Annotated in this window: 30 protein-coding genes and 1 pseudogene (1 of these 31 only partly in view); 21 read left to right on the forward strand and 10 right to left on the reverse strand. The window is 57.5% G+C overall.

Going from position 1 to position 57,671, the window contains the following annotated elements:
- Positions 1 to 116 precede the first annotated feature (116 nt).
- The 3 genes and pseudogenes from C8275_RS03730 to C8275_RS03740 all read left to right on the forward strand — a co-directional run.
- Complete coding sequence (locus tag C8275_RS03730; protein WP_106484148.1) at positions 117 to 1,667, forward strand: IS1634 family transposase; 1,551 nt, start codon at positions 117 to 119, stop codon at positions 1,665 to 1,667.
- Positions 1,668 to 2,185: 518 nt separating this feature from the next.
- Positions 2,186 to 2,572 carry a hypothetical protein gene (locus C8275_RS03735; protein WP_106484096.1) on the forward strand — a complete coding sequence of 129 codons (387 nt, stop codon included), beginning with the start codon at positions 2,186 to 2,188 and terminating at the stop codon, positions 2,570 to 2,572.
- A pseudogene (locus C8275_RS03740) lies at positions 2,538 to 3,509 on the forward strand (transposase); the annotation flags it as partial. The gene C8275_RS03735 and the pseudogene C8275_RS03740, both read left to right, overlap by 35 nt.
- Positions 3,510 to 3,847: 338 nt before the next feature.
- On the opposite strand, the gene C8275_RS03745 reads toward C8275_RS03740, so the two are convergent.
- The 6 genes from C8275_RS03745 to C8275_RS03770 all read right to left on the reverse strand — a co-directional run bounded on the left by C8275_RS03745 (position 3,848) and on the right by C8275_RS03770 (position 9,374).
- Positions 3,848 to 4,324 (reverse strand): gliding motility lipoprotein GldH, encoded by a 477-nt coding sequence (locus C8275_RS03745; protein WP_106484150.1) that lies wholly within the window; start codon positions 4,322 to 4,324, stop codon positions 3,848 to 3,850.
- Complete coding sequence (ricT, locus tag C8275_RS03750) at positions 4,321 to 5,760, reverse strand: regulatory iron-sulfur-containing complex subunit RicT (protein ID WP_106484151.1); 1,440 nt, start codon at positions 5,758 to 5,760, stop codon at positions 4,321 to 4,323. The genes C8275_RS03745 and ricT overlap by 4 nt, the downstream gene beginning before the upstream one ends.
- Before the next feature lie 48 nt (positions 5,761 to 5,808).
- The gene (holB, locus tag C8275_RS03755) at positions 5,809 to 6,933 is read right to left on the reverse strand and encodes a DNA polymerase III subunit delta' (RefSeq protein WP_106484152.1); all 1,125 of its coding nucleotides are present in this window, start codon (positions 6,931 to 6,933) and stop codon (positions 5,809 to 5,811) included.
- A gap of 12 nt (positions 6,934 to 6,945) precedes the next feature.
- The gene (gene metF / locus C8275_RS03760) at positions 6,946 to 7,899 is read right to left on the reverse strand and encodes a methylenetetrahydrofolate reductase [NAD(P)H] (protein WP_022384805.1); all 954 of its coding nucleotides are present in this window, start codon (positions 7,897 to 7,899) and stop codon (positions 6,946 to 6,948) included.
- Positions 7,900 to 8,036: 137 nt separating this feature from the next.
- Complete coding sequence (locus C8275_RS03765; RefSeq protein WP_106484153.1) at positions 8,037 to 8,312, reverse strand: hypothetical protein; 276 nt, start codon at positions 8,310 to 8,312, stop codon at positions 8,037 to 8,039.
- A 27-nt stretch (positions 8,313 to 8,339) separates the two neighbouring features.
- Entirely contained in the window at positions 8,340 to 9,374 is a 1,035-nt protein-coding gene (locus C8275_RS03770) for an Rpn family recombination-promoting nuclease/putative transposase (protein ID WP_106484154.1), read from the reverse strand.
- A 1,389-nt stretch (positions 9,375 to 10,763) separates the two neighbouring features.
- On the opposite strand from C8275_RS03770, the gene C8275_RS03775 reads away from it, so the two are divergent.
- From C8275_RS03775 to C8275_RS03850, 16 genes are all read left to right on the forward strand, one after another.
- On the forward strand, positions 10,764 to 12,431 hold the full coding sequence (locus C8275_RS03775) for a glycoside hydrolase family 43 protein (RefSeq protein WP_369861205.1): 1,668 nt from the start codon (positions 10,764 to 10,766) through the stop codon (positions 12,429 to 12,431).
- Positions 12,432 to 12,612: 181 nt separating this feature from the next.
- Positions 12,613 to 15,765: a TonB-dependent receptor gene (locus tag C8275_RS03780; RefSeq protein WP_106484156.1), complete on the forward strand. Its 3,153-nt coding sequence runs from the start codon at positions 12,613 to 12,615 to the stop codon at positions 15,763 to 15,765.
- 11 nt (positions 15,766 to 15,776) lie between these two features.
- Entirely contained in the window at positions 15,777 to 17,645 is a 1,869-nt protein-coding gene (locus tag C8275_RS03785; RefSeq protein ID WP_106484157.1) for a RagB/SusD family nutrient uptake outer membrane protein, read from the forward strand.
- 30 nt (positions 17,646 to 17,675) lie between these two features.
- Positions 17,676 to 20,492: a SusC/RagA family TonB-linked outer membrane protein gene (locus tag C8275_RS03790; RefSeq protein ID WP_106484158.1), complete on the forward strand. Its 2,817-nt coding sequence runs from the start codon at positions 17,676 to 17,678 to the stop codon at positions 20,490 to 20,492.
- A 24-nt stretch (positions 20,493 to 20,516) separates the two neighbouring features.
- A complete protein-coding gene (locus C8275_RS03795) occupies positions 20,517 to 22,271 on the forward strand; it encodes a RagB/SusD family nutrient uptake outer membrane protein (protein ID WP_106484159.1) in 1,755 nt (584 codons plus the stop codon).
- Between the two features lie 35 nt (positions 22,272 to 22,306).
- The gene (locus C8275_RS03800; RefSeq protein WP_106484160.1) at positions 22,307 to 23,347 is read left to right on the forward strand and encodes a DUF5627 domain-containing protein; all 1,041 of its coding nucleotides are present in this window, start codon (positions 22,307 to 22,309) and stop codon (positions 23,345 to 23,347) included.
- Between the two features lie 90 nt (positions 23,348 to 23,437).
- On the forward strand, positions 23,438 to 25,672 hold the full coding sequence (locus tag C8275_RS03805; protein WP_106484161.1) for an endo-1,4-beta-xylanase: 2,235 nt from the start codon (positions 23,438 to 23,440) through the stop codon (positions 25,670 to 25,672).
- A 103-nt stretch (positions 25,673 to 25,775) separates the two neighbouring features.
- A complete protein-coding gene (locus tag C8275_RS03810) occupies positions 25,776 to 27,419 on the forward strand; it encodes a glycoside hydrolase family 30 beta sandwich domain-containing protein (protein ID WP_106484162.1) in 1,644 nt (547 codons plus the stop codon).
- Positions 27,416 to 29,284: a sialate O-acetylesterase gene (locus C8275_RS03815; RefSeq protein WP_234395697.1), complete on the forward strand. Its 1,869-nt coding sequence runs from the start codon at positions 27,416 to 27,418 to the stop codon at positions 29,282 to 29,284. The genes C8275_RS03810 and C8275_RS03815 overlap by 4 nt, the downstream gene beginning before the upstream one ends.
- Positions 29,285 to 29,329: 45 nt before the next feature.
- A complete protein-coding gene (locus tag C8275_RS03820; protein WP_106484163.1) occupies positions 29,330 to 31,732 on the forward strand; it encodes a glycoside hydrolase family 127 protein in 2,403 nt (800 codons plus the stop codon).
- A gap of 954 nt (positions 31,733 to 32,686) precedes the next feature.
- Positions 32,687 to 35,302 (forward strand): glycosyl hydrolase 115 family protein, encoded by a 2,616-nt coding sequence (locus tag C8275_RS03825; RefSeq protein ID WP_199881854.1) that lies wholly within the window; start codon positions 32,687 to 32,689, stop codon positions 35,300 to 35,302.
- Between the two features lie 18 nt (positions 35,303 to 35,320).
- Positions 35,321 to 36,664, forward strand: a complete 1,344-nt coding sequence (locus C8275_RS03830; RefSeq protein ID WP_106484165.1) for a glycoside hydrolase family 43 protein — start codon at positions 35,321 to 35,323, stop codon at positions 36,662 to 36,664.
- Positions 36,665 to 36,672: 8 nt separating this feature from the next.
- Complete coding sequence (locus C8275_RS03835) at positions 36,673 to 38,622, forward strand: glycoside hydrolase family 97 protein (protein WP_106484166.1); 1,950 nt, start codon at positions 36,673 to 36,675, stop codon at positions 38,620 to 38,622.
- 96 nt (positions 38,623 to 38,718) lie between these two features.
- Positions 38,719 to 41,190: a family 43 glycosylhydrolase gene (locus C8275_RS03840; protein WP_106484167.1), complete on the forward strand. Its 2,472-nt coding sequence runs from the start codon at positions 38,719 to 38,721 to the stop codon at positions 41,188 to 41,190.
- 47 nt (positions 41,191 to 41,237) lie between these two features.
- Positions 41,238 to 44,477, forward strand: a complete 3,240-nt coding sequence (locus tag C8275_RS03845) for a glycoside hydrolase N-terminal domain-containing protein (RefSeq protein ID WP_106484168.1) — start codon at positions 41,238 to 41,240, stop codon at positions 44,475 to 44,477.
- 14 nt (positions 44,478 to 44,491) lie between these two features.
- On the forward strand, positions 44,492 to 46,084 hold the full coding sequence (locus tag C8275_RS03850; protein WP_106484169.1) for a glycoside hydrolase 43 family protein: 1,593 nt from the start codon (positions 44,492 to 44,494) through the stop codon (positions 46,082 to 46,084).
- Between the two features lie 792 nt (positions 46,085 to 46,876).
- On the opposite strand, the gene C8275_RS03855 is transcribed toward C8275_RS03850, so the two are convergent.
- The gene (locus C8275_RS03855; protein ID WP_106484170.1) at positions 46,877 to 50,980 is read right to left on the reverse strand and encodes a hybrid sensor histidine kinase/response regulator transcription factor; all 4,104 of its coding nucleotides are present in this window, start codon (positions 50,978 to 50,980) and stop codon (positions 46,877 to 46,879) included.
- Between the two features lie 231 nt (positions 50,981 to 51,211).
- On the opposite strand from C8275_RS03855, the gene C8275_RS03860 reads away from it, so the two are divergent.
- A complete protein-coding gene (locus C8275_RS03860) occupies positions 51,212 to 52,423 on the forward strand; it encodes a glycosyl hydrolase family 8 (protein WP_106484171.1) in 1,212 nt (403 codons plus the stop codon).
- 186 nt (positions 52,424 to 52,609) lie between these two features.
- On the opposite strand, the gene C8275_RS03865 is transcribed toward C8275_RS03860, so the two are convergent.
- Positions 52,610 to 53,368, reverse strand: a complete 759-nt coding sequence (locus C8275_RS03865) for an exodeoxyribonuclease III (protein WP_199881856.1) — start codon at positions 53,366 to 53,368, stop codon at positions 52,610 to 52,612.
- A gap of 104 nt (positions 53,369 to 53,472) precedes the next feature.
- Positions 53,473 to 54,759 carry a cytidylate kinase family protein gene (locus C8275_RS03870; RefSeq protein WP_106484172.1) on the reverse strand — a complete coding sequence of 429 codons (1,287 nt, stop codon included), beginning with the start codon at positions 54,757 to 54,759 and terminating at the stop codon, positions 53,473 to 53,475.
- 428 nt (positions 54,760 to 55,187) lie between these two features.
- Between C8275_RS03870 and C8275_RS03875 the strand changes: the two genes are divergently transcribed.
- On the forward strand, positions 55,188 to 55,376 hold the full coding sequence (locus C8275_RS03875) for a hypothetical protein (RefSeq protein WP_022384052.1): 189 nt from the start codon (positions 55,188 to 55,190) through the stop codon (positions 55,374 to 55,376).
- A 106-nt stretch (positions 55,377 to 55,482) separates the two neighbouring features.
- Here C8275_RS03875 and C8275_RS03880 read toward each other — a convergent pair whose 3' ends face one another.
- A protein-coding gene (locus C8275_RS03880) for a hypothetical protein (RefSeq protein ID WP_157948156.1) crosses the window boundary here: on the reverse strand, positions 55,483 to 57,671 show its 3' portion. Its footprint extends 1,114 nt past the window's final position; the window shows 2,189 of its 3,303 coding nt (coding positions 1,115–3,303); the start codon falls outside the window, past its right edge; it ends in the stop codon at positions 55,483 to 55,485.

Here is a 57,671-nt window from a genome sequence, read left to right on the forward strand (position 1 = left end):
TTCCTGACTTTGACAGCTTGATATTTCAACAATTGTAACATTTTTAAAATCAGCCATTCCAGAAAATCTTCATGGTGACGCGGGTGACGCAAACCTAAAATGAGTACCTTTATGGCATGTTTGTACGCAAGAAAAAGAACCGTAGCGGCACTGTGAGCGTGGTTATCGCAGACAAGAGCAGTGGCAAGTTCAAGGAGCTTAAGACAATTGGAGTATCGTCTGCCCCCGACGAGATTGTTCGCCTTGAGGTCAAAGCGCGTCAATGGATAGACGAATATTCCGGTCAGATGACACTTGACTTTGACGAGAGCGCTCAGGCGCTCCAAGAAGCGAGAAATACCATTGCGCGCATCGAGAGGACGCTCCAGAACACGCCACAAGTTATCCTCGGCCACATATATGACAGAATTGGCTTTGGAGTAATCGGGGACAGCATTTTGCGCCATCTCGTCATCGCAAGGGTCTGTCATCCGCAGAGCAAGGTTGCCACAGCGTCGTATCTGAAGTCCTACTTCGACGAAGACGTTCGGTTACATAACATCTACCGCTATATGGACAAGCTGTATAATACGCAGCGCGAGAAGGTCCAGCGGATAAGCGTAGAGCACACGATGAGGATTCTCGGCGGACGGATTGGGGTCGTTTTCTACGATGTGACCACACTTTACTTCGAGTCCGCACCACAGCCGGACGATGTTCTTCGTCAGGCAGGCTTCTCAAAGGACGGCAAGATGGCAGAATCGCAGATAGTCCTCGGACTGCTGGTGAGCGAGGACGGCTACCCGATGTCCTACTCTATCTTCAACGGCAGCCAGTACGAGGGGCGCACAATGATTCCCGTAATCGATGACTTTGTCCAGCGCTTCAAGCTGACAGACTTCATCGTTGTGGCCGACTCGGGCCTTATGAACACAAAGAATGTGGAGCTGCTGGAATCCGCCGGCTACCGGTATATTATCGGGGCGAGAATCCGAAACGAGTCTCCAAAGATTAAAGACTGGATTCTTGCAATTGACAGGACGGACGGGAACATTATTGAATGTTGCAAGAATGATTGCCAGAGGCTGGTTGTGAGCTATTCAGATGCACGGGCAAAGAAAAACGCATGGAACCGCAACAAAGGCGTCGATAGACTCCGCAAGGCCTATGCGAAAGGTACTCTGACCAAGGACAACGTCAATAAGCGAGGCTACAACAAATTTCTCGATATCAGCAAGGACATAACCGTAAGTATCAATGAGGAAAAGATAGCAGAAGACAGTCTTTGGGATGGACTGAAGGGGTATATAACGAATACGGCCCTGTCCGGGAAAGAGGTCATATCACAATACCATGGCCTTTGGATGGTTGAGAGGGCTTTCCGTATTGGCAAAGGGACGCTCGAGATGCGTCCAATGTTCCATTTTACGGAGAAACGTATCGAGGCCCATATCTGCATCTGCTTTGTAGCCTACAAGGTGTATAAGGAACTTGAACGGGTCATCAGAGAAGTCGGCATGAAGATGAGCGTTGACAAGCTTCTTGAAATCGCCAAGACAATAACGACGCTCAGAATAAGGCTGCCCAACGGCTCGGTATATACTGAGACTCTATTCACAACACCACAGCAGGAGACCATCAAACCATTGTTGGAGGCATTAGATCAAGACAAAAATAAAGCAGGGTGACGCATTGTCAAAGTCAGGAATNGAATAAGGCTGCCCAACGGCTCGGTATATACTGAGACTCTATTCACAACACCACAGCAGGAGACCATCAAACCATTGTTGGAGGCATTAGATCAAGACAAAAATAAAGCAGGGTGACGCATTGTCAAAGTCAGGAAGTACAGATACGGACGGAACGTCTTCGTTTCTCATTCTCTTTTTGTCATCTAATTCTAGAATGGCTTAGGTTCATTAAATGGGTTAATACTCTCTGTTAATTGGGAAGAATGGTTTTGGTTAATTTTTAGTTTCTCCTGACTCTCCACACATTCATCATGCGACAAATATATTTAAGAAATCGGACTTTTCGTTTCTTAACATCGGGAATCTGTGCCCTATCCTGTTCTATTGTGCTTTTTTAACGTGGAATCGCTGTTCGTTGTTCGTCGGTTGGGCGTTTGGGACGGACATTCGTGGAGCAGTAGAAAATCAGTGGGGATTAGTTTTCCAATATCCAGAGGAATTCCGACCTTTGCCTTATGGAAAAGAATCAATTGGAAGTGCTTGCGCGTATCGTGCTGCCTTCAGAAATACTGGATCATTTTGAGATAGCAGGTGTGCAACAGAGTCGGACAGAGATTCATATTTATCTCGACGAGTTAATGAATGCGGGATTGTCATCAGATGCCAATTTTGCATCCAAAGGCTTCATGGAGGCTGTGAATGTAACCGATTTCCCGATACGCGACCATAAGGTCATACTGGTCATACGCCGTCGCAGGTGGACCGACCTGCGTACAGGCAAGAGTTTCAGCCTTCCAATCAGCCTTGACATAGCCTGCAAAGGAACCCGTTACTCCAAGGAGTTCGGGGCTTTTTTAAAAGAAACGTATGGAGACATCCCCTGTGACCTGCCGTACGCTTGAAACATTCTACCACATAAATGCACATACCTTTGAGAAACAGTACAAGGAAACGCTAAGCGGCTTCCACGACTGGGACCAGCTAGACCATGCCGATTCATGGCTGTTGTTTCCCGAAAACATAGGCCGGCATCTTGCCATAGACGAGTCTTCCCTGTCCAATGGGGAGCTGTATACGTTTGTCACCAACCGTGACCGGCATACAGGTGAAGGAAGTCTGGTGGCGGTCGTTTCCGGCACGAAATCGGAAGACGTGATACAGGTGCTGAAGTTGATAGACGAGGAAGAACGCATGAAAGTGGAGGAAGTGACCCTTGACCTTTCCGATTCAATGCGCAAGATTGTTTCTGTCGCATTTCCGAAGGCTCAAAGAGTGATTGACCGTTTCCACATCCAGAAACTGGCTTGTGATGCCGTGCAGGAAATCCGTGTGGCGCACCGTTGGGACGCCTTGCAGCAAAGCAATGAAGAAATGGAAGAGTGCAAACAAACCGGCAAGCCCTATGTGCCGTTCCGCTTTTCCAATGGAGACACGCGTCCGGAATTGCTCATCAGAAGCCGTTACCTTCTGTTCAAATCAGCAGACAAATGGACGGAAAGACAAAAGGAAAGGGCTAAAATCCTCTTCGAGGAGTATCCTGACATCAAAATGGCTTATGGTCTGTCCCACTCATTAAGAATGATATTCTCAAAGAACACCATCAAAGATGCAGCGCGGTTGAGCATGGCCAAATGGTACAACAAAGTCGATGATTCAAGAATGAAGCAGTTCAATGTCATTGCCTCGACATTCTATGAGCATTATGACGAAATCCTGAACTTCTACAACAAACGCTCATCAAATGCGGCAGCCGAATCATTCAACGCCAAAATCAAACTTTTCAGGGCGAATCTGCATGGAGTCGTAGACAAAAAATTCTTCCTCTTCAGAATCGCAAAGCTNGACGAAATCCTGAACTTCTACAACAAACGCTCATCAAATGCGGCAGCCGAATCATTCAACGCCAAAATCAAACTTTTCAGGGCGAATCTGCATGGAGTCGTAGACAAAAAATTCTTCCTCTTCAGAATCGCAAAGCTGTATGGTTATCCCCACTGATTTTCTACTGCTCCACATTCGTCCCGGACAGGAGTTTCCTTGTCGCTCTTTGTGGCATAGGCGACAGGTGTTTCTGGAATAGGTAGCGGCAGGTGCTGGACTGATGGGAGGAGGGAGCGGAAGGTGGGGAAGGTGTAAAGTGGCTTCCGCTGAACAAAGTGCGGTCGGGAAAAGGGGAATCAGTAAAGGCGGATACCGACGTCGGTGATGCCTGTCAGGTAACGGTCCTGCAGGTGATGGGCAATCTTGACGGTGGGGGTGAAGCCGGCAGGGAGGGTAAGGTCGGGGAGGGAAAAGCTCTTCTGATAGAGGTTGTTGATGCCATCTCCGTCAAAGTGCCCGTTCGGGTCGGTCAGGACACACTCGATGGTGTCGGTCCGGAAGGTGAGCGAGTCGACGGTGTTCCGGCTGACGACCAGCCATAGGGAGCGGTAGGGGAAGTCGCCCGTGTGGCGTATCTCGATGCGGGCATGATAGTGCTGAGGCTCCGTCTGCCGGGGGAGCGTGAAGAGCAGCGTGTCGCCGCGTTTCCATCCGTCAGTCGGCAGACTCTGGAAAGCATGGTACCCCCGGGGTGCATGACAACCTGCTGCCGACAGCAGCACCGCCGGCAGCAGGAAGAATAATTGTATGAACTGTTTGCAGGAGCGTCTCATTGGGGATTGTTGTCTGGGTTGGGACGGGCATCTTGGGGTGCCTGGGGCGCTTGTCCCTGCGGTCCCTTGTTGCCCTCTTTCGGCGGACGGTTGCCGTTGTTGTTGCGTCGCTTGGGGTTGTTGCCCGGCTTGCGTTCTCCGCTGGCAGCGACGGCAGGTTGCCGGTCTTTGCCTTGGGGTTTGTTCCGGGCTTCACCTTGGGGCTGCCTGTTCCTGGGTTCACCCTGCGGCTTGTTTCGTGCCTCGCCCTGGGGTTTCTTGGGCTCTCCTCCCTTCTTGTTTTCAGCGGAAGAGGCGTTTTGCTTTCTCCCTTCGGCGTTGGCGGACGGTTGGTTGCCGGCAGCCTGGGCACCGTTCTTCTTCTTTTTCTTGTTCTTCTTGCTCTTGTCAAAGCGGGTCAGGCTTTCCTGCTCTAGGAGGTCGATGGACCGTTTGCTTTCGGTGACGGGAGTCTCTTCAAGCAGGCTGTCCGGCTTGGCTCCGTTGCGGTTCATGTTGATGACTTCGAAGGCGCGTCTGCCGGTGATGGTCACCAGGTTGGCGGCGAAGTTCTTGTCGGTGGAGTAGGAGACCAGTCCCTTGAGGATGTCCGACTTGAAGTAGTAGTAGGTGCCGTCCTTTGTCTCCAGCGTAATCTCGCGGGAGGGCATGCGTTTGGCACTCTCGACGTAGGCATCCACCTCGTAGTTCATGCAGCACTTCAGCTTGGCACACTGTCCGGCGAGCTTCTGCGGGTTGAGCGAGATGTCCTGGATGCGTGCGGCGTTGGTAGATACCGAGACGAAGTTGGTCATCCAGGTGGCGCAGCACAACTCCCGTCCGCAGGGACCGATACCGCCGATGCGTCCTGCCTCCTGACGGGCACCGATCTGCTTCATCTCGATGCGTACGCGGAACACCTCGGCGAGCACCTTGATGAGCTGGCGGAAGTCCACACGTTCGTCGGCGATGTAGTAGAAGATGGCCTTGTTGCCGTCGCCCTGGTATTCCACGTCGCCGATTTTCATGTCGAGGTTGAGGCTTGCGGCTATCTGGCGCGAGCGGATCATCGTGTCGTGCTCCTTCGCCTTTGCCTCAGCATACTTCTCCATGTCCACCGGCTTTGCCTTGCGGTAGATGCGGCGTATCTCGGCATCCGGTTTCAGGTTTGCCTTCCGCATCTGGAGCGGCACGAGCCGTCCCGTGAGGGTCACGGTACCGATGTCATGCCCCGGACTTGCCTCGACGGCGACGATGTCGCCTTTTTCCAACTTCAGCTTGTTGCTGTTCTTGTAGTATCCTTTCCGGGTATTCTTGAATTGCACTTCGACCATGTCGCAGACCTCGTCCCCTCCGGGGATGTCGGCGAGCCAGTCGTAGGTGTTCAGCTTGTTATCTTGTCGGCCGCATCCTTTGGCACATAGCCTGCCGCAGCCGTTTCTCAGTTTGAAATCCATAAACTTGTTGTTTTTAGGTGGCGTGAAGCCCTTCCCGTGGGACGGACGTCACTGTATTAATAGTACAATCATTTTCAAGGCAAAGTCGAAGAACACCATGCGCGGATTGACGTTCTGTTCGATGTGGGTCTGTGCCTCCGCCAGTTCGTCGGTGATGCCCATCACGTTGCGCTCGTTGATGAACGGGGCAAACCGGATGGTGAAGTTCTCCTCTTCGCGGTTCATGTAGTTCATCTCCTTCCGGTGGAAGTTCGACACGAAGCTCTCCCGCACCATGCGCTGGCAGTAGGTCAGGAAGTCCTTCTGCCGTTCACGTCCCATGGCTGCCACGGTGTCGCTCCATTCGCGCATCTCCTTCACCTTGCGCTGGTATGCCAGGCGCATCAGGCTCACGAAGAGTCCGAAGAAGAGCTGGGTGTCTTCGCTCAGGTGGATGATTTCGAGCGCCTGCAGGTAGCTTCCCTCCGCCAACCGTGCCGTCTCGGCTGCATCGGTGTCCTGAAGTCCGAAGCGGACCTTCAGCGCCTCGGCAATCTCGGCATCCTCCAGTCGGGGGACATTGATGCGCTGTGTGCGGCTGAGGATGGTGGGCAGGATGCGGTCAGGCTCTTCGCTCACCAGCAGGAACACGGTCTGTGCCGGCGGTTCTTCCAGCAGCTTGAGCAACTTGTTGGCACACTCCACCTTCATCTTCTCGGGCAGCCAGATGATGACCACCTTGTAGCCCCCTTCGCTGGACTTCAGGCTGAGTTTACGCACCAGTTCGTCGCTCTCTTTCACGAAAATCTGTGCCTGCTGGTTCTCGGCTCCCATGGCGTCGAGCCAGTGGTTCATGCCGAAGTAGGGTGTGCTGATGGCCAGTTCGCGCCATTCGCGTATGTAGTCGTCGGACACCGTGTCGCCTCCTCCCTTCCGTTTGACCACGGGGAACACGAAATGGAGGTCGGGATGTGCCAGCTTGTTGAGCTTCACACACGAGGGGCAGGTCCCGCAGGCGTCCTCTTCCCCCCGCCGTGTGCAGAGCAGGAAGCGGGCATAGGCTATGGCAAGCGGCAGTGCTCCCGTCCCTTCCGGACCGGCGAAGAGCTGTGCATGGGGGACGCGTCCCTCGCGTACCTCCAGTCGCAGCCGTTGCTTGACTGTCTCTTGTCCGATGATGTCCTTGAAATACATAAAGTCTTCGGTTTAAAAGATTTGTTTTGCCACTTCGCGGATGCTGTTGACAGCCGACACCGTGTAGAAGTGGATACTCGGAACGCCGGCGGCAATCAGTTCGCGGCATTGTGCCACACACCATTCCACTCCCAGTGCGGCAGCTTCCTCGTCGGTCTTGCAGCGGACGGCTTCCGAGGCAAGTGGTTCAGGGAGGTCGACCTTGAACGTCTTCGGAATCATGTTGAGTTGCGAGAGCTTGGCAAAGGGCTTGATGCCCGGGATGATGGGGATGTCGATGCCCTCGCGGCGTACCCGTTCCACGAAGTCGAAGTATTTCCGGTTGTCATAGAAGAGTTGCGTCACGGCATATTCCGCTCCTGCCTCCACCTTCTTCTTCAGCCAGTAGATGTCCGACTCCATGTTGGGTGCCTCTTCGTGTTTTTCGGGGTAGCATGCCACTCCATAGTGGAAGGGTGTTCCGGTGACTTTGATGGGCGACCCGTCGACAAACACGCCGCGGTTGAAGTCGTTGATTTGTTGTTGCAGTTCGATGGCATGTGCATATCCGTCCACTTCGGGAGTGAACATACTCTCATGTCGTGCCTTGTCACCGCGCAGCACCAGAAGGTCGGTGATGCCGAGGAACTGCAGGTCGAGCAATACATATTCCGTTTCTTCCCGGGTAAAGCCGCTGCACAGGATGTGGGGCACCACGGTGATGTTGTATTTGTTCTGTATGGCGGCAGCCACAGCAACCGTTCCAGGACGGCGACGCAGGCGGCTGCGTTGGAAGAGCCCCCCGCCGAGGTCTTTGTAGACGTATTCGCTGCGGTGGGTAGTGATGTTGATGTATTTGGGGTCGAACTCGCGTAGCGTGTCGATGGTCTGGTAGAGTCGTTCAATGCCCGTCCCCTTGAGGGGTGGAAGAATCTCGAAAGAGAAAGCTGTCTTCTGGTGTTCCTTGATCAAATCGATAACTTTCATGCGTCGGTGTTTGTCGTTTGTTTGTCTTTAACGGGCAAAGATAATGAAACGCATGGGGTGTGACAAAACGTTTGCTGCTTTATTTTTGTGAGGAGACTGTCTTCATCTTTGGCTCTTTCCCATCCCTTTCCCCAGGATTAGAGTTGTTCGATGTCTTCTTTACCAAGTTGGGTGATTTCAGCAATTAGTTCTGTTGAAAATCCTTTAGCTTTCATTTGGCGGGCTATGGAAATCTTCTCTTTCTCCCTTCCGTTTGTTTCCGCAAAGCTCATGACGGCAAGATTGTCCCGGTAAATCTTGATGCTCTCGTCGTACTTTATGCGGTCCTCTTTGGACAATGCAGATATGTCGGTAATGTGTGAGATGCATTTGAACTTCGCATTGATCATTTTGATGAGTGGTGATTCTTCCATAGTGTGTCTTGGTTTACAAGTCTGAAGTTAGAGTTGTTCGATGTCTTCTTTACTAAGTTGGGTGATTTCAGCAATTAATTCTGTTGGAAATCCTTTAGCTTTCATTTTACGGGCGTTTTCAATATTTTGTTCAGCTCGTCCTTCTTTTCTGCCTTTTTCCAGACCTTCTTCGAGTCCTTCTTCACGCCCTTCGGCTCTACCTTTCTCCCTTCCGTTTGCTTCCGCAAAGCTCATGACGGCAAGATTGTCCCGGTAAATCTTGATGCTCTCGTCGTACTTCATGCGGTCCTCTTTGGACAATGAGGCGATGTCGACAATCTGTTCCAGCTTGTCGAAGACGGCTTGACGGGCTTTAAACGGTAATCTTTGTAAGGTCTCCATATTCTTTAATACATATATCCAACGTTCGAAATCGGTCTCACATTCNTCTTTGGACAATGAGGCGATGTCGACAATCTGTTCCAGCTTGTCGAAGACGGCTTGACGGGCTTTAAACGGTAATCTTTGTAAGGTCTCCATATTCTTTAATACATATATCCAACGTTCGAAATCGGTCTCACATTCATTCTCCTCCTTGGTGAAGGACGGCAGCTCCAGGAAAATCATGCGCATCCTGTCGCTGAACTGTTCATGGGTGTCGCGGTCAGCGAGGATGACGTCGGTCCGTAGTTTGTGGGCGGAGCCTTTCAAAACGAAGTTCATGAAAAAGACTCCATAGACGGCCTTGAGGTCAAACTGCCAGTGCATCCCGCGTTCTCCCTGGCGGGAGATGGTTCGTGACACATAATACAGGGCGCGTTCACGGAAGTAGGTCTGTTCGCGGTTCTGCATTTCCACAATGAACTGTTCCCCGTTCGTATCGGTACAATAGATGTCGTAGATGACGCCGCGTCGTTCCAGCATTTCCGGTAATACCTCCTTGTCAAGGAAGGTGATGTCCTCGATGTGACGTTCGCCGACCAGCAGTGAGTTCAGAAAATCGATGAGGAGGTCTTTGTTGATTTCCTGACCGAAGATGCGTTTGAATCCGACATCTGTAAAGGGGTTGATGAATCTTCCCATGGCTTGTTAAGGTTTAGGGGTTTGTACTGTTTACCATGCAAATGTAAGTGTTTTGTTGGATTATGCCTCTTTTTCAGCGGACTATTTGAGGGAGTGCTTTGCTTTTTCACACTTCCGGCGTGCTTTTCGAACTGGAGTGTACAGCCTTGGATGGAGGAATTGTGCTTTGACAGATTGATGCCGGAACCGGATATTTGGTTGACGGAAATGGATGAAATGGCATTTTCAGCTAATGCGTACTTTTGAAAAATCGTTCAAAGTAGGCTTTTTTAGGAATATCCATGCAGGTCGGCGTGCATGAATATTCCAAATCAGGGCAAAAAATGTATGTTTATACCGCGAAACAATATTGTTTGAGTTGCCAAACACAAGTGTTTGATGCGTGAAACAATATTGTTTGACGAGTGAAACAATATTGTTTGAGCTCCCGATGTCAAATGTTCGGAGAGTGAAAGTCTTGTTTTAGGGAAATTGAACTTTATTTTATGTTTATTTACCTCTGGTTTGTTCGTCGTTCCCTCTGATTGGAAAGTGTGATAATGCTCGGTCTGTTCCATATCCCGTTTCTTTTTGGAGGGGAAATGTGATGAATGCTTTTCACCAGGTCTTGTTTACCGGATAAATGCGACAATGTGTGTTTTGCGAATCGCCTGAGAATGCAGTTTTTCGGCTCCGGCTCGTCTTTGGATGCGAGGAAGGGATTTTTGAAGCCCTTCGTTTGACAGATTGACATTTTGACAAAGGGAGGTCCGGAAGTCTGGGAAGGGATGGGAGGAAGCTGGAAAATCTGATACCGGCAATGGAATTTACACCGCAAAAAATTCCATGAAGTCTTCATGGTATGTTAAAAGGGGGCTTGAAGGGGCTCATACCCCTATCGTCAGTGGTGGAGCAAGGAGAAATAGATGTTTCTTTCTTTAATCAATTGTTTTATAAATTGTTATACTCTTGCGTGAAACGAAATCAAATGAAAATGTAACAAAATTTGCAGACTGAGTAAAGATTTCAAATAAAGATGAAACGTTATTTTTTATGTATATAAACACTTGTTCGTAAGTTTGTCGCGAAAAATAAATATCGCCTGTGGATAAAGGATTATTCATCACCATGAAGAGCACCGTCCTTTGTACAGAACGACACTTGTTTTTACTCAGAGAACCCGTCAGCTGCCTTCCTTGGAAGACAATCGGATTTACTGATGAACTTGAACAACGAACGAAAGTTTCGCCTGTGCTCAACCGGTCAGTTGGCTCCTGCACCCTCTTGCCAGCTGCCACTTGGGCTTGCGAAAGCTAAAAATATTAATCCTTAAATTTTGCGTTGATGAATAAGCAATTTTCTTCCGCAGTCCTATCGGCCCTCCTGGTTTCGGCGGGTGTGATAGGCTCCATGTGTGCATGCAATCCCTCGGCAGGGACTGACGACCTGCCGGCAGTGAAAGATTCCACCGCGTTGTTCGACGACTTTGTCTATCAGGGTGACGACGACTTCTACAAGGAAAATCCTCTCCCTGACGGTGCCTCGTTCTACAACCCCATCCTGCCGGGATGGTATTCCGACCCCAGCATCTGTACCAACGGGGAAGGCGACTATTTCCTCGTTACCTCTACCTTCACTTATTTTCCCGGTGTGCCCATCTTCCACAGCCGTGACCTGGTGAACTGGAAGCAGGTGGGCAATGTGCTGACCCGTCCGTCGCAGCTGGTCAACATGAAAGGGCAACACGTCAGCGGAGGCATCTTCGCACCTGCCATCTCCTACAATCCTCATAACAAGACCTATTATATGGTGACGACCAACGTGGGCGCCGGAAACTTCTTCGTGAAGACCCAGGACCCCTTCGGCGAATGGTCAGACCCCATCATGCTACCCGAGGTGGGTGGCATCGACCCTTCGTTCTTCTTTGACGAGGACGGCAAGGCATACATCGTCAACAACGACGACGCACCCGACGGTAAACCTGAGTACGACGGTCACCGTACCATCCGTGTGCAGGAGTTTGATGTGAAGACCGACAAGACTGTGGGTCCGCGCAAAATCCTGGTCAATAAAGGTGTGAACCCCGCCGAGAAGCCTATCTGGATCGAGGGACCGCACATGTATAAAATCAACGGACATTACTTCCTGATGGATGCTGAGGGCGGTACCAGCACGTGGCACTCGGAAGTCATCTTCCGTGGAGAATCGCCCATGGGTCCCTTTACCCCCTGGAAGAACAATCCCATCCTGACGCAACGTCATCTGGACGGCAACCGTCCGAATCCCGTCACCTGTGCGGGACATGCCGACCTCATTCAGGCGAAAGAGGGTGACTGGTGGGCCGTGTTCCTGGCTTGCCGTCCCATCGACAACAAGTTTGAGAACCTGGGTCGCGAGACCTTCCTGATGCCCGTCCGCTGGAGCGACGACGGATTCCCCTATATCACCCAGGGTAACGAAGTCGTGCCCATGATAGAGCGCCGCGAGGGTGTGCAGCGCGACTCGACCGTGACCTTCGGCAATTTCGCTGTGACTGACAATTTTGACGGAGACAAGTTGGGCATGGAGTGGCTCACGCTGCGTGCTCCTGCCACCGAGCTTTACTCGCTGTCCGATACGCCGGGTTACCTGACGCTGCGTTGTGCAGATGTCAGCGCTTCGGACAAGGACACGCCGGCTTTTGTCGCACGCCGCATGCAGCACCACAAGTTTGAGTGCACCACCCGCATGCTGTTCAATCCGTCCGATGAAAAACAGAAGGCAGGACTGCTGCTCTTCAAGGACGAGACACACCAGTATTTCCTTGCCGTGGGCAAACAGGGAGAGAAGAGAGTCCTGTCACTGGAGAAGATTGGCGAGAGCACCGAGACCCTGGCGTCCAATGACATCCGCAGCGATGAGGCTGCCATCCGCCTGAAAGTCGTGTCGAGAGGCACACACTATGACTTCTACTATGCCTTTGATGGTGACAAGGAGTGGACGGCACTGTGCAAGGACATCGATGCCTCCTTCCTGTCGACCGCCACAGCCGGAGGCTTCACCGGAAGTGTTGTCGGTCCGTATGCTACCTGCAAATGATTTTCATGACCTTATAACGAGGGGCGCACGGTCCGTCCGTGCGCCCTTGCAAAGAACCTCACAATCTAAAATACGGAATATATGATGGGACCAGAAAAACATGGCTGCCTGTTTGACAACAGCTGAAGCCGCCTCAATGGGGAATGAAGAAACAAACAAAGAGTAATGATCACTTAAACAAATGGTAATGAAAAATGTAAAGAAACAAATCCGAAAGATTCCTTACCTATGTTTCTGCATGCTGTTCGGTTGTCTGACGGCAACGGCACAGAATACAGGAGGCAAGACGGTAAAGGGTGTTATCTTGGACAGCAACGGCGAAACGGTCATCGGAGCCTCGGTGGTTGTCAAAGGTAATAGTTCCATAGGTACGATTTCAGACATTGACGGTAATTTCACCCTGAAGGTGCCTGACAATGCAGTGCTTGTGATCTCGTTCGTGGGAATGAAGCCACAGGAGGTGAAAGTGACAGACGGCGGTCTGCTCCGGGTGACTTTGGAAGACAATTCCCAGCAATTGGAAGAAGTCGTGGTGGTGGGATACGGCCAGCAGAAGAAGGCTTCGGTCGTGGGCTCCATCACGCAGACCACCGGAAAGGTGCTTGAGCGTGCCGGTGGTGTGACCAGTCTGGGTGCTGCCCTGACCGGTAACTTGCCGGGTGTCATCACGTCGGCTACTTCAGGTATGCCGGGCGATGAGGACCCGGAAATCATCATCCGTACGAAGAGCTCCTGGAACAACAGCGAACCGCTGGTGCTCGTCGACGGAATCGAGCGTGAGATGAGCTCGGTCGACATCTCGTCGGTGGAAAGCATCTCCGTCCTCAAGGACGCATCGGCAACAGCCGTCTACGGTGTGAAGGGTGCCAACGGTGTCATCCTCATCACGACCAAGCGTGGTAAAGAAGGAAAGGCAAACGTGCAGATCAAGGCGAACGTGACCGCCAAGGTGGTGTCGAAGCTGCCCGAGAAGTATGATGCCTATGACACGTTCTACCTGATGAACAACTCCATTGAGCGTGAGGCTGCCATCAATCCTGCCGGCTGGGCGAACTACACGCCGGCTGCCATCATCCACAAGTACCGCTATCCGGCAAATGCCGAAGAGTGGGACCGTTACCCCAACGTTGACTGGGAGGACTACCTCTTCAAGAGCCACGCCATGTCATACAACACGAGTGTCAACGTGTCGGGCGGTACGAAGGTGGTGAAGTATTTTGCGGCTGCCGACTTCGTGAGCGAAGGTGACTTGTTCAAGACCTTCGAGAACAACCGCGGCTATGACGCCGGATTCGGCTACAACCGTATCAACGTCCGCAGTAACCTGGACTTCACGCTGACGAAGACCACGAAGTTCTCGACCAACCTCTTCGGTTCGAATGCTCAACGCTCCCTGCCGTGGGAGATGGCGGACAACGACCAATCCTACTGGGCTTCGGCTTATAAATCGGCACCTGACGCCATGCGTCCCATCTACTCCAATGGCATGTGGGGATGGTATGCCCCGCGTGATGCCGATGTCCCCAACTCCGCCCGTATTCTGGCAACAGCCGGTTCGGAAAAGCGTACGACGACCAAGGTAACGACCGACTTTATTCTGGAGCAGGACCTTGGCATGCTGACCAAAGGGTTGAAGTTCAAGGCAAACTTCTCCATGGACTACAACTTCGTGGAGAGCAAGCGCGGTGTCAATGATATGTACAATGACGCCCAACAGATGTGGATAGACCCGAGCACAGGTGAGGTCGACTATAAGTTTGACCCTGATTCGGGTACGGGTATCGACAAGGTGGAGAACCCCATCTACTGGTCGACCCAGGCAGGTAGCGCTGACATCAACAGCACCTACCGCAAACTCTACTATTCCTTCCAGCTGGACTACGCACGCACCTTCGGCGACCATGAGCTGACGGCGCTCGGACTCTTCAGCCGCTTGAAGGAAGCTCAGGGAAGCGTGTTCCCCATCTATCGCGAAGACTGGGTGTTCCGTGTTACCTATAATTATATGATGCGCTACTTCTTCGAGGCCAACGGCGCTTACAACGGTTCGGAGAAGTTCGGTCCCGACTATCGTTTCGACTTCTTCCCCTCACTCTCTGTGGGATGGATGCTGAGCGATGAGAAGTTCATGAAGGGCCTGAAGTTCCTCGACATGCTGAAGCTCCGTGCTTCGTGGGGACGTGTGGGCGATGACTCCGTCGTGCAGCCCTGGCAACGGTTTACCTCGGGACGTTTCCTTTACAAGGACCAGTGGAACAACAGCGGCAATGCCATCATGGGTAGTGTCAGCCCCGATGCTTCTCCTTATACCTTCTGGAACATGTCGACGCTGGGCAACCCCGACATCTCCTGGGAGACGGTCGAGAAACGTAACTTCGGTATCGACTACTCGTTCTTCAACGGTCTGGTAGCCGGTTCGGTCGACATCTTCAACGATACACGTACCGACATTCTGGTTTCCGGCAGCGACCGTGCCATCCCCTCGTACTTCGGTATGACACCTCCGCGTGCCAACCTCGGTAAGGTGAACAGCCACGGCTATGAGTTGGAGCTGCGTCTGAACCATGTGTTCCCCAACGAAATGCGCGCCTGGCTGAATGCCAACATGACCCATGCGGTCAACGAAGTGAAGTTCAAGGACGACGCTCCGTTGCTCCCCGACTATCAGAAGGCGGCAGGACACGCCATCGACCAGGTGTACTCCTACATCGACCACGGCAACCTTGCCACATGGGACGATGTCATCGGCAGCTCTGCCTGGACAACCAACAATAACAACAAGTTGCCGGGCGACTACAACATCGTCGACTTCAACGGCGACGGTGTGGTGGACTCTGACGACCGCGCTCCGTATCAATACTCCACCATCCCGCAGAACACCTACAGCCTGTCTGCCGGTTGGGAATGGAAGGGCTTCAGTGTCTACGCACAGTTCTACGGGGTGAACAACGTGACCCGTGAGGTGAACTTCCCGACCTTCCGCAGCACCGCCCACGTGGCATATGCCGAAGGTGAATACTGGACTCCCGGCGGTACAGCGACCCTGCCGACCCCGCGCTGGGGCACCACGGTGGATGGAGCAGCCTCCGGTACACGCTACTGGTACGACGGTTCATACATCCGCCTGAAGAATGTGGAGCTTTCCTACACCTTCCAGGGCGACTGGCTGAAGAAGCTGGGTGTGAACACGGCGAGACTGTATGTGAACGGCGACAACCTCTACCTGTGGACCAACATGCCCGATGACCGCGAGTCGAACACGGGCTACAGCTCATCCGACGGTGCTTACCCCACCGTACGCCGCTTCAACATCGGTATTGACATAACATTATAAGCGCAACGACTATGAACAAATATATAAATCGATTCTTTTTGACCTCCGCACTGGCCATGGCGGGGCTGCTGGGCACGACGACTTCGTGTACCGACTACCTCGACAAGTCGCCTGAAAGCGATTACGAGGAGAACGACCCCTATAAGAACTTCATGAACTTCCAGGGCTTCACTGAAGAGCTTTACAACTGCATCCCCATCATCTCCAACAGCGAGTACCACACGTGCTTCAACTACGGAGAGGACGTATACTGGGAGCCGCAGGAGACCCGTCTGCAGACCATGAACGTGGACAACGGCGACTTCTGGGGCTGGACCACAGCCTACTATGGCTATCCGCGCAGCGGAGGAGCTGCCGGGACATCGACCCGCCGCGACAAGGGTGACCTCTGGACCAACAGCTGGTATGGCATCCGCAAGGCAAATCAGGGCATCGAGAACCTGGGGAATCTCGTGAGCGCCACCGAGGAAGAGCGTCAGCTCATCGAAGGCCAGCTCTACTTCTTCCGTGCCTGGTTCCACTTCATGATTATGGAGTGGTGGGGCGGCATGCCTTACGTGGACCATGTCGTGACAGAGACCGAACAGCTTGACCGGCTGACGTGGCAGGAGTGTGCCGAGCACTGTGTGGCAGACTTCCAGCATGCTGCCGAGCTGCTTCCCGTCAACTGGGACGAGACCGTTGCCGGTAAGGTGACGTTGGGCAAGAACAACATGCGTATCAACAAGATTATGGCACTGGCATACGCCGGCAAGACCCTCCTGTGGGCAGGCAGCCCGCTGATGAACTGGGCGTCAGGTGGAAACCGTGAATACAACACCGAGCTGTGCAAGCGGGGTGCCGAACTGCTGGGCGAAGCCCTGCGCATCACCGAGGAGACCGGACGTTATGAGTTGGCTCCCATGGACCAGTACAACGACATCTTCCTCCTCCACAACTCCAACGGACGCATCAACGGCGTCAACGAGGCCATCTTCCAGGAGAACCTCATCGACTATGACTCCCGCTGGCGCTGGAACATGGTCAACGACTTCCGTCCGACCAGCATCGAGGCTTCAGGTATCAAGAACTACCCGACTGCGAACTACGTGAACTACTTCGGCATGGCAAACGGCTATCCGTTGCCCGAAGACATCACGCAGGCAGATGCCGAGTCGGGCTATGACCCCACCCACCCGTGGAAGAACCGCGACCCGCGCTTCTACAAGGTCATCATGTTCGACGGCGTGAAGTTCAAGAACTCCGGAGGTTCGGGCGGTTGCGTGGAACTCTACACCGGCGGACGCGAGAGCGAGGAAAGAGACTCCAAGAAGGGCTGCTTCACCGGCTACATGAACAGCAAGCTCTGTCCGCAGCTGATGAACACCACGGACGGCTATAAGGAGAACAACATCATGGTGCTCAACCTGATGCGCCTCGCCGACGTCTACCTGATGTATGCCGAGGCAGCCGCTGTGGGCTATGGCTCTCCGCAGGGCAAGGCTACGACTTACTCGCTGACAGCCGTTGATGCCATCAACAAGGTGCGCGACCGTGCAGGTACGGCCCACGTGCTCGACAAGTTCCTGGGCAACACCACCGATTTCCTGAGTGAGGTGCGCCGCGAACGTGCCGTGGAGCTTGCCTTCGAGGGCTTCCGCTTCATGGACCTGCGCCGCTGGATGCTGCTCACCCAACACCCCTACACGCTGAAGACCAAGATTGAGTTTGACCGTGCAGGAGGCAGCTACAACTACGATGCGCCCGAAGAGAATGCCATCCGCAACCTGCGTGAGGTGACTTTGCTTGAGCGTCAATACACCGACAGACACTACTGGTATCCCATCCCGCGCAAGGATGCGAACATTTACGAAGGGTTCAGCCAGAACCCCGGGTGGTAATTGACCGATTAACTAATAATGACGCAAACAATGAAAAGAAAGTATCTACATATTGGCTGTACGATGTCCGGCATGTTGCTCTGTGCGACAGGAGTCTGGGCACAAGAACAGCAAGACAGCCTGGTGAACGTGGCATTCGGCAAGATTGCGCGCGAAGACCTGACGACAGCCGTCTCGACGGTCAACACATCGGAGCTGCTCAAGAAGGTGAACAGTACGAACAGTCTGGTGGGGCTGGACAGCTACATCGGCGGATATACCGGAAACATCTGGGGACAGGAACCGCTGGTGCTCGTCGACGGGGTACCCCGTAGCGCAAGCAACGTGCGGGCTTCCGAGGTGGAGAGCATCACCGTCATGAAGGATGCAGCCGCCGTCGTACTCTACGGCAGCCGTGCCTCGAAGGGAGTGGTCCTCATCACGACCAAGCGCGGCAAGAACGAGCCGATGCGCATCGACGTGCGTGCCAATGCCGGTATCAATGTGCCGAAGGCATACCCCAAATACCTGGATTCCGACTGCTACATGACGCTGTACAACGAAGCTTGCCGCAACGACGGACTCCCCGAACGTTATGACGCTTCGACCATCTATTATACGAAGCTGGGTACGAACCCTTACCGCTATCCGAACATCGACTTCTACAGCTCCGACTACCTGAAGAAGGCGTATTTCAACACCGATGTGACAGGAGAGGTGACGGGAGGTAACGAGCGCACGCACTACTACCTGAACTTCGGCATGAACTACAACAACGACTTGCTGAAGTGGGGCGAGGCGAAGAACAACTCCGACATGACCTTCAATGTGCGTGGAAACGTCGACATGCAGCTCGCCAAGTGGCTGAAGGCGACAACCAATGCCGCCGTGGTCTACACCAACCAGTACGATGGCCGCGGGGACTTCTGGGGAGCCGCTTCGACACTCCGTCCCAACTGGTTCGCTCCGTTGTTGCCTACCGACATGATGGACCCCAACTCGTCGTCCATCCAGGAATACATCACCAACAGCAACCACCTCATCGACGGCAAGTACCTCCTGGGCGGTACATCGGCAGACCTCACCAACCCGTTTGCGGACCTGCTGGCTGCCGGATACATAAAGGAGAAGTCGCGCATGTTCATGTTCGACGTGGCACTTGAAGCCGACCTCAGCTCCGTGCTGGAGGGACTCTCGTTCCGCACGGCATACAGCGTGGACTACACCTCTTATTATTCAGAGGCGTTCAATGAGACATACGCAGTCTACGAGCCTACCTGGGCACAAGTGAACGGGAAGGACATGATTGTCGCCCTCAACAAGCACAATAACGACCAGAAGAACCCCAACGAGTACGTCGGCAAGTCGATGTATGACCAGACGATGACGTTCAGTGCGCAGTTTGACTACAACCGTACGTTCGCCAACCTCCACAACGTGTCGGCCACCCTCCTGGGATGGGGTTACCAGACACAGAGCTCTGCCGACGAGAATCACGAGAGCAGTGACTATCACCGCACGAGCAACGTGAACCTGGGCTTACGTGCCGCCTATAATTACGACCATAAGTACTACGCCGAGTTCGGCGGTGCCGTCGTGCATTCCGCCAAGTTGCCCGAGGGTAACCGCAACGCCTTCTCGCCGTCAGTGAGCCTGGGATGGCGCATCAGCCGGGAGGACTTCTTCCGTGACAATGTATCCTGGATCGACGACCTGAAGCTCACTGCGTCCTACGCCAACCTGCATCAGGACCTCGACATCGAGAAGTATTACATGTACGAAGGCTACTTCTCCAAGACCGACGGTATGTACCCGCAGTGGCACGACGGAACGGCAGGCGGTTGGACACCGACGTCCAAGCAGGGTACGAACCTCGACCTCGACTTCATCACCCGCCAGGAGTTCCGTGTGGGCATCGATGCCACACTTTTTGACCGTTTCCTGCGTTTGAACGCCAACTACTTCCATCAGGATACGAAGGGCCTGCTCACCCAAGGTTCGTCGACGATGTTCCCCTCGTTCTTCCAGGGCAGCACGAACAATACCTTCCTCCCGTGGATCAACTACAACGAAGACCGTCGCAGCGGGTTTGACTTCTCGCTGAGCGCCAACAAGAAGATTGGTGAGGTCGACGTCACGCTGGGATTCTCGGGCATGTACTTCACCTCGCAGGCGATGGTCCGCGACGAGATGTACGATGAGGCCTACCAGGAACGTGCCGGACGTCCGCTCGACGTGTCCTTCGGTTACATCTGCGACGGTTTCTTCAACTCGCAGGAAGAGATTGACAACCATGCCCGCCAGACGTTCGGTACGGTACGTCCCGGTGACCTGAAGTACCGCGACATCAACGACGACAACGTCATCGACAGCAAGGACCAGGTGGAACTCGGCAAGAACGGTTGGGCAGCACCTCCCTTCTCCTTCGGTCTGAACCTGACGCTGAAGTACAAGGACTTCACCTTCTTCGCCATGGGTACGGGACAGACAGGCTCCGTCGACTTCAAGAGCAGCTCGTACTATTGGAACCGCGGCACGAGCAAGTTCTCCGAGGTAGTCTGGGGACGTTGGACCGAGGAAACCAAGGAGACGGCGACCTATCCGCGTCTGACCACCACCAACGGAGACAACAACTACCAGACCTCCACGTTCTGGATGTACAAGCGGAACTATTTCAACCTGAATCAGGTGCAGCTCACCTACGACTTCCCCGAAGATACTTTCAAGGGTACGTTCGTACGCGACCTGAGCGTCTACTGCGGCGGCTCCAGCCTGCTCACCATTTCCAAGGAGCGCAAGCACATGGAACTGAGCACGGGAGTCCCCAACTGCCGCAACTTCTACCTGGGCTTCAAGGCTGCCTTCTGATTCCTCACGACAAACTAGCAGAATATGAAAAAGACTATATTACTTTTAATGGCGGGTGCCTTCCTTGCTGCCGGGTGTGACGACCTCTTCGAGCCGGCGATTGAGAACCACCCCGATATCGAGCAACAGATGCACGACGACCCCGAGTACGCCCGGGGAATCCTGCATAACGTCTATAGCATGCTCCCCAGTTGCTACGACAACAGCGAGTATGCCACCGATGACGCCGTGACCAACCAGTCGTCGAACGTCTTCCTCCAGATGGCGACCGGTGCATGGACCAACACGTCCTACAACCCGTTGAGCCAATGGAACAACGCCTACAACGCCCTCCAGTACATCAACCTCTTCCTGGAGAACGTCGACGAGGTCCGCTGGTCACAGGACGACCCTGAGATGAACGCCCTCTTCGCACGCCGTCTGAAGGGCGAGGCATACGGGCTCCGCGGCATGTACTACTACTATCTGTTGCGTGCACACGCCGGGTTCACTGCCGAAGGTGAACTGCTCGGTGTGCCCCTCATCAACGAGTACCTCACCACCACGTCGGACTTCAACATTCCCCGTGCGACCTATCAGCAATGTCTGGAGCAGGTGTACAGCGACCTTTCACAGGCGGAGCAGCTTCTCCCGTGGGAGTACAACGACGTGTCCGCCGTCCCGGAGGGATTCCAGGACCTGACGACCGACGCCAGCAAGTATAACAATGTCATGGGTGCCAAGGCACGCCAGCTGTTCAACGGACTGATAGCCCGCGCCTTCCGTGCTCGTATGGCACTCCTTGCCGCCAGTCCCCTCTATCAGGACCCCTCCAACAACGCCACGTGGGAAGACGCTGCGAACGCAGCAGCCGACATCATCGACTACAAGGGCGGAGTGGGAGGCCTGGCAAACGACGGGCTGGAATACTATTCGCCCTCAATCGTCAACAGTGCCGACGACGGCAACAACCCTGCTGAAATCCTGTGGCGTAGCGGACGTTCGAGCAACAACACCCAGGAGTCGCAGAACTTCCCGCCCAGCCTCTATGGCACCGGATACATGAACCCCTCGCAGAACCTTGTGGATGCCTTCCCCATGGCAAACGGATATCCCATCGACCACAGTGCAGGAAACTACAACGAGGTCGCTCCCTACGCCAATCGGGACCCGCGTCTGGCGAAGTACATTATCTATAACGGAAGCACCATCAGCGAGAAGGGCGTCACCATCAACATCGTCAACTCCAGCACCGATGGCATCAACGTCACCGAGAACCGCTCCACCCGCACGGGTTACTACATGCGCAAACGTCTGCGTATGGACGTCAACTGCAACCCTGCAGCCACTTCCAACCAGCCGCACTATGACCCGCGCATCCGCTTCACGGAGATGTATCTCGCCTTTGCCGAAGCTGCCAACGAGGCATGGGGCCCGAAGGATGCCCGTCGCGGTTACTCCGCGTATGACGTTATCAAGAAGATCCGTCAGCGTGCAGGCGTCGGCGGAACCGATGATCCCTATCTGGAGGAGTGTGCCGCCAGCAAGGAACGCATGCGTGCCCTCATCCACAACGAGCGCCGTCTGGAGATGTGCTTCGAGAGCGTCCGCTTCTGGGACCTGCGCCGCTGGAAGGAGAACCTCAACGAATCGGTCTACGGCTTGCAGTGGAACGGCAACGGCTACGAACGCATCCTGGTGGAGGAACGCTCCTACGAGGACTACATGTACTACAGCCCTGTGCCCAACTCCGAGATTCTCAAGTTCAGTAACCTGAAGCAGAACCGTGGCTGGGAGTAACCCTACTATCATCACTCACCATTAACAACAGACTTATGAAAAAGAACATACTTTACTCCGGACTGGCAGCCCTGCTCCTCTCGTTCACCGCGTCCTGTGAAAGCTCGGACAACGAGTTTCCCGACTTCGACTACCAGACGGTTTATTTCGCCAACCAGCTTGCCATGCGCACCATCGAGCTGGGTGAAGATGAATTTGTCGACAATACCGGCGACAACGAACACCGCTTCTCCATCAACGCTGCCTGGGGCGGCGGATACACCAACCGTCAGAACGTCATCATCGACTACGTGGTAGACCCTTCGCTCTGCGACAGACTCTACTTCAAGGGAACCGACACCCCTCTGACCCTCATGCCGGAGTCGTACTATGAACTGGGCAACCCGAGCCAGATAGCCATCCCCCGCGGAGAAATCAAGGGCGGTGTGGACGTCTACCTGACCGACGCCTTCTTCGCCGACGAGAAGTCGGTCACCGACTACTATGTCATCCCCCTGCGCATGACTCATGTTGAGGGAGCCGACTCCATCCTCATGGGAGCAGCCGGTGTGGAGGACCCCATGCTGACCAACAGCGGACACTGGAACATCCAGCCGAAGAACTACGTGCTCTATGCCGTGAAGTACGTCAATCCCTATCACGGTGAGTACCTCCGCCGCGGTGTCGACCAGGCGGTCATCAACGGGGTATCGTCGACCATCGTCCGTCATGAAGAATATGTGGAGAACGACGAGACCGTGCAGCTCACCACGAAGAGCCTGACCGGAAACATCCTCACGCTTTCGACAAAGGATCCCTCCAACAACATTTTCTTCTACAATATACGTCTGGACTTCAAGGACGACGGCAGCTGTGAGATATCTTCCGCCTTCGACAACGCCGAAGTGACGGGACAAGGCAAGTTTGTCAAGGACGGCGAGAAGAACAGCCTCGGCGGCAAGGACCGCGACGCCATCTACCTCGACTACAAGGTGAACTTCACGCACCTGAACATGAGCCTCGCTACCCGCGACACGCTGGTGCTCCACACCCGCAACGTGGTCGGTGGAAAGACGTTTGAGATAGACATCAAGTGAAGTGAGTGACCCCGCTTCCTCTTCCGTCCGCCTCTCACACCGGCGGACAGGGGACGGGGGCGCCATGCAAACCCATTAAAACAAAGAGACATGAAACATATCAGCAATAAGCTAATCGGATTCGCCCTGCTGTCTGCAGCAGTGGTGGCATGTACCGATGAGTACGACTGCAATCTTCAGCTGGAGAAGCCGGTCGACGCCGAAGTCAGCGAGTACCTCGCCAGCTTCGACCTGCTCAAGACTTACATTACACGCACTCCGGAATCGCCGTTCCAGCTCACTTCCAAAGTGTCGGCTTCGGAGTTCGGGACTCGTGAGGTGGCATTCAGCACCATCCTGAACAACCTCGACGGTGCCGATGTCGATGGCTCGTTCAGCACCGCCTCCTGTCTGCAGGACAACGGCAGCTACAGCGTGGTCGACATGAAGTCGGCGGCAGAGGTGGCACAGGAAGCCGGACTGTCGCTCTTCGGCGGAACGCTCTGTTCCGACCAGGGACAGTGCGCTTCCTACTACAATTCCCTCATCGAGCCGGTCATCATCCCCTTCGTGCCTGAAGAGGGGAGTATCGTGGTGGCTGACTTCGAGAAGGACGCCCTTGGCACTTCATACCCCTTGACGGGGGCGGGCGCCAGCTCCGTGGTGGAAGACCCCGACGGCAACGGTAGCAAGGTGCTCCGTCTGGGGGACGAGACCACCGGTTTGAGCTACTCTCACCCGAAGTTCACCGTGACCCTTCCCGGTGGAGCTACGTTGGGCGACTGCTCCAGCCTGAAGCTCGACATGCGCATCATCGACCAGTTCGGTATCTATGGTGCCGGTATGAGAGTCTTCATCAACGGGACGGAACTGGCCGTCAGCAACAGCAACGGCGGCGTGAATGCGCAGGGCTTCGGCTGTAACCCCAATACATGGAACCGCAGTGCGAAGATTCAGTTCCTGAGCAGCAACGAGACTTACGGCAACTCGCCGGCTGTCATCATACCCAAGAATCTTGAAGGACTGACGACCTTTGAGCTGGGCGTGGGAACCGCCTCCGGCGATGCCCGCTACTACATGGACAACGTGACGCTCGACTACATGTTGCCCGCCGAAGGCAGCACGATGATTGACTTCGAGAGTGATGCCGCAGGTACGCAGTATCCGATGACTAACGGCAATCAGGCAGTGGTCGAGGACGACCCCACCGGGACGCACGGCAAGGTGCTCCACGTCGGTACGGCTTCCTCGTTGTGCAGCTACACGTACCCGACCTTCCACGTGAAGTTGAAGGACGGACGTACGCTGGGCGATTACACGGGCGTCTACCTGGAGATGTTCCTCATCGACGGGAAAGGCAAGTATGGTTCCGGTATGCGTATCGTCATCAACGGGCAGGAGTTCAACTGCGGCATGGGACCGGCTCATCTCGGTGCTCCCGACAATGCATGGGGACGCATCTACATCCCCTTCGTCCTGGACGGCACGTCCGGTAACGGACAGATCGGCATACCGTCATCGATGAAGGACCTGACGGAAGTGGACATCGCCGTAGGGTCCGGCTCCGGTGAGTGGCACGCCTACATGGACAACATCGACTTCCGCTGGAAGGCGGACGACCAGGTCATCGAGAAGACCCCCGAAGAGAAGAAGGACATCTTCACCGGCGAGCTGCGCACATGGATAGGTGCACTCATCGATGCCGGCGGTGAGACCGTCAAGGGATGGAACGTCATCGGTGAACCACTCAGCAAGACGAACGACGCCAACACCTTCCACTGGGGCGAGTACCTCGGGGAGACCGAGTACGCGCAGACTGCCGTCCGGATGGCACGCGACACCGCGAAGACCGACCTCGACCTCTTCGTCAGCAACACCTTCAGCCAAAGCGAGAACCTCACGCAGAAGTTCGACGAGCTGGATGCGCTGGTGAAGACCTGGGAGGCGGACGGCGTGACGAAGCTCGACGGCTACAACATCCTGCTCCACGCCACTTACTCCAAGGATGCAGCCACTCAGGAGGCAAACCAGGAAGCCATTGTCGCACTCTTCACTCGCCTGGCTGAGAGCGGACGCCTCGTACGCATCTCCGACTTCACCGTGCAGGTGCTGGATGAGAAGGGCAATGCCATCACGACCGCGCAACGCTCCTTCGAGGACGAGATGCTCGGGGCAGACTATGCCGCCTTCATCCTCAAGAAGTACTTTGAGATTATCCCCGCCGCCCAACAGTACGGCATCTCCTTCTCCCGCCTGACCGAGGGCAACGACGCTGTCCTCTGTCCGTGGAGTTCCGGTTACAACCGCACCGGCATGTACGTGGGCATTATTGACGGACTGAAATAACAACTTGACTCTCGCAGGCACAGGCCGCAGCTGACCCGTGACGGAGCACCGGGCGGCGTCAGCTGACGGCTTGGACTTGCGGCGGTCGAATAACAGCAAGACTATGAAATCGTATACCTTTAAACTGTGTTGGCTTCTGATGGGACTGTGCCTCGCGTGGGGCTGTTCCGATGACGACGACAACGTGATGAACACCGGTGAGCGCGAAGGCTCATACGCGCTCTTCCTGAAAAACGAACTGCAAGTCTCCGGTCATGCCGGGACGACCATGGCGGTGGTACAGTGGTCCGAAGCCGAATGGGAAATCTCCCTGGGCGAGGGCGACCTCGTGACAGCAGTCTCTCCCATGTCGGGAGGTGCCGCTACCGACCTGCACCAGAACGTCCGCCTGAAGATTGACTATAACGTCAACGGCGGACGCGAAGCCAAGTCGCAGGTCCTCCACCTGACGAACAAGACCACCGGCGAAGTCAGCGACCTGACCATCCGTCAGGGACTCGCCTATGAAATCACGGCACTCGACATCGATGCGTCCGTCCGTCATCAGCCTGTGGTCGGCTTCGGAGGCATGTACAACCCGAAGATATGGACCGGCAGCAATGTGCTGAGCACCGAAGATATGAACACCCTCTACGGTCCCGGCGGACTGGGTTACTCCGTCCTCCGCCTGATGATTTACCCCAACGAAGCCGATTGGAGCACCGACGTCGCAGCTGCCAAGCTCGCACAGGAGAACGGCGCCATCGTCTTCGCCTGTCCCTGGGTCGCACCCGATGCGCTGACAGAACTGGTGAAGGTGGGCGACAATGACGTTCCCCACCTGAAGGCGGAGAATTATGCCGCCTATGCGGACCATCTGGTGAAGTACATTACCTATATGCAGGCAAACGGGGTCAATTTGTACGCAATCTCTGTACAAAATGAGCCTGACATGGAATTTATGACGTGGACTCCGGAAGAATTGCTTACCTTTGTCAAGCAGTACGGTGCGAAGATCCGTGCCACAGGCGTCAAGCTGATGGCTCCCGAGGCATGCGGCACCTCGCCCGACTTCACTGACCCCTTTATCAACGATGCCGAGGCATTCGCCCAGACCGACATTGTCGTAGGTCACCTCTATCAGGGCTTCATTAACACCGCCCAGGCGGGATACGAGAAAGACCGCCACGACTATGTGTGCGGACTCTACTCGCGCATCGGTGGCAAGACCTGGTGGATGACCGAGCACCTCTTCAATGACGGGGAGACGGAGACTGACCCCGCCTTGTGGCAGTTCCGTACGTGGGACTACAACCTCACCCACCTGGGCAAGGAAATCCACATGTGTATGGAAGGCTATTGCAGCGCTTACGTGTACTGGTACCTGAAACGCTTCTACGGCATGTTGGGGGACAGCGACCAGCGCAGTCCGGCAGGCGAAGGCGAAGTGACGAAGAACGGGTATATCCTGGCACACTACGCACAGTACGCCACCGGCATGACCCGTATCGGAGCGACGTCGGACAACTCGTCGGTGATGGCAACCGCCTATACCAACGAGGCTGGCAGTGAAGTCACCATCGTGCTGCTCAACCTCTCGACCGACACCCAAAGCGTGGAAATCCCCCTGAGCGGAGCTACGGTGAAGGAGGCGGTGGAGACCGATGCGGACCGTAACATGGCACCGGCAGAGACGGGCAAGACCGACACCGGCATCTATGTCATGGCAAACGCCAACAGCATTGTATCAGTCAGACTAGCATTATGATAGTAAAGTATGTTCTCACTTGGCTGTTCGTTGCGGCACTCTGCGTGCCGCAACTTTCAGCCAAAGTGCGGTTGCCACGGCTGGTGAGCGACCGCATGGTTTTGCAACGCGATACCGAGCTGGACATCTGGGGTTGGGCAGACCCCGGTGAGAAAGTGACGGTACGCTTCCAGGGCCGGCACTACGACACCGAGACAGGTGCCGACGGGTGCTGGCATGTTCTGCTTCCTCCACAACAGGCGGGCGGCCCGTTTGTCCTGGAGGTCAATGAAATCGTGATACGCGACGTGCTCGTGGGCGACGTGTGGCTCTGCTCGGGCCAGTCGAACCAGGAGACTCCCATCGCGCGCCTCACGGACAAGTTCCCTGAAATCAACGTGTCCAACAACCACATGATCCGCCACTACAAGGTGCCCACACAGGACGTCAAGGGTGAACTGCGGGAAGAGATAGCCGGCAATGCCGGCTGGCACTCGGCCATTGCCTCCGATGTAATGAACTGGACGGCTTTGGCCTATTTTTTTGCGCAGGAGGCCTACGAACACACCCATGTGCCGGTAGGCATGCTGGTCTCCAGCCTGGGCGGTTCCGCCATCGAGAGCTGGATAAGCCAGGAACACCTGAAGGAGTTCCCGCAGCTGCTCGTCGACCAGGCTGCCTTTGACAGCCTCAAGCTCGCGCGGCAGGACCGGGGCGCCGGTCGCTGGCAGCTGCCGGAGTGCGACGACAGCGACTGGGCGACCATGACCGTCCCCGGCTACTGGCGTGAGAACGGGGCGGACATCCGCGGTACGGTCTGGTGCCGCAAGACCTTCGACGTACCCGCCTCGATGGCAGGACGGCACGCCCGCCTCTACATGGGCACGATGGTCGACAGCGACTCTGTGTTCGTCAACGGCACCTTCGTCGGCTTCACTTCCTACACCTACCCTCCGCGAAAGTATGACATCCCTGCCGGCGTGTTGCGCGAAGGGAAGAACGTCATCGCCGTCCGCCTCACGGCAAACGGGGGCAACGGAGGCTTCGTGAAGGACAAACGCTATGCCATCGTGGGCGACGAGGCGGAAATCGACCTCACCGGCACGTGGCGCTACAAGACCGGCATCGACCAGAGCGAGGTGCAACGCCTCTCGGCACGTCTGGCGAACCTCGACCGCACCGGCTCGGGACTCTACAACGGCATGATATACCCCATCCGGCACTACCGTGTCAAGGGGGCGATATGGTATCAGGGAGAGACCAACGCGGGCAATCCCGCCCCGTACGCCGACTACCTGAAAGCCCTCATCACCAACTGGCGCGAGCTGTGGCAGTGGCCCGACATGCCCTTCCTGCTCGTGCAACTCCCCAACTTCATGGAGAAGAAGGACCGTCCGACCGACAGCGGCTGGGCACGCATCCGCGACGCACAGTTCCGCACGGCGCTCTCCGTGCCGCACACCGAGCTGGCTGTGACCTATGACGCAGGCGAGTGGAACGACATCCATCCGCTCGACAAGAAGACCGTGGCGCACCGTCTCTTCCTGGGAGCACGACGCCTTGTATACGGCGAGAAGGTCAACGCCTCCGGTCCGCTCTACAAGGACATGCAGGTCGACGGCGACCGGATTGTCCTCTCCTTCACCGAGACGGGACGCGGACTGGCATGCCGTGGCAAGGAGCTGAAGCACTTCGCCATCGCCGGCGAAGACCGCAAGTTCGTGTGGGCGAAAGCCGTCATCCGCGGCAACAAGGTCGTGGTGAGCAGCCCCGAGGTGAAGCATCCCGTAGCCGTCCGCTACGCCTGGAGCGACAACCCCTCCGACGCGAACCTCTGCAACAAGGATGGCCTCCTGGCATCACCCTTCCGCACGGACAACTGGTAAAGGCTGACGCTACGAACTTATAAACCCTTAAACTCATATCCTCAAATGACACTACGCAAACTCTTTGCAGCCTGCTGCTGCCTGAGCCTCGCCCTGACTTCTGCCACGGCGCAGGACAAACTTTATCCCAACACCTTCCCGCTGGGCGACGTGAAGCTGCTCGACGGACCCTTCAAGCACGCCTGTGACCTCAATGTCGACGTCCTCCTCCAGTACGACGTCGACCGTCTGCTTGCTCCCTTCCTCAAGGAAGCCGGGCTGCCGAAGAAGGCAGAAGTGTTCCCCAACTGGAGCGGACTCGACGGACACGTCGGCGGGCACTACCTCTCGGCACTTGCCATCCACTACGCAGCCACCGGCAACCCCGAGTGCAAGCGTCGCATGGACTACATGCTGGACGAGATGAAACGGTGCCAGGACGCCAACGGCAACGGCTACGTGGGCGGAGTCCCCGACGGCATGCGCGTGTGGGACGAAATCGAGAAGGGCAACGTAGGCATCGTCTGGAAATACTGGGTGCCCTGGTACAACATGCACAAAGTGTACGCCGGGCTGCGTGATGCGTGGTCGTACGCCGGCAGTCAGCAGGCACGCGACATGTTCCTGCGCCTCTGCGACTGGGGACTGACGGTCATCGCCCCGCTCAGCGACGAACAGATGGAGCAGATGCTCGACAGCGAGTTCGGCGGGATGGACGAGGTCTACGCCGATGCCTACCGGATGACAGGCGACCGCAAGTACCTCGACGCCGCCAAGCGCTTCTCCCACCACTGGCTGCTCGACAGTATGGTCGCACGGGTCGACAACCTCGACAACAAGCACGCCAACACCCAGGTGCCCAAGGTCGTCGGATACCAGCGCATCGCCGAGGAGAGTGCCGCTGCCGGACAACCGGCTGACGAGCGCACCTACGACGCTGCCGCACGCTTCTTCTGGGAGACCGTCGTCTACAACCGTTCCCTCGCTTTGGGCGGTAACAGCCGGCGCGAGCACTTCGCCGCAGCCTCCGACTGCAAGAGCTACGTCGAGGACCGCGAAGGACCGGAGTCGTGCAACACGAACAACATGCTCAAGCTCACCGAAGGACTCTTCCGCATGCACCCCGAGGCACGCTATGCCGACTTCTACGAGCGTGCCATGTTCAACCACATCCTCTCCACCCAGCACCCCGGGCACGGCGGATACGTCTACTTCACGTCCGCCCGTCCCGCCCACTACCGCGTCTACTCGGCGCCCAACAGCGCCATGTGGTGCTGCGTCGGCACGGGCATGGAGAACCACGGCAAGTACGGCGAGTTCATCTATACCCACTCGGGCGACAGCCTCTTTGTCAACCTCTTCGTCGCTTCCGAACTGAACTGGAAAGAGAAGGGGCTCACGCTGACACAGGAGACCTCCTTCCCCGACACGGAGACCTCGCGCCTGACCGTACACACCGGGAAACCCGTCCGGGCGAAGCTGCTCATCCGCCATCCCTGGTGGGTGGAAGCCGGAGCCATGAAGGCGCTCTGTGCCGGGACGGACCATGCCGTCGGTTCCACTCCGTCGAGCTACATCGCCATCGAGCGTGAATGGCGCGACGGTGACGTCGTGGAGCTGACCCTCCCGATGCATGTCACCCTGGAGGAACTGCCCAACGTGCCCAACTATGTCGCCATCATGCGCGGTCCCATCCTCCTGGGCGCCCGGATGGGAACGGACCATCTGGACGGTCTGGTGGCTGACGACAGCCGCTGGGGACACATTGCCCACGGACCCCTCGTGTCGGTCTTCGACACTCCCTTCCTCATCGGCGAGCGTGCCGACATCCTTGCGAAGCTGACGGCGATGCAGCCCGTCCCCGGCAAGCCGATGTGCTTCACCGTTCCCGGACTCTTCACCGGCAAGTACAAGGACCTGCAGCTGGAGCCGTTCTTCCGCATCCACGACTGCCGCTACATGATGTACTGGCTCTCGATGACGGAGCGGGAGTACGCCGACTACCAGGCTGCCGCCCGTGAGGCGGAGCAGCAGAAGCTGCGTCTGGACCGCCGGACGGTCGATGCCGTGGCGACAGCCGAGCAGCAGCCCGAGGTGGACCATCAGATGAAGAACGAGAACTCCACCACCGGCAACTTCCAGGGAGAGCCGTGGCGTGACGCCCGCGACGGAGGCTTCTTCTCCTACAACCTGGCGACCCGGGGCGAGACGACGCTCAACCTCATGGTGCGCTATTGGGGCAACGAGACCGCCGACCGCACCTTCGACATCCTCATCGACGGGGAACGGCTGGTGGAGGAGAACCTCGTCGGCAAGTGGAACAAGTCCGAGCTGGTCAATGTGGAATACCCCATACCGGCATCAATGCTGAAGGGCAAACAATCGGTGACGGTGACCTTCCGCAGCCGTCCCGGTACGGTAGCCGGCGGCGTGTTCTACGTCCGTCTGGTGAAACCGGAGAAACGGTGATTCAATTGATAATTGACAATGGACAATTGACAATTGATTTTCCTCCGTTTGTCAGAATGACATTATTTCCCCGGTTTTAACATCATAATTTCCCGATTCGACCTTTTTATCTAACGCGCATTTTCGCAAAATTCTCCCATTTAGCGAAATGCGCGTTAAATATTTTAAGATACGTCCGTCAGAACACATGGAAATAAACGGTTGTTTACGTAATTATACTCTTTCTAACGCGAAAAAGCCATCCGTCGGACCCGTCATCCCGGTCAAAAGCACCGGTGACTGGCTTCGTACGGACGCGTCCGCACCATCGTACCGACGTGTCCGCACCGTCGTAGTCGTTCGTCCGTACGAAAACAGCCATCTGTTTTCATTTTTTAGCGCCCGGAGGGGTGCGATTCCGCAGGTGTGAAATTGCGTCCGTCCGTGTGAAAAGACCGACGGAAGGGGACGAAACCGGGAGAGATGGAAGCAGAATGACAGGAAACAGACGGAAAGTCCGTCAAGGTGTATTTAGCGAATCGCCCGAGAAGGGCCTTCCCGGTCACCAATCCGTATGTTGGTGCGAACGAAGGCATTCTCGGGCGATTCGTTTGACAGATTGACACTTTGTCAATTCTTTGGTTTCCGGCTCCTCCCGGACTGTCTCCGGAGGGAGGATTACCGGCGGTTGAGGCTCCCCGTCCGTCTGTTCGTCGGCAGACCTTTCCCTCCGGAGAAGGGGTGGAGCGGGGCGGTGCGTCCGTCGGAGGCGGTGAGTGCAGGAAACGGCGTTAAATAGAGGGATTTTTGCAGGGATGTAACATGAACAAACAAATCTGAAACATCGTTAGTGGGTAGTTTGCCCCAAGATGCCTTTCTTTGCAAGACGGACGATAGCGTGGGGCTGCCTCCTTCCGGAGGAACGGCCCTCCGCGTCCCCGTCCGATGTTGAACCTGTAAACTGATGCCATGTGTATGAAACGGATGTGTGTAAACCTTTGTTACCTGCTGGCTCTCCTGCTGGCAACTCCCCTTTTTGCCGTTGCCCGGACGGGCGAACGGACTCCTGACAAACTGCTGGTGGCTGAAACCGCTCGTCCCGGAGCGTTCCTGCTGACGGACTGTTCCATCTGTTACGATGAGGCGGATGCTCCGTTGGTGGGCATCACGGCACGGCTTTTTGCCGACGACCTGAAGGACGTCTTCGGACGTACGCCAGCCGTGACGACCGAGCCGCACGGCAGCCGGGTGATTATCCTGGGCACGCTGGGACAAAGCCGTCTGGTCGACGGACTGGTGGCGGCGAAGAAGCTCGACACGGACGGCATCAGTGGCGGATGGGAACGCTTCGTCATCCGTCGGCTGGACAACCCCTTGCCGGGCGTGGAGCAGGCACTGGTCATCGCCGGGAGCGACCGGCGGGGAACGGCATTCGGTGCGTTTACGCTGAGCGAGGCGATGGGAGTGTCGGCGTGGAAGTGGTGGGCGGACGTCCCCGTCCCGCAGAAGAGCCGGCTGTATGTCGTCGATGACTGTGTGTCCGAATCCCCCTCGGTGAAGTACCGCGGGATGTTCATCAACGACGAGGACTGGGGGTTCCATCCGTGGGCAGGACAGAACTTCGAGAAGGAACGGGGCGACATCGGTCCGCGCTCCTACGAGAAGGTGTGCGAACTCATCCTGCGCCTGAAGGGCAATATGCTCGCGCCCGCCATGCACTCCTGCTCCAAACCGTTCTACTATTTCCCGGAGAGCAAGCAGGTGGCGGACCGTTACGGCATCATCATCACGACTTCCCATTGCGAACCGCTGCTGGTGAACAACGCCGCTCTCTCGGAATGGGACACGAAGCGCGACGGCGAGTGGAACTATGTGACCAACAAGGCGCGCATCTGCGAGAAGTTCAATGCCCGGGTGGCGGAGGCCGCTCCCTATGAAAATATCTACACGACCGGCATACGCGGCCTGCACGATGCCGGGATGATTGGCAATCTGACGGCAGCGGACAAGGTACGTGTGCAGACGCAGGTCATCGCCGACCAGCGCGCCATCCTGGAGAAGCACCTGCAACGTCCTGCCAAGGAGATTCCGCAGATATTCGTGCCCTACAAGGAGACGATGGACATATACGAAGACGGTTTGCAGGTGCCCGACGACATCACCCTCGTGTGGGTCGACGACAACTATGGTTACCTGAAGCGTGTGAGCAACCCCGAAGAGCGCAGACGCAGCGGGGGGGCAGGCGTTTACTACCACTTGTCTTATCTCGGTGCTCCCCACGACTACCTCTGGCTCTGCACCACTCCGCCCGTGCTGATGTACGCGGAGCTACGCAAGGCATACGACACGGGCGCGGACCGTTACTGGCTGCTCAACGTGGGCGACATCAAGCCGATGGAACTGGGCGTGCAGACGTTCTTTGACCTGGCGTGGGATGTGGACCGCTTTGATTACGATACCATCCACCGCGAGCAGAGCCGTTTCCTGGCTGCCATCTTCGGCGAGGAATACCGTGACGACCTGCAGGATATCCTTGACACCTACTACCGCCTGGCGTGGAGCCGCAAGCCCGAGTACATGGGCTGGGAACGCGAGTGGGACGACCCGCGGCTGGAACAGCTTGCCGACACCGAATACTCCTTTGACTATTATAACGACGCCCGGGGACGGTTGGCGGACTACGGACGCATTGCCCGCCGGACGGCGGAGATGCTTGAGCGCCTGCCCGACACCTTCCGTCCGGCTTTCTTCGAGATGCTGGGCTATCCCGTACTGGCTGCCGAGCAGATGAACCGCAAGTTCCTCCTTGCCCAGGTGAACCACGAACAGCTGGCTGCAGGCAACAAGGCTGCCGCCAACCGTTCCGCCCGCGAGGCGCGTGCCGCCTTTGACAGCATCCGCGTGCTGAACGACCGCTACAACGGACTGTTGGACGGCAAGTGGGACAAGATGATGGCGCTCCCGAAGGGATGGGTGGCGAAGTACCAGGAGATGCCTCCGGTGACTTGTACCGACGGTGCCGGGGAGGAAGCGCTCGACCTGCGCCCCGTGGCGGAACAGGCACGGCTGGAGGGCTGCACGGTGGTGGATTTGCGCCGCCCGTCGCGTATGGTCTCTGCCGGAGGACACTCGATGCGCGTCATCGAGGGCGTCGGCTACGACTGGCATGCCTTCCGCCTGGGAGAACCCACGGAGGCGGTGTGCGACCCGACTGACCTGGACGGGGTGCGGGTGGAATATGCCCTGCCTGCCGTGGATGCCGACTCGGTGAAGGTCTATGTCTATACCCTGCCGTTCTTCCCGCTCTTCGAAGGGAGGAGCACGCGTTACGGCATCTCGGTCGACGGTGCTCCTGCCGTGGTGGCATCGGACGATGTGACGGAGTATTCCCCGGCGTGGAAGGACCGTGTCCTGCGTAACGGTTCGCTGGAGGTGGTGACCTTCCCTGTCGACCGCACCCGCCCCGGGCACACACTGACGCTCGTCTGCGGAGACCCCGGCATCATGTTCCAGCGTATCATCGTCGACTGGGGAGGGCTGAAGCCCACCTACGTGGGACCCTCCGTCGACTGTGCAACCCGGAATAATTAATCTTAATCCCATACAACCATGAATAGAATCAAGACCCTGGCAGGCCTGGCGGCCGTCGCGCTGACCGTCCTGCAACCCTTGGCGGGTCATGCGCAAGACCCGCTCATCCAGACGAAGTACACCGCCGACCCGGCGCCGATGGTGCACAACGACACCATCTTCCTGTATACAACCCACGACGAGGACGATGCCGACGGCTTCAAGATGCTCGACTGGCTGCTCTACACCTCGACCGACATGGTCAACTGGACCGACCACGGGGCGGTGGCATCGCTGAAAAGCTTCAAGTGGGCAGTGCGCGACAACGGCGCCTGGGCGGAGCAGGTCATCGAGCGCAACGGCAAGTTCTACATGTACTGCCCGCTCCACGGCAACGGCATCGGGGTGCTGGTGGCAGACTCGCCCTACGGTCCGTTTACCGACCCGCTGGGCAAGCCGCTCGTGTGGCAGAAGGAGCACTGGGAGGACATCGACCCGACGGTGTTCATCGACGATGACGGACAGGCGTACATGTACTGGGGCAACCCGAACGTCTACTACGTGAAGCTCAATGAGGACATGATTTCCTACAGCGGCGACATCGTGAAGGTCGACCCCGTGCCCGAGCACTACCAGGAGGGCCCCTGGTGCTACAAGCGCAACGGCAAGTACTACATGGCGTTCGCCTCGACCTGCTGCCCCGAGGGCATCGGGTATGCCATGAGCGACAGCCCCACCGGTCCCTGGACGACGAAGGGCTACATCATGCGTCCGACTGACCGCAGCCGGGGCAACCACCCGGGCATCATCGACTACAAGGGGAAGACCTACGTCTTCGGGCTCAATTACGACTTGCTCCGCATAGAGACGCCCGACCACCACGAACGCCGTTCGGTGTCGGCTGCCGAGATGCACTACAACGCCGACGGAACCATCCAGGAGGTGCCTTACTGGAAGGACACCCGCCTGGAGCCTGTGGGGACATTTGACCCCTACCGCCGCGTGCAGGCCGAGACGATGGCTTGGGGCTACGGTCTGAAAACAGCCCCCAAGGCGGACGGCGGCATCTGCGTCACGAACATCCACAACGGGGAGACGCTCCGTCTCCGTGCCGTCGACTTCGGCAGCCGGGCGGGCACGATGACGTTCCTGGCTTCGGTGGCTTCCGCTGACGGGAACGCACGGCTGGAAGTCCGCCTCGACAGTGCCGAGGGACCGCTCTTGGGCACGCTTGACATACAGCCGACGGGAGGCTTGGACACTTACAGGGAACAGACCTGCACGCTGCAGGGCGCCACGGGCGTCCATGACCTGGTGTTCTGCTTCCGTGGCGGCGAAGGAATGGAATTGTTTAACTGGGACTCCTGGGAGCTCCGCAAATAATGATACGGATGATGAAACCAATCTTATGTCTCTGCCTCTCCCTCTTCGTGGGGATGCAGGCTTCCGCCCGCGAGGTTGAACTGCGCAGCCCCGACGGCAAGTTGTGCGTCACGGTGGACGACACCGACGGCAATCCCACCTACAGGGTGGACTATGACGGGGTCGCCTTCCTCGACAAGTCCCCGCTGGGGCTGGACACGAACATCGGCGATTTCACCCGCGGGTTGACCCTGACGGGAGTGAGCGAGCCGACGACCCTCGACGAAACCTATGAACTGAAGACCATCAAGAACAGCCGCCCCCATTACGTGGCGAACGTGCAGACCTACACCTTCTCGAAGGAAGGCACACCGGTATGCGACGTGGTGTTCCAGGTGAGCAACCACGACGTCGCGTTCAAGTATCGTGTGCTCCGTCGCGGCGAGACCCTCAGCTGCGTGGTGAACCGGGAAGCTACGGGCTTCGCCTTCCCCGCAGGCACGACGACCTTCCTCTGCCCGGAGATGGGACCGATGACCGGCTTTGCCCGCACGGCGCCCAGCTACGAGACCCACTATACCCCCGACGACACCGTGGGCAAGAACGGCTGGGGCAACGGCTACACCTTCCCCGGACTGTTCCGCAACGGCGACCGGGGCTGGGTGCTCCTCTCCGAGACCGGCGTGACGAGTGCGTATTGTGGCAGCCGTCTGCTGGGTCAAGCCGACGGTCTCTACACGGTCGGCTATCCGACGGAAGCCTCCAACAACGGCAACGGCACGGTGGCTCCGGGCATCTCCCTTCCGGGTGAGACCCCGTGGCGCACCATCACCGTGGGCACGACCCTGCAGCCCATCGTGGAGACGACCATTGCCACCGACGTGGTCCGTCCGCTCTACGAGCCCTCGCAGGACTACCGCTACGGCAGCGGCTCCTGGAGCTGGATTATTGCCGGCGACGCCAGCACGAACTTCGACACCCAGAAGCAGTATGTGGACTTCAGTGCCGCGATGGGCTACCAGTCGGTGCTGGTCGACGCGCTGTGGGACACCCAGATCGGGCGCGACAAAATCGAGGAACTGGCACGCTATGCCTCCACGAAGGGCGTGGCGCTCTACCTCTGGTATAACTCCAATGGCTACTGGAACGATGCACCCCAGGGTCCGCGCAATATCATGAACAACACCATCGCCCGCCGCCGGGAGATGAAGTGGATGCAGCGCATCGGCATCCGCGGCATCAAGGTGGACTTCTTCGGCGGCGACAAGCAGGAGATGATGAAGCTCTACGAGGACATCCTCGCCGACGCGAACGACTACGGTATCCTCGTCATTTTCCACGGATGCACGTTGCCCCGCGGCTGGGAGCGGATGTACCCCAACTTCGCCTCTGCCGAAGCGGTGAGAGCGAGCGAGAACCTCAACTTCTCGCAGGAGGAGTGCGACCGGGAGGCAACCAGCGCCACACTGCTGCCGTTCATCCGCAACACCGTCGCCAGCATGGACTTCGGCGGAAGCGCGCTCAACAGGTATTACAACGCAAAGAATGAGCCCGGGGGCCGCCAGCGCAAGACCTCCGACGTCTTCGCCCTTGCCACGGCGGTGCTGTTCCAGAGCCCCGTGCAGCACTTCGCCCTGGCGCCCAACAACCTCACCGACGCTCCGTCGTGGGCGATGGACTTCATGAAGGAAGTCCCCACGCTGTGGGATGAGGTGAAGTTCATCGACGGGTACCCCGGGAAGTACGTCGTGCTCGCCCGCCGTCACGGCACGAAGTGGTACGTTGCCGGCATCAATGCGCAAGCCGAGCCGTTGAAGCTCACCGTCAGCCTGCCGATGTGGCAGCCGGGACAGGAGCTCAGGCTCTACAGCGACGACAAGGAGCTGCAAGGCAGCCTCTCGGTGAAGAAGCTCGGCAAGAAGCAGGAACTGAAACTCACCATTCCCTGCAACGGCGGTGTGGTGGTCGCGGGGCAATAAGCCCTGACGGACGCATCCGCCGGCGACCTCCCGGCTTCATCCGTCGGGAGGTCGGCAAACTCACGGATTCATAACCTTACAAACTTACATACGCACATGAACAAACATTACCTGATGGGGAGCATGGCCCTGCTGATGGCGGGCGCCCTGCACGCACAGAACCCCATCGTCCAGACCTGTTACACGACCGACCCGGCACCGATGGTGCATGATGGACGACTGTACGTCTATACCGGACACGACGAGGACAAGGCGGACTTCTTCTGGATGCAGGACTGGCGCGTCTATTCGACCACGGACATGGTCAACTGGACCGACCACGGCTCGCCGCTCGCTATCGAAACATTCTCCTGGGCGGACGACCGCGCCTGGGCTGCCCAGTGCGTGGAGCACAACGGCAAGTTCTACTGGTACGTCTGCCTGCACTCGAAGTTGTCCAATGCCATGGCCATCGGTGTCGCCGTGGGTGACTCGCCGACGGGACCGTTCAAGGACGCCATCGGCAAGCCGCTCCACGACGGCAGCTGGGACTACATCGACCCGACCGTACTCATCGACGACGACGGCGCCGCCTACCTGTACTGGGGCAACCCGAACATTTACTACGCGAAGCTGAACCCTGACATGATTTCCATCGACGGCGAGGTGCACCGCATGGAGCAGACGGTGGAAAGCTTCGGAGCTCCCAACCCCGAGGCGCGCGTGAAGGGAAAGAAGTACAAGGACGTCTATACCGAAGGGCCGTGGCTGAGCAAGCGCAACGGGAAGTACTACCTGCTCTACGCAGCCGGAGGAGTGCCCGAGCACATCGCCTACTCCATGGCGGACGGTCCGCTCGGTCCGTGGAAGTACATGGGCGAAATCATGCCGCTGCAGGACACCGGCTCGTTCACCAATCACTGCGGAGTCATCGACTACAAGGGCAACTCCTACTTCTTCTATCACACCGGCAAGCTGCCCGGTGGCGGCGGATTCGGCCGCAGTGTCGCCGTGGAGCAGTTCGACTACAACCCCGACGGGACCTTCCCGCTCATCAATGCCACCCGCGAGGGCGTGAAGCCCGTGGGTACGCTCTCGCCCTACGGACGGGTCGAAGCCGAGACCATCGCCTGGTCCGAAGGACTGAAGACCGAGCCGAATGCCGTGACGGGCGTCTATGTGTCCGACGCGCATGACGGCGACTACATCAAGGTGCGCGAGGTGGACTTCGGCGACCGTGCGCCCAAACGCTTCATTGCCTCTGCGGCAAGTGCCCTCCGCGGCGGACGCCTGGAAGTCTATGCCGACAGCATCGGCGGCAAGCCGGTGGCAGTGCTCGACGTCCCCGGTACGGGCGGATGGGAGAGCTGGCGTACGTTCGAGACGTCCGTGGCGCCCACGCTGACCGGCGTGCATGACATCTATTTCGCATTCAAGGGGCGCAAGGGCTGCAAGCTCTTCAACTTCGACTGGTGGGAGTTCAGCCGCGAGGAGGCTACCCCCGACGTACGTGCCACCACGCAGGCGGCGTCCACGAACATACCCGGTGTGGAGTACCCGCGTCTCGACGCGCAACGCCGTGCCCACTTCCGCTTCTACGCACCGCAGGCAACCCGTCTGCAGGTGGACTGCTGCGGCAAGAAGTACGACATGCAGCGCGATGCCGCAGGCTTCTGGACGGCGGTGACCGACCCTCTGGTCGTCGGGTTCCACTACTACTTCCTGCTGGTTGACGGCGTACAGGTGGCGGACCCTGCCAGCTACACCTTCTTCGGCTGCTGCCGCGTGTCGAGCGGCATTGAGGTACCCGAAGGCGAGGAGGGAGACTACTACCGTCCGCAACAGGGTGTGCCTCATGGGCAAGTGCGCTCCTGCACCTACTACTCGGAGACGACGAAGGCGTTCCGCCGCTGCATGGTCTATACGCCTGCGGAGTATGAGACGAACCGCAAGAAGCGTTACCCCGTGCTCTACCTGCAACACGGCATGGGCGAGGACGAGACAGGATGGTCCACCCAGGGCTGCATGCAGCACATCATGGACAACCTCATTGCCTCCGGCGAGTGCGAGCCGATGATTGTCGTCATGGACAGCGGCGACGTGGAGGCTCCCTTCAGCCCGCGTCCCGGAAAGGACGTCGAAGAGGAACGTGCCCGCTACGGCGCTTCGTTCTATGGCGTCATCCTCGACGACCTCATCCCGATGATCGACCGCACCTTCCGCACCCGCACCGACCGCGACCACCGCGCGATGGCGGGACTCTCGTGGGGAGGCTACCAGACGTTCCACACCGCCCTGCCGCACCTGGACAAGTTCTCCTACATCGGCACGTTCAGCGGCGCCCTCTTCGGTGTGGACCTGAAGACCTGCTTTGACGGCGTGTTCTCCGACGCCGCCCGTTTCAACAAGCAGGTGCACTACCTCTTCCTCGGCTGCGGGTCCGAAGAGAACTTCGGCACGAAGAAGATGGTCGACGGACTCCGTGAGATGGGCATCAACGCCACCTTCTACGAGTCGCCGGGCACCGCCCACGAGTGGCTCACCTGGCGCCGCTGCCTGCGTGAGTTCGTGCCCCACCTGTTCAAGTGAACCGTCGGAAAGGACAAACAGACAAACGTTTCATAAATACATACACCATGAAGAAATTACTATGGATGGGTCTGTTGTGCGGCTGCCTCACGGCACAGGCACAGGACCCCAACTTCCACATCTACCTGGCGTTCGGCCAGTCGAACATGGAGGGCAACGCGCGTGTTGAGGCTCAGGACAGCCTGGACATCAGTGACCGCTTTCTCGCCATGTCGCCCATCGACTGCGCCGAGCACGGACGGGTGAAGGGCGAGTGGTACAAGGCTGTGCCGCCCCTTTGCCGCTGTCACTTCACCGGACTCACGCCCTGCGACTACTTCGGGCGTACCCTTGTGGCGAATCTGCCGCAGAACATCCGCGTCGGCGTCATCAACGTGGCCGTGGGCGGTTGTCACATCGACCTCTTTGACAAGGACAAGTACGCCACCTACCTGCCGACGCAGCCCGACTGGATGAAGAGCAGCGCAAGCTTCTATGACGGCAACCCTTACGGCCGTCTGCTGGAGATGGCACGCAAGGCACAGAAGGACGGAGTCATCAAGGGTATCCTCCTCCATCAGGGCGAGTCGAATACGGGCGACAAGGAGTGGCCCATGAAGGTCAAGAAGGTCTACGAGTGCCTCCTGGCTGACCTGGGACTGAAAGCCGAAGACGTGCCCCTCATTGCCGGAGAGGTGGTACATGCCGACCAGAAGGGCATCTGCGCCAGCATGAACGACATCATCGACACCCTCCCCGAGGTCATCCCCACGGCGCACGTCGTCCGCTCGGACGGATGCCCCGCCGGGCCTGACAACCTCCACTTCACCGCGCAGGGCTACCGCATGCTCGGTGCGCGCTATGCCGAGACCGTGTTGCGCCTGATGGGCATCAAGCCTCTGGTGAACAAGGAGGAGGCTACGCGCCTGAAGTTGTGGTACGGCGAACCGGCACGTCAGTGGACCGAGGCCGTGCCCGTGGGCAACTCCCACCTCGGCGCCATGGTATACGGAGGCACGGAGAAAGAGGAAATCCAGCTCAACGAGGAGACCTTCTGGGCTGGTGGTCCCTACACCAACAACAATCCGGAGGGGAAAGAGGCGCTTGCCAAGGTGCGCGAGCTCATCTTTGCCGGCAAGGAGAAGGACGCGCAGGCACTCGCCGACAAGGCGTTCTTCACCGGCAGGAACGGCATGCGCTTCCTCACGATGGGAAGCCTCTTCATCCATCAGCCGGGGCACGGGAAGGCGAGTGACTACTACCGCGAACTGGACATCGAGGACGCCACCGCCACGACCCGCTACGTCGTCGACGGAGTGACCTACACGCGCACCGTCTTTGCCTCACAGGAGGACGACGCGCTCATCATCCGTCTGGAGGCGGACCGTCCCGGGGCGCTGAACTTCAGCCTCGACTACGACGCGCCCCTGGCGCACAGCGTGAAGGCGTCCAGGGACCGGCTCACCATCACCTGCAAGGCTGCCGATCAGGAAGGGGTGCCGGGCGCACTGACTGCCGAGTGCCGGGTGCAGGTGAAGCATGACGGCAAGGGCAGCCGGACGGCGGAAGCCGTCAGCGTGGCAGGCGCCACGACGGCAACCCTCTATGTCTGTGCCGCCACCAACTACGTCAGCTACAACGACGTCAGCGGCAAACCGTCCAAGCGCATCGACGCCGCCCTCAAGACCGTGCTCAAGAAGGACTACAGGCAGGCGCTCGCCGACCATGTGGCAGCCTACAGGCAGCAGTTCGACCGCGTACGCTTCAGCCTGCCCTCCACGACGGCTTCCGTCCGTGAGACCGACCAGCGGGTGGCAGACTTCATCAAGGGCAACGACCCGCAGCTCATGGCACTGATGTTCCAGTACGGACGCTACCTGCTCATCTCGTCCTCGCAACCCGGCGGACAGCCTGCCAACCTGCAGGGACTGTGGTGCGGCAGTGTGAATGCCCCCTGGGACAGCAAGTACACCATCAATATCAACACCGAGATGAACTACTGGCCCGCCGAGGTGACCAACCTGAGCGAGACCCACAGCCCCCTCTTCGACCTGGTGACCGACCTGAGCCGCACCGGACGCGAGACCGCCCGGACGCTCTACGGCGCCAATGGCTGGGTGGCACATCACAACACCGACCTCTGGCGCGCCGCCGGACCGGTGGACGCCGCCTTTTACGGACTCTGGCCCAACGGGGGAGCCTGGCTGGCACAGCACATCTGGCAGCACTACCTCTTCACCGGTGACAAGGAGTTCCTCCGTCAGTACTACCCCGTGCTGAAGGGGACGGCGGACTTCTTCCTCAGCTACCTCGTCAAGCACCCCGAGAACGGATGGCTCGTGACCGTCCCCTCCCTCTCGCCGGAGCACGGCTACAACGCTTCGTCGCTGACTGCCGGCAGCACCATGGACAACCAGATAGCCTTTGACGCGCTCTACAACACCTGCCAGGCTGCCCGCATCCTGGGCGAGCCGCAGAGCTACCAGGACTCCCTTGCCGCAGTCTGGAAGCAGCTTCCGCCCATGCAGATAGGCCGCTACAACCAGCTCCAGGAGTGGCTGAAGGATGCTGACAACCCGCGCGACGGCCACCGCCACATCTCCCAGCTCTACGGTCTGTATCCCAGCAACCAGGTGTCGCCGCGACTCCACCCCGAGCTCTTCCAGGCAGCCCGTAACACCCTGCTCCAACGGGGGGACGCCGCCACGGGATGGAGCATCGGCTGGAAGGTGAACTTCTGGGCACGCATGCTCGACGGGAACCATGCTTACCGCATTATCCAGAACATGCTCCGCCTGCTGCCCGGGGACGACGTGCAGAAGGAATACCCCGAGGGGCGCACGTACCCGAACCTCTTCGACGCGCACCCGCCCTTCCAGATTGACGGCAATTTCGGCTACACTGCCGGAGTCGCCGAGATGCTCCTCCAGAGCCACGACGGCGCCGTACAGCTCCTGCCCGCCCTGCCCGAGGCCTGGACCCGTGGCAGCATCAAGGGACTGGTGGCACGCGGCGGCTTCGTGGTCGACATGGACTGGGACGGCGCCCAGCTGCTCCGCGCCAAGGTGCACTCGCGCATCGGCGGCGTGTTGCGTCTGCGCAGCTACGTCCCTCTGAAGGGCGAAGGGCTGAAACCCGCACAGGGCGACTGCCCCAATCCGCTCTATGCCCCCGCACCGGTGGCAGAACCGCTGGTCTCGAAGGAACTGAAGGACCCGCAGCTCCCCATATTATATAAGGTATACGAATACGACGTGCAGACCCAGCCCGGACAAGACTATGTGTTCGAGCGCGGCACGGCGATGTAACATCCCCAGAGCCTATGAAACTCAGACATCTGCTTACCTCGGCTGCCCTCCTCCTGCTTTCGGCGGGGGCGGTGGCGCAGCAACAAGAGACGTTCACCAACCCGGTCATCAATGCCGACGTGCCCGACCCCTCGATGATTCGCGTGGGCGACTACTACTACCTCGTCAGCACGACGATGCACCTCATGCCGGGCTGCCCGGTGATGCGGTCGAAGGACCTCGTCCACTGGGAGACCATCAGCTATGTCTTCCAGAAGCTGACCGACCTGCCACGCTACGACCTGCTGGAGGGTACCGTCTACGGACGCGGACAGTGGGCGTCGAGCATCCGTTACCACAACGGGCTGTTCTACGTCTGGTTCTCGCCCAACGACGAACCCCACCGGGGCTACATCTACAGCGCGAAGGACCCTGCGGGTCCGTGGACACTCGTGTCCCGTCCGCCCCACTTCCACGATGCCTCCCTGCTGTTTGACGACGACGGCAAGGTCTACCTGTTCTACGGCACGGGTCAGTTGCGTCAGCTGAAGAGTGACCTCAGCGATGTGGAGCCGGGCGGGCTCGACCTGAAGATTTTCGAGCGCGACGCCGACGAACAGGGCTTGCTCGAAGGCAGTCAGGCGTTCAAGCACGACGGCAAGTACTACCTGATGATGATTTCGATGGACTGGAGCGTGCCGGGACGCCTGCGCCGCGAGGTGTGCTACCGTGCCGACAAGATTACGGGACCGTATGAGAAGAAGGTCATCCTCGAAAGCGAGTTCCAGGGCTACGGCGGTGTCGGTCAGGGCTGCATCGTCGATTCACCCGACGGCGACTGGTACGGCTTCATCTTCCAGGACCGTGGCGGCATCGGCCGCGTGCCGACGCTGATGCCCTGTCGCTGGGTCGACGGATGGCCCATGCTGGGCGACGAGCAGGGACGCGTCCCCGAACAGATGACGCTGACCACGTACCCCGATGAGTGCCGGGGCAGCATCATGGGCAGCGACGACTTCGCGTCCGCCTCGCTCAACCTGAACTGGCAGTGGAACCACAACCCCGTCGACAGCTGCTGGTCGCTCACCGAGCGTCCGGGATACATGCGCCTGAAGACCGCCCGCGTGGTGGACAACCTCTTCCTGGCACCGAACACCCTGACGCAGCGCATGCCGGGACCGCGGAGCCAGGCGACCGTCGCCCTCGACCTGTCGCACATGAAGGACGGCGACGTGGCAGGCTTCAGCGCGTTCAACGGGGACTCCGGCATCCTGGCTGTGGAGATGAACGGGGGCAGGAAGCAGCTCGTCATGTCGCTCCAGAGCGTCAGCCTGGCGGATGATGACAAGCGCGTGACCGAGGTGAAGACCGACGAGAAGGAGCGTGTCGACTGTCCGTCAGACCGGGTCTACCTGCGCATCGACGCGGACTTTACCGGCAAGAAGGACGAGGCACTGTTCTCCTACAGCCTGGACAACGTGACGTGGCACCGCATCGGCACTCCCTGCCGCATGATTTTCGACTACCGTCGCTTCTTCATGGGCAGCAAGTTCGCCATCTTCAACTATGCCACCCGTTCGCTCGGAGGCTATGTGGACGTGGATTCCTTCACGTTGGAAACTATCTAATTGACAATTGACAACCTTTCAATTGACAATTGATAATTGACAATGGACAATTGCCGTGCGGCATGGGGATGTTCCCCCTCCGATGGTGATTGTCCATTGTCGATTTTTTTATCCACCATTGCCATTCGGCATGTCATGAACCCATAAGGCGATAATTGTCCATTGTCAATTGTCCATTGACAATGGATTTTTCCCCGTTTATCAAAACGACATCATTTCCTCGGTTTTAACATCACAATTTCCCGATTTGCCGTTTTCGGCTAACGCGCATTTTCGCAAAATCGTCTCAATTAGAAAAACACGCGTTAAATATTTTAAGATACGTCCGTCGGAACGCATCAGAATAAACCCTTATTCACACAATTATACCGTTTCTAACGCGAAAAAGGCATCCGCCGAACCTATTTCCACGGTCAAAAGCACCTGTGACTGGCTTCGTACGGACGCGTCCGCACCACCGTACCGACGTGTCCGTACCGTCGTGGTCGTTCGTCCGTACGAAAACAGCCATCTGTCTTCCTTTTTTAGAGCCCGAAGGGGCACGATTCCGGATATGTGAAATTGTGTCCGTCCGTGTGAAAAGACTGACGGAAGGGAATGAAGGAAGAAGAGAAGACGGCAGAAAGACAGCAAACGGACGGAACAGCTGCCAATGTGCATCATGCAAAACGCCCGAGAATGCCTCCTTTGCTCGCGAACACGTAGTGGAATGCAAGGAAGGCCCTTCTCGGGCGATTCGTTTGACGTTTTGACACTTTGTCACCGTCGGTGCGGCAGGGCGGGAGCGGACGGCTACTGCTTCCCGTCGTCGGATGCCTTGAGGCACTGCTCCATGTAGGCGGTGGGCGTCAGTCCGTAAAGCTCCTTGAAGGCGGTCGAGAAGTAGTTGACGTTGGCAAATCCCGTACGCGTCGCCACCTCGTTGATGCTCTGCCGCTTGGCTGCCAGGAGGGCGGCAGCCTGCTTGAGGCGGACGTTGCGGATGAGGTCGCTCGCCGACTGGTTGGTCAGTTCCTTGAGCTTGCGGTAGAGGTGGACACGGCTGATGCCGACCTTCTCGGCAAGCATGTCGACGCTCAGGTCCGGGTTCGCCATGTTGTCGTTGATGACCTTCATCACGCGGTTGAGCAGGCGTTCGTCGGGCGACTCCACGTGGAGCTTCTGCACGCGCTTCTCCTGCGTCTGGCTGCCGCCGAACTTGTTTTGCAGCAGCTTCCGGTTGTGGATGAGGTTCTGCACGGTCCGCCGCAGGATTTCGATGCTGAAGGGCTTCGTCAGGTAGGCGTCGGCGCCGCAGTTCAGCCCCTCCAGGTTGTCCTCCTCGCGCGTCTTGGCGGTCAGCAGGACCACGGGGATGTGGTTGAGGTTGATGTTCTGCTTGACGCGTGTGCACAGGGCGATGCCGTCCATCTCGGGCATCATCACGTCGCTGATGATGAGGTGGGGCGGACGCTTGAAGATGAGTTCGAGCGCCTCCTTGCCGTTGCCGCACCCCTCGGTGTAGAAGTCGGTAGTGAGCTCGCGGCAGATGTAGCTGCGGATTTCCTCGTCGTCCTCGACCACGAGCACCCGGTAGCTGCTCTTCGGGTGGACTGCCTTCCCCTCGGTGCCGGCGTCGGTGTTGGTCTGTGGCGCCGTGTCGGGTGCCGGGCGGACGGGGACAGCCGGGGCAAAGGCGCCGTCCTGCTCGTTGGCTGTGAGGTGGCTGCTGCCCAGCGGAAGGCGGATGGTGAAGTGGCAGCCTGCCCCGTCGGCGTTGTTGGCTGCCTGGATAGTGCCGTGGTGGAGACGGACGAGCGAGCGCGTCAGGTGAAGCCCCACGCCGGTGCCGGGCTGGGACTCGTTGCGGGTGTTGTGCACCTGGTAGAAGCGGTCGAAGATGCGGCTGATTTCTGACTCATCGATGCCGCAGCCGTTGTCGGTGACGCGTATCTCGAAGTAGTTGCGCAGCGGCTCCTCCACGGCATCGGGGTCGGTGCCCCGGGTGAGGCTGACGTCAATGTGTCCGCCCTCGGGCGTATACTTGAAGGCATTGGAGAGCACGTTCATGAGCACCTTGTCGAAGTTCTGCGGGTCTATCCAGACGTCGAGCCGTTCGTCCGCGTGGCGGAAGGTGAAGTCAATGCGGCGCGTGGCTGCCTGGTCCTCGAAGGTGTGGTAGAGGTCGGCGATGAAGCCGACGATGTCCACGCGGCAGAAGTGCAGGCGCATTTGCCCCTTGTCAATCTTGCGGATGTCCATGAGCTGGTTGACGAGGCGGAGGATGCGCTCGGCATTGCGGTAGATGGTGTGGTAGCTCTGCTGGCGCGCGGGATTGGCATCGCTCGCCATGAGCTTCTGCAGCGGACTGATGATGAGCGACATGGGTGTGCGTATCTCGTGGGATATGTTGATGAAGAAGCGCACCTTCGCCTCGTTGAGCTGTTCGGCGTGGATGTGCTCCATCATCTCCTGACGGGCACGGTAACGCTGGCGCATGTAGAGCACGCCCGCGGCGGCAAGGGCGGCGGCGAGCAGGACGTAGGCGGCCTTTGCCCACCCGGAGGCGTACCATGCCGGGGACACGATGATGGTGAGCTGCCTGACCGCCGAGTCGGTGTCATAGCTCCGTGCCTTGACGCGGAAGTGGTAGGTGCCGGGAGCCAGGTCGCTGAAGGAGACGCGGTTGATGCCGGCACGCAGGTGGACCCACGTGCTGTCGTTGAAGGTGTAGGAGTAGCTGATGCGTTCGGGATTGTAGAACTCCATGGCGGAGAACTCGATGCTGAAGGAGTTGTCCGTGTGGGCGAGGCGGACGCAGTCGGCGTCGCTGATGGAGCGGTCGACAATGTCGCGCCCGCCGGACTGCATGCCCGGTCGGACGGCCCGGTCATGGAGGTAGAAGTCGGCGATGCGGATGTCGGGGCGCTTGTTGGAGCTGCTGATGCGCCGCGGGTCGAAGAGGGTGATGCCTCCGGTCCCGCCGAAGATGAGCTCCCCGTCGCTTCCGGCGAAGGAAACCCGCTTGCTGAACTCGTTGCCCTGCAGCCCGTCGCCGGCGTAGAAGTTGACGAAAACCTCGTGGGGGGGGGTAAACCTGGAGATGCCGAAATTGGTGCTGACCCAGAGGTTGCCGTCGCCGTCCTCCTCGATGGCGGAGATGGAGTTGCTGGGCAGCCCGTCGGCGGTGGTGTAGATTTTCACGGCTCCGGTGCGGGGCGTGATGCGCTTGAGTCCGAAGGAGGTGCCCGCCCAGAGGTAACCCTGACGGTCCTCGTGCAGGGCGTACACGACCTCACCCGGGAGCAGGCGGTTCTTGCCGAAGGTGCTGACGAAGTTCATCGTCGGCAGGTCCAGGCAGCCCAGTCCGTCGTAGGAGCCGAAGTAGAGCTTGTCGTCGGACGAGCAGAGCAGGCAGTTCACCCAGGGATTGTTGAGCACGTTGCTCTCTTCGCGGTAGTCTCGCCCGTCCGAGGGATACGGCAGACGGAGGACCTCCTTCGTGCGGAGGTTGATGCGGTAGATGCCGCTCCCAAGCGAGCCGACCCAGAGGTGCTTGTGACGGTCTTCGGTGATGGAGTAGACGCTCTGCACGGGTGCGCCCTTGTCATCGTACAGGGGGAAGTAGGTGCAGCGTCCCGTCTGCGGGTCGAGGCGTGCCAGTCCGTCACGGAAGGAGCCGACCCAGAGGTTGCGGTCGGAGTCCTCGAAGAGGGCGGTGACGGTCGCCGGGACGGACTCTCCCTTCCGGCTGTCCGGGGCGAAGTGCTTCAGGCGGCTTCCGTCCGGGGCGACACAGTAGAGGCCGTCGTTGTCGGTGCCCACCCAGAGGCGGTTGTCGCGGTCCTTGCACACTGCCATGATGCAGCTCGACCCGATGGGGTTGTCCGCATTGACCTTGTAGCCCAGGTAGCGGAAGCCGCTGCTGCGTGTGGGCACGATGAGGACGCCCTTCTGGAAGAGTCCCAGCCAGAGGTTCCCCTGGTTGTCCTCCAGGATGGCGTGCACCTTCGCCTTGTCGAAGTTGAAGCCTACGGTACTGACGTGCACGTTCTCCAGGCGGTCGGCAGACGGATGGTAGACCTTCATGCCCTCTCCGTCGGTCCCGACATAGATTTCATCCGACGCCGTGGGGCAGAGCGCCTTCACGGGCATCCGTCCGCCCGTTTCCCCGCCGACGCGGACGAAGCGGTCCTGCCGTTCGTCGTAGCGGAAGAGTCCGTTCTTGAGGCAGCCCGCGTAGATGTTGCCCTGTTCGTCCTCACAGAGGGAGGAGCTCCACACGAGGTTATCCGCTCCGTAGTACTGCCGCACGTGGTTGCCGGCATCGAGGCGGAACACGCCGCGGTCGTTCGAGGCGACCCAGAGGCGCCCCTTCCGGTCCTCGTACACCTGGTTGATGAGGCTGCTCACCAGGTCGGGCAGGTGGTGTGCAGCCAGGCTGTCCTTCTTCGGGTCGAGGACGAAGAGGTTGTGTCCCGCGGTGCCGATGAAGATGCGTCCGTCGCGCCGTTGGATGATGGAGGAGACGTTGGCAGTCAGGGTATCGCCCGCCGCGCTGAGCAGGGGGATGCGTGTGAAGCGGTCGCGTGCGCGGTCATAACGCTGTAGACCGCCGAGGCTGCCGATGAGGAAGCGTCCGTCACGGTCCTCGAACAGGACCCTGACGTAGTTGTTTGCCAGCGAGTTCGTGTCGCCGGGCTTATGTCGGAAGATGGTGAACTTGGCTCCGTCGTAGCGGCTCAGCCCGTCCTCGGTGGCTATCCACAGGATGCCGTCGCGGTCCTGGTAGATGCTGTTGAGCATGCTGCTCGACAGTTCCCGGTCCACGGTAAGGAGCTTGCCCCTCTGGGCATGGCACATGACGGCTGACAGAATGAAGCACAACAAAAGTCGTAAGGTTAACTTGGCTCTCATGGTTCAGTGTGATTTGTCCGCAAAAATACGTAAAAATGTCTGAATCCGTCTGTCCCGTCCGCAATTTTACTGCGACAGGGGGCAAGGGGCGGTGGATGTGTGCATTTTTGTCCGCGCAAGAGCTTGCCGGTACGGTGAAAAGTGTTACATTTGTTGAACCCGAATCGGTCGGTAGACTGCTCAGGGTTTCCTCCCTGTACCGGAGCATCAGAACTTAAATCATACCACCTTATGAACACGAGAACCCTATTGACGACGGTCGCCCTTTGCCTGGCGACCCTGAGTGCGCATGCCGGCAACCTCTTCACCTCGCTGCTCGGAAAGAGTGAGGCGGAAGTGGAGGCACGGCTCCAGCAAGTGTGGAACCACTTCTTTACCCCTGCGGACCTGGACCGCTACGAAGCCCCCGGCGAGACGTCGGTCTACTATGAGACGGCGGACGGGCTGGCATTCATCATGGACACCGGCAACAACGACGTGCGCTCCGAAGGGATGTCGTACGGGATGATGCTCAGTGTGCAGCTGGACCACCGGAAGGAGTTCGACAAGCTGTGGGGCTTGGCGAAGAAGTATATGGCTTATGCGCCGGGGAGTGCCTGGGACGGCTATTTCTGCTGGCAGTGCCGTCCGGACGGGACGAAGCTGGGAGGCAGCAATGCGTCCGACGGCGAGGCTTACTTCGTCACCGCGCTCTTCCTGGCTGCCGAACGTTGGGGAGAGCCTCGCTATGCCGACGAGGCGAATGCCATCCTGACAAAGGTCATGAACAAGGACGGCGAACGCACCGGCGTGTACAACCTTTATAATAAGGAGAACGGACTCATCACCTTCGTGCCCGACCGCATGGGGCACGGCTTCACCGACCCTTCGTACCAGCTGCCTGCCTTCCTGGACAAATGGGCGCAGGTCGCGTCGGCAGACCGTCCCTTCTGGGAACGTGCGGCGACGGAGGCACGTCGGCACCTCATTGCCTCGGCACATCCGGAGACGGGGCTGTACCCTGACTACAGCGAGTACGACGGGCGTGCCTATCGCTGGCCGCATGCCGGCTACGACACCTCCATCTACATGTACGATGCCATCCGCTGTGCGATGAATGTGGGGATGGACTACTATCTCTGGGGAAAGGACAAGGCGAACCAGACGGAGGTCATGGCCCGTCTGCTGACGTTCTTCCGGCGCGACGGCTTCCGTCATGCCCACTTTGCGCTCGACGGTTCGGATGCTTTCGGCGAATACACGCAGGGCATGGCAGGTGCGAATGCGGTGGGTGCGGTGGCGCTAGCCGATTCCGACTCTCCGGAACACCGCGAGTTGGCACGCGAGTACGTGCAACGGCTGTGGGACGCGCAGCCTCCCACGGGCAAGTTCCGCTACTACGAGGGGCTGGTCTATTTCCTCTCGATGCTCCATGTGTCGGGGCACTTTGCACTGAACTTCTGACCCGAAGAACTTGTTTCTGAAATAAAGGGAGATACCGGACGGTCGGATGACCGCTCGGGACTTCTGTCCGGATGGACAGGGGATGGACTTGTCGGTCCGTCAGTCCCCGGGAGTGTTCCGAGAGACAGCCGCGCGTCGTCGGCAGCTGCTCTGTGGACCGCCTCGGGGACTGACAGCCTCAGTAACTTACAGGTTCAGTTCCACTTCCACGGGGCAGTGGTCGGAACCGAAGACCTCGGTGTGTATCTTGGCATCGACCAGCGCCTCCTGCAAGCGGTTGGAGACGACAAAGTAGTCGATACGCCAGCCCGCATTCTTCTCCCGGGCACGGAAGCGGTAGGACCACCACGAGTAGATGTCCGTCCGGTCCGGGTAGAAATAGCGGAAGGAGTCAGTGAATCCCGCATCGAGCAGCTCCTGGAACTTGGCACGCTCCTCGTCGGTGAAGCCCGCGTTGCGGCGGTTCGTCTTGGGATTCTTGAGGTCTATCTCCTTGTGTGCCACGTTCAGGTCTCCGCAGACGATGACGGGCTTCCGTGTGTCGAGCTGCTGGAGGTATGCGCGGAAGTCGTCCTCCCACGTCATGCGGTAGTCCAGTCGGCGCAACTCGTCCTGCGAGTTGGGGGTGTAGACCGTTACGAGGAAGAACTTGTCCATCTCCAGTGTGATGACGCGCCCCTCGTGGTCATGCTCGTCGATGCCCAGTCCGTAGGTCACGTTGAGCGGGGTGTGGCGGGTGAAGACGGCTGTCCCGGAGTATCCCTTCTTCTCGGCATAGTTCCAGTAGGACGTGTATCCGTCGAACGAGAGGTCCAGCTGTCCCTCCTGCATCTTGGTCTCCTGCAAGCAGAAGAAGTCGGCGTCCAGCGCCAGGAAGGCGTCTCGGAAGCCTTTGTCGCAACAGGCACGCAGCCCGTTGACGTTCCATGAAATCAATCTAATCATATTCTTACAGCGCTTTAAAGGTTTGTCCCCTGTCAGTCGGTGGCGGTTCACCGGACGTTGACGGCGGGGTGTTTTTATGGGTATGCCCGGTTGCCGACGGCAAATCAGGCAAGCTTTTCCTTTACTGCCTCTTCCAGCAGTCGGCAGGAGCCTTCGATGCCCCAGAAGCTGCTGTCGAGTGTCAGGTCGTAGTTGGTCGCGTCGTTCCACGTCCGTCCGGTGTAGGCCCGGTAGTGTCCGGCGCGTGCCTTGTCCACACGTCGGAGCTTGTCCATCGCCTCTCCGCCGGAGTCGCGGTACTCCGTCACGGCGCGGTCGAACTTGGCGTCGGTGCTGGCATGGATGAACACGTTGAAGCAGCGCCGGTGGTCCTGAAGGACGTAGTCGGCACACCGTCCCACGATGACACACGGACCCTGTGCCGCCAGCCGCCGGATGACCCGGCTCTGTGCCACGAAGAGTGCGTCGTCAAACGAGAGACTGCGTTCGATGGGGACGGTGAAGTCCTGCATCACCAGTTCGTAGAGCAGGGTGCTCGACAGGTTCTGCTCCTTCCGCTCCACGACGTCGGGCTTCAGGTGGTTCTCTTGCGCCACGAGGTCGATGAGCTCCTTGTCATAGAAGGCGAAGCCCAGGTCCTTTGCCACCCGACGTCCGATTTCCCGTCCGCCACTCCCATACTCCCGTGCAATGGTGATGACGGGGTATTCGTCGGTGGACGTCCGTCGCGGGCGGGGAATGTCGTCTTCTGCGCTGACCCAGCGTCGGAGTCCGTTCAGCCGTCGGTTGAACACGCGGGCGAAGAATCCCACCAGCAGTGCCGCGATGACCGTCCCTTCACGCACTCCCTCGATGCTGCCGAACATGAGCAGCGAGATGAGGCATGCCAACAGCATGAGCGACGTGTCGAAACAGACCTTCATCAGTCCGAACTCCTTCTTGGTGACGCGCGACAGGGCGCTGACGAATGCTTCTCCGCCGAGCATCACGACGTTGCCCACCACTTCGAGGCTCACGCCGAAGCCCAGGATGGCACAGCCCACGAGCAATGCCACAATCTGCCAGAAGTAGTCCGTCGGGTGGACAAAGCCGAGTGACCACATGGAGAGGTCGATGCAGGCGCTGAACACCACCGTGATGGGTAGCTGTAACCACTGCTCCTTCTTGAAGTCCTTGCCCAACAGGAGGATTTGTCCGATGACGAGCAGGACGTTGAGCACAAAGGTAAGCATTCCCAGCGTAAGAGGCGTGCCCAGGCTGACGGTATATGGTACGCTCGAAATGGGCGAGGAGCCCAGTCCGGCCTTGATGATGAAGGAGATACCCAGCGCATTGACATACAGTCCGAGCAGGAACACCAGGTAACGTCGCAGTAATTCTTGTCTTGACATAGGTGAATATAATAGGTATGTGTTTGTGTTGTCTGACCGACGGGTGAAACGTTTTGTGCGTTTCGGGCGCAAAAATACGGAAAATATGTGACTTTCTGTTACAGCCCGGTGTCATTTCCCCGTCCGGATGCTCATCCTACAGTTTGTAAACCTTCCTACTGTATCCTCTCTGTTCGGCTGACGGGGCATACGGTACCCGTCCCGTATGTCCGTGTTGCGAAAAGAGTTTACGTGTTTCCTCTTTCCTCCAGTTCTTGGGAAAGAAAGACGGGTGTTTGTTTCACATTTCTTTATTTTGGCACACTCTAATTCCAATAACTTAAAAATCTAATACTTCACAGTCTGTTTTCTTGAAAAAAAAGTTGTCGGATGCGAATTATCAACTTACTTTTGCCACGTAAATCACATTTGCGATAAAAGAGTGTAATATGGAAGCTACAGTACAAAGACAAGACACGCGGGTGCCTTCCTACCGTGCTCTGTCTACTCCGGGTAACTCACGGGCTGAGCTGTACAAGAAGATTCTCAAATGTCTGGATGTTCACAAAGTGTATCTGGACCGTGACTTGAATCTGGTGAAGTTCAGTTCAATAGTGGGTACAGATACTGAACTGTAAAATAACACTTGCGATATTATTGATAAAGTACAAAAGGGCGACCCCGCAAGGAGTCGCCCTTTTCATTTAGGATTGTGTTATAACTCTGTCGTTTAAAGAATACGGATTAGCGTTTCTCTACAGTTACAGGCAGATCGATAACTACATCGTGACCGAAGATGTCAACGTAAACGATACGGAGTGTAGACTCAACGTTGTCAGTCGGGTTATCATACGGATTATGCTTGGTCGGCTTGAAGCAGAGGTTTCCGCTGTAATCGAAGTACGGTTCGAAGTATTCGTTCTTCGTCGTTTTGTCATCTACATTCGTGTAGAGGGCAATCGACTTGTACTGACCGTTCATGCGATCGATTGCAGAACCGAATTCCTTATCACGTGCAGTGACAAATTCCTTCAGGGTCTTGCCGAAGTCGGTGTCATTGAAGCTGTTTGTGCTTTCTACAACCTCCCATGTCAATCCGCTAGGATTGAATGCATTATAGGTTTCAGCATAAGTGATTACAGGATTCTTGTCATCTTTACCCGTCACGGATTCAGCCCAATCCCAAGTCATGATTTCTGCATCATAGATGCAAGAGAAGATGGTTTCAAATTCTTCGACGGTGATGGTGTGGTTGGATGCAACACACCTGTCTTGAATCTCGTTGAAGGTGTAGCTGATCTTACCCCAATCAAATTCAACCTTGGTAGCATGCTTAACCGTGTTGTCGATGAACTCACGGGCAACTTCGAATCTGTATCCTGAATAGTTCATGAATCCATTCGTACCTGTTACTACCAAGTCTTCGGGTTCTTGACCATCACGACGTGCATTTTCGAAGGTTATGATATAGTGCTCAGCACCTTCATCGTTTCTATCCATGCCGTTGAATACGCGAGTCAGCAAGCCTTCACCGTATTGACCGTACTTAGTCGGTTCAAGGTAGTTGATGTGGATGCCGCCATTGATCTGGTTAGCCTTGATACCGAAGCCTTCAGGAGCTGTTTGCGGCAAGCTCTTCTTAGCTTCAACAGGAATAGTAGCCAGGATGCGTCCGTCATCAGCTTTCACGGTGATTGTTCCAGTGTAGACATGGTCATCAACCAAATAAGCTGCGCCAACTTCGAATTGAGTACGGATGTACTTCACATTCTGCCATCCCTTACCATGCTTCAGGTCGTTCCACTTCAATTCTTTCTTGTTGGCGTCATAGTAATGAACCTTAAATACATTGCCGCTGATGAGCGTACCATCATTGTCCTTGTAGATCGGTTCAATCATCTTGGAATCGATGTCATAGCTTGCAATGTTGGCTGCCTCGATGATGGTTTCAGGAATACCGTTCACGAGAACGTAGTCAGAATAGTCATAGTAGTTTGCATCGTACGGATTGACTACAATATCTGTCTTGACAGCGGGCAGAGCTACAGCAGCCTTGCCTACATGTACGTAGAATGCACGACCATCCGGGTCAACATAAGTACCATCGGCATTGACAGCATAAACACGGAAGCCGAGGATTTCATCGTCGTATTCGTAGTCACCGAGGTTGATGCTCAAGGTTGCTTTACCATCACATGCGTCAATGTCAAGCACTTTGTCAATATCGCCGCTGATACCTTCTTGGAAGGTGTTCCATGCTCTCAACTCAGAAGCGTCGCTTTCACCGGCAAAGTCACGGTCCAGTGAGATATAGAAGTATTTGGCCTGCTTGGTCTCGTCATCCAGTTCTACAGTAAACTTCGTATCCTGTGCGATAGCAAAGCAGTCTTCATTGCGACGTGCATCGTAACGGGTTACGGAAGCATTGAAGTCCGGATTTACATACTCCCAAGTCGGCCGAACTTCAATATCGTCCTTCCACTGATATTCATAAGGAGCTTTGTCTTCTTTGACATCGCCGTCCCAGCGGTTCTGGATTTCATTTACACGCTTCTTGGTGAGGTCTTCATTGTTGGTCTCGTAGACTGAGAAGCCAATGCTGCCAACTTCACCCTTACGGTCTTCACCGAATGTCAATTCATAAGAAGAAGTTACCTTGCGTACACCACCTGCTGTTGCCGCATTGTCTTTCAAAGCGCCGTAGTTTTGGTTTACGCCCAAAGCGAACATTACTTGATGGTCATTCATGGTTGTAACTTCCTTGAATGCCTTTTCGAAGTCAAAGCTTTGAGTATCATCAGCCTTAGAACCTACTTCGATGGTAATTTCGTACAATCCGTTTTCGTTTTGAGCAGCGCGGGTTGTCAGTGTTCCTTGGAATTTCTCTACGGAAACAACTCGAACATAACCTTCTGAAACCAAGTCGGTGCCTT

Source organism: Bacteroides sp. Marseille-P3684, from assembly GCF_900291465.1.
Lineage (GTDB): Bacteria > Bacteroidota > Bacteroidia > Bacteroidales > Bacteroidaceae > Phocaeicola_A.

Coding starts and splice junctions, on each gene's coding strand:
- C8275_RS03730 (WP_106484148.1), top strand. CDS start 117: ATGTTTGTACGCAAGAAAAAGAACCGTAGCGGCACTGTGAGCGTGGTT.
- C8275_RS03735 (WP_106484096.1), top strand. CDS start 2,186: ATGGAAAAGAATCAATTGGAAGTGCTTGCGCGTATCGTGCTGCCTTCA.
- C8275_RS03745 (WP_106484150.1), bottom strand. CDS start 4,324: ATGAGACGCTCCTGCAAACAGTTCATACAATTATTCTTCCTGCTGCCG.
- ricT (WP_106484151.1), bottom strand. CDS start 5,760: ATGGATTTCAAACTGAGAAACGGCTGCGGCAGGCTATGTGCCAAAGGA.
- holB (WP_106484152.1), bottom strand. CDS start 6,933: ATGTATTTCAAGGACATCATCGGACAAGAGACAGTCAAGCAACGGCTG.
- metF (WP_022384805.1), bottom strand. CDS start 7,899: ATGAAAGTTATCGATTTGATCAAGGAACACCAGAAGACAGCTTTCTCT.
- C8275_RS03765 (WP_106484153.1), bottom strand. CDS start 8,312: ATGGAAGAATCACCACTCATCAAAATGATCAATGCGAAGTTCAAATGC.
- C8275_RS03775 (WP_369861205.1), top strand. CDS start 10,764: ATGTGTGCATGCAATCCCTCGGCAGGGACTGACGACCTGCCGGCAGTG.
- C8275_RS03780 (WP_106484156.1), top strand. CDS start 12,613: ATGGTAATGAAAAATGTAAAGAAACAAATCCGAAAGATTCCTTACCTA.
- C8275_RS03785 (WP_106484157.1), top strand. CDS start 15,777: ATGAACAAATATATAAATCGATTCTTTTTGACCTCCGCACTGGCCATG.
- C8275_RS03790 (WP_106484158.1), top strand. CDS start 17,676: ATGAAAAGAAAGTATCTACATATTGGCTGTACGATGTCCGGCATGTTG.
- C8275_RS03795 (WP_106484159.1), top strand. CDS start 20,517: ATGAAAAAGACTATATTACTTTTAATGGCGGGTGCCTTCCTTGCTGCC.
- C8275_RS03800 (WP_106484160.1), top strand. CDS start 22,307: ATGAAAAAGAACATACTTTACTCCGGACTGGCAGCCCTGCTCCTCTCG.
- C8275_RS03805 (WP_106484161.1), top strand. CDS start 23,438: ATGAAACATATCAGCAATAAGCTAATCGGATTCGCCCTGCTGTCTGCA.
- C8275_RS03810 (WP_106484162.1), top strand. CDS start 25,776: ATGAAATCGTATACCTTTAAACTGTGTTGGCTTCTGATGGGACTGTGC.
- C8275_RS03815 (WP_234395697.1), top strand. CDS start 27,416: ATGATAGTAAAGTATGTTCTCACTTGGCTGTTCGTTGCGGCACTCTGC.
- C8275_RS03820 (WP_106484163.1), top strand. CDS start 29,330: ATGACACTACGCAAACTCTTTGCAGCCTGCTGCTGCCTGAGCCTCGCC.
- C8275_RS03825 (WP_199881854.1), top strand. CDS start 32,687: ATGAAACGGATGTGTGTAAACCTTTGTTACCTGCTGGCTCTCCTGCTG.
- C8275_RS03830 (WP_106484165.1), top strand. CDS start 35,321: ATGAATAGAATCAAGACCCTGGCAGGCCTGGCGGCCGTCGCGCTGACC.
- C8275_RS03835 (WP_106484166.1), top strand. CDS start 36,673: ATGATGAAACCAATCTTATGTCTCTGCCTCTCCCTCTTCGTGGGGATG.
- C8275_RS03840 (WP_106484167.1), top strand. CDS start 38,719: ATGAACAAACATTACCTGATGGGGAGCATGGCCCTGCTGATGGCGGGC.
- C8275_RS03845 (WP_106484168.1), top strand. CDS start 41,238: ATGAAGAAATTACTATGGATGGGTCTGTTGTGCGGCTGCCTCACGGCA.
- C8275_RS03850 (WP_106484169.1), top strand. CDS start 44,492: ATGAAACTCAGACATCTGCTTACCTCGGCTGCCCTCCTCCTGCTTTCG.
- C8275_RS03855 (WP_106484170.1), bottom strand. CDS start 50,980: ATGAGAGCCAAGTTAACCTTACGACTTTTGTTGTGCTTCATTCTGTCA.
- C8275_RS03860 (WP_106484171.1), top strand. CDS start 51,212: ATGAACACGAGAACCCTATTGACGACGGTCGCCCTTTGCCTGGCGACC.
- C8275_RS03865 (WP_199881856.1), bottom strand. CDS start 53,368: ATGATTAGATTGATTTCATGGAACGTCAACGGGCTGCGTGCCTGTTGC.
- C8275_RS03870 (WP_106484172.1), bottom strand. CDS start 54,759: ATGTCAAGACAAGAATTACTGCGACGTTACCTGGTGTTCCTGCTCGGA.
- C8275_RS03875 (WP_022384052.1), top strand. CDS start 55,188: ATGGAAGCTACAGTACAAAGACAAGACACGCGGGTGCCTTCCTACCGT.